Raw genomic sequence first — 57,671 nt, 5'->3', positions numbered from 1 at the left:
GGGGTGCGGTCCGACGGCGACGGCGGCCAGGACGAGGGGTGAGCGCCCACTCGTGGCGCCGCCATTCGGTGGGGCGCCTCGATCAGGGGCGTGACCTGGGGGAGCCCCGCCCGTTCACCTGAGTGGCGGTACACCTGCGCGGGACGTGCCGCCACAGCGCACCTGTCGGCCGGGTCCCCCGTCCGGCGACGACCCTGCCCGAGGCGCACAGAGAGCCGAAGACGTCACATGCATCAGCCGACTCCGCCCTCCATCGCCGACGAACGCTCCGCCGCCGACGAACGCTCCAGCCCCGGCATGCCGGTGCCACCCCTCGGCCCGCCGCGGCGCCCGTCCCCTTCGCCGAGAGGAGCCGCCCCACCGGTGGCGCCCGCGGTGCCGCAGCGCTCCGCCGGTCTGCCACCCGCCCACACGGCCATGATCTGTGTCGCCCTGCCGGGCCTCGCCATCTCCACGGAGCAGGGTCAGTTGACCGGACGCGGACTGGAAGGGATCTATCGCGCGGGCCGACGCGTCCTGTCGCGCTGCCAGGTGCGGGTGGCCGGACGGGAACCGCTGGTGGTCCAGGCCCGGATGACCTCGGCCGACCGGGCCCGCTTCACCGGTACGCTGCGCGTCACCCCGCACGGCGGCCCGGACCCGGATGTCGTCGTCGAGCGGACCCGCTCCGCGGACGGCACGGAGCGGATCACCTTGCAGAGCGCCGCCACCCGGCCCCTGCGGCTCCCGGTCGAGGTGGCTCTCGGCACGGACCTCGCCGATCTCGGGGCGATCGCGTCGGGCACCGTCGGCCCCGAACTGCCCGCCAGCGTCCACGACTCCGGCCTGCGCTGGACGGGCGCCACCGGAACCTCGTGCGTCACCGCCACTCCGCCACCTGCCGACGCGCTCGCCTCCGCGGGACTGCTCCGCTGGGAATTCGAACTGCCTCCCGGTGGCAGCGTCTCCGTGGAACTGAAGGCCCGCCTGGAGGGCGCGGGCCCGGCCCGGGCCGTGGGCCGCGCAGCCACGAGCCCCCTTGCTCCCGCACAGGCCACGGGCGACGATCCGCGCGTCGGCCCACTCCTGGCCACGAGCGTCGAGGACCTCCAGGCCCTGCTGGTGCGCGACCCCGCCCACCCGACGGACACACACCTGGCGGCCGGGGCTCCCTGGCGCTGCGGCCTGGCCCCCGCCGAGGCGCTCGCCGCGTCCCGGATGACGCTGCCCCTCGGCACCCGGCTCGCCGCGGGAACGCTGCGCGTCCTCGCCCGCACCCAGGTCACGGGCCAGGGACCGCGCTCCGGCATGATCCCCGGCCCACGCCGGGACGCGGGCGCGCACCTGCCGCCGAGCTGCACCGGCACGGAGGCCACCCTGCTCTTCCCGGTGCTGCTCGCCGAGGCCCGCCGATGGGGCCTGCCCGAGCAGGAGACGGAGGAACTGCTGCCGGTGGCCGAGCGCTGCCTGACATGGCTGCTGGCCGCAGTCGGCGACAGCCCCTATCTGCGCGATCCCCAGCCGGGCGGACCGCTCCGCTGCGAGACACAGGCCCACGCCCACCGTGCGGCCCTGCTCGGCGCCGATCTCCTCGATGCCTACGGCAGACCCGGCGGCGGCGGGCTGCGGGAGTGGGCGCTGGCTCTGCGGGCCCGGTTCCGGCAGGACTTCTGGATCGACGACCCGGGCGGCGGCCGGCCCGTGGCCGCACGGACCCCGGACGGGCGGCTGGTGCCCCACCTCTGCGCCACCATGGCCCACCTGCTCGACACCGGCCTGCTCGGCGGTGGCGAACTGGCCCCCGGACTGCTCGACAAGGTGCGCACCGAACAGCTCGCCCGGCTGCTCGGCAGCCCCGTCATGGACTCGGGCTGGGGCCTGCGGGGACTGGGAGCGAAGGAAGCCGGCCACAACCCCTTCGGCCATCGCAGCGGCACCGTACGGGTGCACGAGACGGCGATCGCCGTGGCAGGTATGGCGGCCGCCGGCTACGAGAAGGAGGCCGGTGCGCTGCTGCGTGGCGTGCTGGCGGCGGCCGAGGCCTTCGACCACCGCCTCCCGGAGATGTACGCGGGACAGCAGCGCACCGAGGGCAGCGCCCCCCTGCCCCACCCGGCGGCCTGTCGGCCCGCCGCCACCGCCGCGGCCGCCGGGGTGCTGCTGCTGACCACGCCGGCCGGCATCCGGCCCGACGCCCCGGCCGGCACGGTCACCCTGCGCCCGCTCCACAGCGCACCCCTGGGTGAGATCGTCCTGACCGGCCTGCGCATCGCGGGCGCTCCCTTCTCGGTACGGGTCAGCCGACTCGGGCTCGCCATGGTCGAGGAGGCGGTCGACGGACTGCAATTGGGAGCGTGACCTCGTAGGACGCCGCTTTCGAGGGGAGCCGGACAGAACGGTCGCAGCCCCGCCGAACCGGAGTGGATCAGCCGGCGAAGGGTCCGACGGAGGGAGTGTTTATCGTCAGGAAGACGACTATGATCGCCGCATGCCCTACGACCCGTCAGCCTTTCCGCCCTTCGCCGTCACCGTGGACCTGGTCGTGCTGACCGTGCGCCGCCATGCCCTGTGCGCGCTGGCGGTGCGCAGGGGCGAGTCGCCGTTCCAGGGACGGTGGGCGCTGCCCGGAGGCTTCGTACGGGCCGACGAGGACCTCTCCCAGGCCGCGGCGCGCGAACTGGCCGAGGAGACCGGACTGCGCGCCCACGAGCCCTCCGCCCCGGCCCAGGACTACGGCGCCCACCTGGAACAGCTCGCCACGTACGGCGACCCCAAGCGCGATCCCCGGATGCGCGTCGTCAGCGTCGCCCACCTCGCGCTCGCCCCGGACCTCCCCGCTCCACGGGCCGGCGGCGACGCCAGCAACGCGCGCTGGGCGCCGGTGGAGGAACTGCTCCAGCAGGGTGGATACGGCCGTGACGGCGAACCCGTCACCCCCCTGGCCTTCGACCATGCGCAGATCCTCGCGGACGGTGTGGAGCGAGCCCGCTCCAAGATCGAGTACTCGTCGCTGGCCACCGCGTTCTGCCCCACCGAGTTCACGGTCGGCGAGCTGCGACGCGTCTACGAAGCGGTGTGGGGCGTGGCGCTCGACCCGCGCAACTTCCACCGCAAGGTGACGGGAACGCCGGGCTTCCTGGTTCCGACCGGCGGCACCACCACACGTCAGGGCGGCCGCCCCGCCCAGCTCTTCCGCGCCGGGGGCGCGACCTTGCTCAACCCCCCGATGCTGCGGCCCGAGGTGTGACGGGGAGCCGTCGAAGCCGCCTGTGGAAGGACGTGTTGATCACGCCTGTGTCGCCAGCCGTGCGGTGACCGGTAAAACCGGACATAGCGCGCTATCTTGCTACAGGTGATCCAGGCCTTCGGACTGACCAGCAATCCCCGCAAGGCGCTTCCGCCCGCCATCGACGACGTCTCCTTCGAGGCGCGCGCGGGCCGCGTCACCGTGCTGCTCGGAGCTCCGGGCGCGGGCAAAACCACGGTGCTGAGACTCATGCTCGAACTCCAACAGGGGCGTGGTCTCACCTACTTCAGAGGTCGCCCTCTGCATCGCATCGCGCACCCCTCCCGTGAGGTCGGCGTCCTCCTGGGCGACGTACCGGGGCATCCGTCCCGCACCGTCCGCGGTCATCTGCGCATGCTGTGCGCGGCCACGGGCGTTCCGGTCCGGCGGGCGGACGAAGTCCTTGAGGTCGTCGGTCTGGTCAGCCTGCGCGACGAGCGCCTCGGCACACTCTCTCGCGGCATGGACCGGCGGCTGGGTCTCGCCTGTGCCCTTCTCGCGGACCCGCACACCCTGGTGCTGGACGCTCCGGCGACAGGCCTGTCGGCACGCGAAATCCGTTGGCTGCACAGCACGCTGCGCGCCCACGCGGACCAGGGAGGCGCGGTCCTGACGACCACGGCCGATCCCAAGGAGGCCGCCCGCACAGCCGATCGGGTCGTCACCCTGGAGGGGGGCAGGCTCGTCGCCGACCAGGAGGCCGCCGACTTCGCCCGCACCCGGCTGCGCCCCCGCGTGGCCGTCCGCAGCCCGCACGCCGCCCGCTTGGCCGCCCTGCTCGCCAAGGAGGCCCGGACCGCGCGCTGCTCCGTCGAGGTCGTCCATGAGGACGGCAACCGGCTTTCGGTGTACGGCAGTACGTGCGCGCACGTGGGAGAGACGGCGTTCCGCCACGGCATCCTCATCCACCAACTCGCCGATGAGACCGGTGACATGGGGGCGAGTGGCGCGGCCGTCGAGGGGAGGGAGGAGGGCGGGCCCGGCCTCTCGGCCGGGGGGCGGGACCCGGGGTGCCAGGCCGAGGCTTCTGCGTCGGGCCTCGAATGTCCGGAGGGCGCCGACGACGATCGGCTGGAGCGCGGAGGCGACGAAGCTTCTGTCGCGGTCGCCCCGGCCTTGCCCGGCGAAGAGCCCGGACGTCTCATCGCGCCGCCCGAGCCCGGCGAGTCCGCCCCCACCGACGGCACGCCGTCCACCGAAGCCGAGCGCCCGCCCGGTGCCGCGTCGACGACTGCTGACACCAGCAGCACCCCGGACATCGCCCTCACCGATCCCGAGCTTCTCGATGCACCGATCGCCGCACCTGCCGCTGCCGCGGACGACCGTCAGTCACCTGACGAACTCGAAGGACTCGAAGGACTCGAAGGACTCGAAGAACTCGAAGAACTCGAAGAGCCCGAAACGACTGATGACCCCACCGGCGCCGATCCCGACGCCGACTTCAGCGCTGATCCCTGCGTCGATCCCGCCGCCGATCCCGAGGCCGACGGCCCGACCGGCAGCCCGACCCCACCCGCACCCCCGGTCGACACCGCTCCGCCCGAGCAGTCACAGCGTCAGTCGCACCGTGTCCCCGCCTTCCGACCCTGCGACGACCCGTCCGCCCTGCCACCCCCCATCTCCGTCCGCTCCGCCCCCAGCCCGCTTCGCCCCCTGCGCTACGAACTCCGCCGTGCCGCCGGCATCAGCACCGGCTTCCTGACCGGCGCCGCCGTGCTGATCGTCTCCGCCCTCACCGCGGTGTTCCTCGCCCGTCTCGGCCACACCCCGCAGGCGCGGCTGCTGTCCGCGTGGCCCGTGGAGCTGCCGCTGCCACCGGCGGCGCTCGGAGCGGGGCTGCTCGGCGCGCTCGCCTTCGGGGACGAGTTCCGCCACCCCGCCCTGGCCGCGGACCGCGGCACCGTGCCCCGGAGGCTGGGCATGCTCACCGCGAAGCTTCTCGTCGCCGCGTTCACCGCGCTGATGCTGGCCTTCCTCACGGTGGGCTGCAACGCCGAAGTGCTCTATCTCCTCTACGGTCGGGAGTTCGTGAAAGTTCCGGCGGAGTGGCTTCCGTTGAGCGCGAGTTGGCTCGGTCTCGTGGTCGGCTGCGCCTGGGCCGGTGTCCTGGCCGCGGGTGTCTTCCGATCCACCACGGCCGGACTCGCGGCGGTGCTCGCCGTACCGGTCGCCGTCACACCCCTCGCACAAGAGGCCGTGGGGAGCGCATCCGTGCGGACCGCGACGGGCTTCTCGCTGCGTTTGCGCGAGGTGCTCCTGGTGCAGTGGCCCTTCGGCGGTGAGCGCTACGTGTCCGCCGCGCTGCGTCTGGTCGGTCAACCCGTGGGCTGGGCACTGGCGTTGTGGCTCATCGTGCTGTTCTGCGCGTACCTGCTCACGACCCTACGGAGCAGGGCCCGGTGACGACCGTCCGCAACCATATGTTTCGGTCATGTGCGCAACTCCCCGGAGAACGCCCATTTCTTTCCGATAAGGCGTCAATTGCGACGGTGTGAGCGATCACCCTTTCGTGTGCTTTTCACCAAAGACCTCAAGGGAGTTGGGAGCGGCGCCGACAAAGGATCCGTGAGTACCCTTGCGCACACCATGATGACCGCCGCCCGCTCCGCCGACTCCGGTCTGGCCGGCCCGGGCGAACTCGACCGCTACCCCTACGCCGACGCGCCCGCCGTCGACCGCGTCGGAGCTCCCGTGTGGGAGGGCGTGGATCCCGAGCTGGGCCGCGTGGGCCGGCGCAGCGCGGGCAACCGCGGACGCGGACTGCACGGCCAACTCGTCCAGCAGCTGGGCCAGATGATCGTCTCGGGTGACCTGGGGGCCGACCGCCCGCTGGTGCCCGAGGAGATCGGCCAGCGTTTCGAGGTGTCCCGCACCGTCGTCCGTGAGTCGCTCCGCGTCCTGGAGGCCAAGGGCCTGGTCAGTGCCCGGCCGAACGTCGGCACGCGTGTGCGTCCCGTCAGTGACTGGAACCTCCTGGACCCCGACATCATCGAGTGGCGGGCCTTCGGTCCGCAGCGCGACGACCAGCGGCGCGAGCTGAGCGAGCTGCGCTGGACGATCGAGCCGCTGGCAGCCCGTCTCGCTGCCGGGCACGGCCGTGAGGACATCCAGCAGCGGCTCGGTGACATGGTCGAGATCATGGGCCACGCCATGGCGCAGGGTGACGCGCTCACGTACTCCCGGGCCGACGCGGAGTTCCACACGCTGCTCATCCAGATCGCGGGAAACCGCATGCTGGAGCACCTCTCGGGGATCGTGTCGGCGGCCCTCCAGGTCTCGGGCGGCCCCGTCACGGGCTGCGACCGGCCGAACGAGGTGTCGCTGGCGCACCACGGCAGGATCGTCGACGCCCTGGCCGCGGCCGACGGCATGGCCGCCGAGACCGCCATGCGCCAGCTGCTGACCGTCCACCCCGAGGTGGAGCGAGTCGTGCCGGCGCCGCGCGAGCACTGACCGCACTCCGCGGGTGGTACGGCCCGGGGGTGCCTCCCCCCTCCTGCGTCATCCCCGGCCGGCTCCCCGCCCACCGTCGGACCCCGCGGAACCCGTCCCGGGGCCGTGGGGTCCGACGGCGTGTCGTGACGTGAGGTCGCCGGAAAGATCGCCAGGCGTATTGCCGGAGAGATCGCCGGAAGGGTCACCGGAAAGATCGCCTGGAGAGGCGCAGAACGGGCACGGGTGCCGCAGGTGCCCGCACGTGTTCAGGTATGCCCATTTTTGGGAACTTACGGGGTGTGACTCGGGCCACGAAGATTGGGCGTAACGCTCTTGGGAACAACGCGATGACCTAAGAGGTGACAGTCGAGGAGGGAATACGGACGCCGTTCACGGCGCTGTGAATCTTCCCGGCCCCCGCCCGCACCGTCGGCCCACCCCCAGGCGCCGGTGGTCGGCTCCTGTCCGTCGTGGACGGGGCCGGAAGCCGTTTTCCAACGTTCCGAGAGGTTGTTCGTGTCGGCCAGCACATCCCGTACGCTCCCGCCGGAGATCGCCGAGTCCGTCTCTGTCATGGCGCTCATTGAGCGGGGAAAGGCTGAGGGGCAGATCGCCGGCGACGATGTGCGTCGGGCCTTCGAAGCTGACCAGATTCCGGCCACTCAGTGGAAGAACGTACTGCGCAGCCTCAACCAGATCCTCGAGGAAGAGGGTGTGACGCTGATGGTCAGTGCCGCGGAGCCCAAGCGCACCCGAAAGAGCGTCGCAGCGAAGAGTCCGGCCAAGCGCACCGCCACCAAGACAGTGGCGGCGAAGACGGTGACGACGAGGAAGGCCACCGCCTCCACGACGGCTGCCCCGGCCGCCCCCGCTGTGGACGATCCCGCAGACGACGCCGCCCCCGCCAAGAAGGCGGCTGCCAAGAAGACGACGACCGCCAAGAAGGCTGTCGCGAAGAAGGCCGCCCCCGCCAAGAAGACGGCGGCCAAGAAGACCGCCGCCAAGAAGGACGACGCCGAGCTGGTCGAGGACGAGGTCCTCGAGGACGCTCCCAAGGGCGGCGACGAGCCGGAGGGCACCGAGAGCGCGGGCTTCGTCCTCTCCGACGAGGACGAGGACGACGCGCCGGCCCAGCAGGTCGCGGCGGCGGGCGCCACGGCCGACCCGGTCAAGGACTACCTCAAGCAGATCGGCAAGGTCCCCCTGCTCAACGCCGAGCAGGAGGTCGAGCTCGCCAAGCGCATCGAGGCCGGTCTGTTCGCCGAGGACAAGCTGGCCAACGCCGACAAGCTCGCCCCGAAGCTCAAGCGCGAGCTCGAGATCATCGCCGAGGACGGCCGCCGCGCCAAGAACCACCTCCTGGAGGCCAACCTCCGTCTGGTGGTCTCCCTGGCCAAGCGCTACACCGGCCGCGGCATGCTCTTCCTGGACCTCATCCAAGAGGGCAACCTCGGTCTGATCCGCGCGGTCGAGAAGTTCGACTACACCAAGGGCTACAAGTTCTCCACGTACGCCACCTGGTGGATCCGTCAGGCGATCACCCGCGCCATGGCCGACCAGGCCCGCACCATCCGTATCCCGGTGCACATGGTCGAGGTCATCAACAAGCTCGCGCGCGTGCAGCGCCAGATGCTCCAGGACCTGGGCCGCGAGCCCACCCCGGAGGAGCTGGCCAAGGAACTCGACATGACCCCGGAGAAGGTCATCGAGGTCCAGAAGTACGGCCGTGAGCCGATCTCCCTCCACACCCCGCTGGGTGAGGACGGTGACAGCGAGTTCGGTGACCTCATCGAGGACTCCGAGGCCGTCGTCCCGGCCGACGCGGTCAGCTTCACCCTGCTCCAGGAACAGCTGCACTCCGTCCTCGACACGCTCTCCGAGCGCGAGGCCGGCGTCGTCTCCATGCGGTTCGGTCTCACCGACGGTCAGCCGAAGACCCTCGACGAGATCGGCAAGGTGTACGGCGTCACGCGTGAGCGCATCCGCCAGATCGAGTCCAAGACCATGTCGAAGCTGCGTCACCCGTCGCGTTCGCAGGTGCTGCGCGACTACCTCGACTAGGTCGCTGTCGTACGACGCCGAAGGCCCGGCCTCCCGTCAGGGGAGCCGGGCCTTCGGCGTGGGCGCGCGGGTGCGGGGTGCCGTCCGCTGAATCACTCTGGGTGTCCATCGATCACTTCAGTGTGAGGAGCGTGTATGCGTCGTCCCCTGGTCCGGGCGCTGACCCGGCCGTTGATTCTCGCGGCCGCGGTGGCCGCCATACCTTTGCTGTCGGCCGCCCCGGCAGCCTCCGACGGCGTCGTGGGCGGCTTTCCCGTCGATGTCTCGCAAAGCCCCTGGACGGTCGCACTGTCCAGCCGTGACCGGTTCGGAGGTACGCGGTCGGGGCAGTTCTGCGGCGGTGTGGCGGTCGGCTCGACCACTGTCCTCACGGCGGCCCACTGTCTGGGCGAGGACGCTCTGGGAGCGCCGCCGGAGCGGGTACGCGATCTGAAGGTCATCGCGGGCCGTACAGACCTGTACACGGACACAGGCCGGGAGATCGCCGTGCGGAGTACCTGGGTGAACCCGCACTACGACAGTTCCAGCAACGCGGGCGACTTCGCCGTACTCACCCTTGCCGAGGCACTGCCGGAGGCTGCGGTCATCCCCATGGCCGCCGCGGGGGATCCGGCCTACGCGCCCGGTACCGGAGCCGCGGTCTACGGATGGGGCGACACCACGGGGTACGGGGCCTACGCGCACAGCCTGCGGGCCGCCCCGGTGCATGTGCTGGCCGATGCGCTCTGCGAGCGGGCCTATCCCGCCTCGGCCGACGGCACCTACCTCGCGGCGAGCATGGTGTGCGCCGGCGAGCAGCGGGGCGGCCGTGACTCCTGCCAGGGAGACAGCGGTGGACCGCTGGTCGCTCAGGGTCGGCTGATCGGGCTGGTGTCCTGGGGCAGCGGCTGCGGACGGGCGGAGAGCCCAGGCGTCTACACGCGCGTCTCGGACGTCATGCGGGTACTCGCGTCGAGTGCCGCGCCCGCGGGGGCTCTCGCGACGCCTCAGGCCGCTTCAGCGGCCCGTTCGGGCGCTGTCGCGGCTCCTGGCGGCGCCTGAGTGTTCCGTCTGCCGTGAGGCAGGGCTTCACGGTACGAGAACGGGCGGCGGCCCCTGGTGTCCAGGGGCCGCCGCCGCGTACCGGCCTGTGCCGGTCCTCGCTCGTCGTGGACGCGAATCAGCGCTCTTCTTCGGAGGCGGATGCAGGAACGGTGAGCCGCTCCGTCTCGTCCTGTATCTCAGCGGCGATCTTCTTGAGCTCCGGCTCGAACTTGCGGCCGTGGTGGGCGCAGAAGAGCAGTTCTCCGCCGCTGAGCAGGACGACGCGTACGTACGCCTGGGCGCCGCAGCGGTCGCAGCGGTCAGCGGCCGTCAGCGGGCTCGCGGGGGTCAGAACAGTAGTCACGTCGCCTCTTCTCTAGCTCGACGAGCTGTCGTACCAGGGTCAACATCCAACCAGCCCCAAAACGTTCCCGCTCGTGGCTTTTCCTCGAAAAAAAATCTTTCGAGGTGGCCGTCTGCTGCCGGTTTGGCGGCGAATGTGCCGTATTGCGTGTCTGTGGTGCTTACGGTTTCGCGCTGTCGGTCATGGTTCGGTCCTCCCGGCTGGGTTGCCGGTTTGTTCATGAGGACGTGCCCGGAGCCTAAATGGTTCATGCGTCGAAGGGAACGTGATATGTACTTCACTCCATCGAGGGATCGAACACCCATGCGACTCTGGACTAGTCTGAGTTCAGACGAGGGTGGCGTGACAACGGCTCTACCAGGCCTCGGTACCCTCTTGGCGGCGAATGATGCCGCGCCCTTACCCAGAAGGGCCCCACCTGAAATTCAGCGAGGAGCGAACCGCGTGACCGCCGAAACGTCCGTGCCGTCCACAGCTCTGCTGGCAGGAGCAGACCGGGACGGTTCCAACTACACCGCGCGGCACCTGCTCGTCCTCGAGGGGCTCGAGGCCGTGCGGAAGCGTCCGGGCATGTACATCGGGTCGACCGACAGCCGTGGTCTGATGCACTGCCTGTGGGAGATCATCGACAACTCCGTCGACGAGGCTCTCGGTGGCTATTGCGACCACATCGAGGTGATCCTCCACGACGACGCCTCGGTCGAGGTGCGTGACAACGGCCGAGGCATCCCCGTCGACGTCGAGCCCAAGACCGGCCTCTCCGGCGTCGAGGTCGTGATGACCAAGCTGCACGCCGGCGGCAAGTTCGGCGGTGGGTCCTACGCCGCCTCCGGAGGTCTGCACGGTGTCGGTGCCTCCGTCGTGAACGCCCTGTCCGCCCGCCTCGACGTCGAGGTGGACCGCAACGGCAACACGCACGCGATCAGCTTCCGCAGAGGCGTCCCCGGCGCCTTCGCCGCGGACGGCCCCGACGCCAAGTTCGACTCCCAGGCCGGCCTGCGCAAGGCCAAGAGGATCGCCAGGACCCGCACCGGCACGCGCGTGCGCTACTGGGCCGACCGCCAGATCTTCCTCAAGGACGCCAAGCTCTCCTTGGAGCACCTCCACCAGCGCGCCCGCCAGACCGCGTTCCTGGTGCCGGGCCTGACCATCGTCGTCCGCGACGAGTACGGCCTGGGCGAGGGCGGCAGCAAGGGTGAGGAGTCCTTCCGCTTCGACGGCGGCATCAGCGAGTTCTGCGAGTACCTGGCCACCGACAAGGCCGTCTGCGACGTCCTCCGCCTGACCGGCCAGGGCACGTTCAGGGAGACCGTCCCGGTCCTGGACGAGCACGGCCAGATGACGCCGACCCAGGTCACCCGTGAGCTCGACGTGGATGTCGCGATGCGGTGGGGCACGGGCTACGACACGAACCTGAAGTCGTTCGTGAACATCATCGCCACCCCCAAGGGCGGTACACACGTCGCGGGCTTCGAGACGGCTGTGGCCAGCACCATGAACGAGGTGCTGCGTGCCAAGAAGCTGCTGCGTGTCGCCGAGGACGACATCGTCAAGGACGACGCCCTGGAGGGCCTGACCGCCGTCGTCACCGTCCGCCTCGCCGAGCCGCAGTTCGAGGGCCAGACCAAGGAGGTGCTCGGCACCTCGGCCGCCCGCCGCATCGTGAACACCGTGATCGCCAAGGAACTCAAGGCGTTCCTGACGTCCACCAAGCGGGACGCGGCGGCGCAGGCCCGGGTCGTCATGGAGAAGGCGGTCGCCGCGGCACGCACGCGTATCGCCGCCCGCCAGCACAAGGACGCGCAGCGCCGCAAGACGGCCCTGGAGTCATCGTCGCTGCCCGCCAAGCTCGCCGACTGCCGCAGTGACGACGTCGACCGCAGCGAGCTGTTCATCGTCGAGGGCGACTCCGCTCTCGGTACGGCGAAGCTCGCCCGGAACTCCGAGTTCCAGGCGCTGCTGCCGATCCGGGGCAAGATCCTCAACGTCCAGAAGTCGTCCGTCACCGACATGCTGAAGAACGCCGAGTGCGGCGCGATCATCCAGGTCATAGGGGCCGGCTCCGGGCGGACCTTCGACATCGACGCCGCCCGCTACGGCAAGATCATCATGATGACCGACGCCGATGTCGACGGCTCCCACATTCGGTGCCTGCTGCTCACCCTGTTCCAGCGCTACATGCGACCCATGGTCGAGGCTGGCCGGGTGTTCGCCGCGGTGCCCCCGCTGCACCGCATCGAACTGGTCCAGCCGAAGCGGGGCCAGGACAAGTACGTGTACACGTACTCGGACCGTGAGCTGCGCGACAAGCTCATGGAATTCCAGAGCAAGGGTGTCCGGTACAAGGACTCCATCCAGCGCTACAAGGGTCTCGGTGAGATGGACGCCGACCAGCTGGCCGAGACGACGATGGACCCCCGTCACCGCACCCTGCGCCGTATCAACCTGTCCGACCTCGAGGCGGCCGAGCAGGTGTTCGACCTGCTCATGGGCAACGACGTGGCACCCCGCAAGGAATTCATCTCCAGCTCGGCGGCGACGCTGGACCGGTCACGCATCGACGCGTAGCCGGTGCGCTCCGCCTGGGGCATCGCGGGCGGATCGACGGGCTGGAGCGGTGGAGCGGCATGGCCCGGCCCGGGCGTGGGAGTCGTGCTCGGGTCAGGCCAGGTCGACCGAGGCCGGCCGGGCTCGGCCGGCCTCGACTGGGACCGGCCGGCCTCGACTGGGACCGGCTGAGATCGGCTGGGATCGGCCGGGGTGTTCCGGGGGTGACTCCACCCATGGGTGGAGGACCCCGCCCCGCGGAGATCCACCCGTGTTCCACCTCGCGCCGATCTGCTGACCTGCGCGATTCCGTAGCGTCGAAGGCGTCGGCAGCGCCCGCTGCCGGTACCCCCTTCCCGCTGGCGGAGGCTGTGATGTCCGGGCTTGTCGACGCGCTGCTGATCGTGGCCGTGGTCGTAGTGGTGATCGTGAGGCAGTTCCGTGCGAGCCGCCTCGACACGGACCGGCGGTGGTGGATCCTGCCCGGGATCCTGGCCGTCGTGGCTCTGCGTGAACCCGGTCTTCTCGACGCCCACCACCACACCGCGTCGGCCCTGGTGCTCGGCGCCGAGCTGATCGTGGGCGTGGCCATGGGAGCCGGCTGGGCCTGGACCACCCGGATATGGGTGGAGCCGGACGGCGCGGTGTGGAGCAGGAGCACCAAGGCGAGCGCGCTCGTCTGGGGCGTCGGGATAGCACTGCGCGTGGGTCTCTTCGCCCTGGGCGCCGTGTTGGGCGTCCACCAGGACAGCTCGGCCCTGCTCCTGGCACTCGCGGCCACCCTGCTGGTCCGGTCCGGGGTCCTGACGCGCCGCGTGAGCGCTCTGCACGGGGCGGCTGCCGCACGCGGCGCGGCGTACGGTGACGACGTGCCCCGGTCCGCGTGGGACGTGCCCCGGTCCGCGTGGAAGGAGCGCGTGTGACGGAGAACGTCTGGACACGCTGGCCCTCTCGCGAGGCGCTGGGCCGCAAGGAGACCTCGCGGCCCAGGCGGCTGCTGGCCTGGGCCGTGCGACTGCTGGTGCTCGGCGCGCTGCTGTGGAGCGCCTTCCAGGACAGCCGGGCCCACGGCTGGGCCGTGGTCGTCGGGGGCGTCGGAGTGCTCGTGGCCGGCGGGCTCGCCTGGGCGTTGTTCCGGACGACGCTCCAGCACCGACTGTGGCCCTCGCTCGGGCTCGTCCTCCTGCTGCTGGGGCTCGCGGGCGGAGCCAGGGCCGTGGGCTTCCACTCTCCGGCGACCGTCCTGCTGTGCGGGTGCGCCATTGTGGCGCTGGAGCGACTGCCTCTCGCGGCCGCTCTGCCGGTGGCCTCGGTCGGCTTCACCGCCTTCGCCGTCATCGACGAGGACACCTGGCCGACCACCGCCGTCGTCGTCGGGGGCATGGCCCTCGCCGGATACGCGCTGCGACTGGACGCCGAGGCCCGGGGCAACTCCCAGCGGCTGCTCGCCCAGGAACGGGCGGCCAGAGCGGCCGAGGCGGAGTCGGCGGCCTTGGCGGAGCGGGCCCGTATCGCCCGGGAGATCCATGACGTACTGGCTCACAGCCTTTCGGCGCAGCTCGTGCACCTGGAGGCCGCCCGGTTGCTGATCGAGCGGGGCGCGGACCGTACGCAGATCCTCGAGCGTGTGGTGGCGGCACGCGGCATGGCTCGCGACGGGCTGGACGAGACCCGTCAGGCGCTTTCCGCGCTGAGAGGCGACCTGACACCGCTGGAGGAGTTTCTGACCGAACTGGTCCGCCAGGCCGACGGGGCGGAGGTCACCGTCGAGGGGGACCGCAGAGCGCTGCCGGCCGAGGCGTCGCAGGCGGTGCGCAGGGTGGCGCAGGAGGCCCTGACGAACGTCCGCAAGCACGCTCGTGGCGCGAAGGTCAGCGTGAGGCTGGCGTACGGGCCCCGTGAAGTGACCCTGGACGTGCGGGACTCGGGGGGTTCGCCGGGTGAACTCACCGAGGCGGGCGGCGGGTACGGTCTGCTGGGTATGCGTGAGCGTGCCGAGCTGCTGGGCGGGTCGCTCGACGCGGGACCGGGCGAGGAAGGGTTCGTGGTGACGCTGAGGGTGCCGGTATGACCGAGGAGGCGCGGGGCGGGCCTGCCCGGGTCGTGGTGGCGGACGACCAGACCGTCGTCCGGGAGGGCATCGTGATGCTGCTCGGCCTGCTGCCGGGGATCGAGGTCGTGGGCGCCGCCGGGGACGGTGACGAGGCGGTGAAGCTCGTCGCCGAACTCGCCCCGGACGTGGTGCTGATGGATCTGCGCATGCCCCGCTGCGACGGCGTCGAGGCGACCCGGCGCATCCGGGCGGAACACCCCGGGACGCAGGTCGTGGTGCTCACGACGTACGCGGACGACGAGTCCCTGTTCCCGGCGCTGAAGGCGGGCGCGCGGGGATATCTCACCAAGGACGCGGGCGGGGACGAGATCGTGCGGGCCGTGCACAGCGTCCTGTCGGGCGACGCCGGCCTGTCGCCGAGTGTCCAACGGCGGCTCCTGGAGCGTCTCTCGGCGCCCGAACCCGAGCCGGCGGACCCCGTCGAGCCACCGGACGGGCTGACCACACGGGAGATGGAGGTGCTGCTGCTGATCGCCGAGGGGATCAGCAACCACGAGATCGGCCGGAGACTGCATGTGTCCACGGCGACGGTGAAGACCCACATCAACAACATGTTCGCCAAGTTGGGGATCAAGGACCGCGCGCAGGCGGTGCGTTACGCGTACCGGAAGGGGCTGGTACGGCCTCCTGCGGGCTGAAGGGTTGTTCGGTCACCTGATGGGGTGAAGTGTGCGAGGAAGAAGAGTCAGGGATCTTCCCGTTCTGTCCATCCTTGGGCATGCAGCCAAGCAACGGTCGTTCCCATGACGGCGGGGACGGTCCCGAGAGATCGGGCGAGCTCCAGCAGGACCAGGGTCCGGCATTCGTCGAGTCGCCGCGCGCGGTGCGCTACGAGGACCCGTGGTACGACGCCCTCGCGTCGGGCTGGGGCGAGCCGGGCACCGCGGGCACACGCGGGGCCGAGGTGCCGGCGGCGCGCCGGGAGCGGAAAGACCGGGAGGACGGGGCCGTGGCGGCGGCACAGGTCTACCTCGAGGTGCAGCGCAGCGCGGCCTTCCAGGAGGTGCGCAGCCGGTACCGGCGGTTCGTGGGTCCGGCCGTCGCCGGGTTCTTCCTCTGGTACGTGGCATACGTCGTGACCGCGACGGCAGCGCCCGGATTCATGGCGCGGCCCGTGGCGGGCGCGGTGAACGTGGCGTTGCTCGCGGGGCTCGGCCAGTTCCTCAGCACCTTCCTGCTGACCTGGGCCTACGCACGGCATGCTCGGCTGCGTCGGGACCGTGCGGCACTGGAACTGCGCTGGGACACCCAGGAGCTGACGCGGGGCGCCAGGGGCGGTGCCCTGTGACCGGCAACCATCAGACGTTGGCGTTACTGCTGTTCAGCGCCTTTGTCGCGGTCACTCTGGGGATCACGACCTGGGTGAGCCGCAACCGGCAGGGTTCGGAGGAGGAGTTCTACGTCGGAGGGCGGCTGTTCTCGCCGATGGAGAATGGTTTTGCCATCGCGGGCGACTACATGTCGGCCGCCTCCTTCCTCGGCATCTCCGGGCTCATCGCGCTCTACGGCTACGACGGACTGCTGTACTCGGTGGGCTTTCTCGTGGCCTGGCTGGTGGTGCTGTTCCTCGTCGCCGAACTGGTGCGCAACTGCGGGCGGTTCACGCTCGCCGACGTGGTGGCCGCGCGGATGAGGGAGCGGCCGGTGCGGATCGCGGCGGGAACGTCCTCGGTCACCGTCTCCGTGCTCTATCTGGTGGCGCAGATGGTGGGGGCGGGCAGCCTGGTCGCGCTGCTGCTGGGGAACACGAGCGAGGCGGCCCAGTCGTGGGCGGTCATCGGGGTCGGCGCACTCATGGTGATCTATGTGTCGTTCGGAGGGATGCGGGCCACCACATGGATTCAGATCGTCAAGGCGGTTCTGCTGCTCGCCGGCACGATCGCGCTCACGGTGCTCGTGCTGCTGCGCTTTCACGGTGACTTCGACCGGCTGCTGCTGACGGCGGCCGAGCGCAGCGGGCACGGTACGGCGTTCCTGGCGCCCGGGCTGAAGTACGGCGGGGACTGGACGGCCCGCTTCGACTTCATGAGCCTCGGTCTGGCGCTGGTGCTGGGCACGGCGGGCCTGCCGCACATCCTGTCGCGCTTCTACACCGTGCCGACCGCGCGGGCGGCACGGCGGTCCGTCGTCTGGTCGATCGGGCTCATCGGGGGCTTCTATCTGATGACGATCGTTCTCGGGTTCGGGGCGGCGGCCGTCGTCGGCCCGGACGCCGTGCGCGGCTCGAACGCGGCGGGGAACACGGCGGTGCCGCTCCTGGCCCTGGACCTGGGCGGCGGCGCCGGCACGACGGGGGGCACGGTTCTGTTCGCGATCGTGGCGGCCGTCGCCTTCGCCACGATCCTCGCGGTCGTCGCCGGGATCACGCTCGCCTCCTCGGCGTCGGTGGCCCACGACCTGTACGCGTCCCTGCGTCGCCGGGACGCGAAGCCGCGCAGCGAGGTGGCGGTGGCACGGGCGGCCGCCTTCGGGATCGGCGTGCTCGCGATCGCCCTCGGCCTGCTGGCCCGCGATCTCAACGTGGCCTTCCTGGTGGGGCTCGCCTTCGCCGTCGCGGCGTCCGCGAACCTCCCGGTCCTGCTGTACTCCCTGTTCTGGCGGGGCTTCACCACCCGGGGCGCCGTGTGGGCGGTGTACGGCGGGCTGGTGCCGGCCCTGGTGCTCGTGGTGCTGTCCCCGGTGGTGTCGGGCAGTCCCGAGTCGCTCTTCCCGGGCGTGGACATCCAGTACTTCCCGCTCCAGAACCCGGGGTTGGTCTCGATCCCGCTGGGCTTTCTCGCGGGCTGGCTCGGCACCGTCACCTCCGCCGAGGTCGCCGATGAGGCCAGGCACGCGGAGACCGAGGTGAGGTCGCTGACGGGCGCGGGGGCCGTGTAGCGGGCGGCGCCCCGGTCGTCGTACGGCATCGCGGTCTGTCCTCAGGCGCGGGTCGCCCACACGTAGCGGTGTTCCGGGCGGCCCGCGTCGCCGTATTTCAGGGTCAGCCGGGCCCGTCCGGTGCGCTCCAGGAGCTTCAGATAGCGCTGGGCGGTCTGGCGGCTCACCCCGGTCCGGTCGGCGATCTCCTGGGCCGACAGGGGCCCTGTGGCGTTCATCAGGGACTGGCGGACCAGTTCGGCCGTGGTCGGGGAGTGCCCCTTGGGCAAGCCGGGCTCCGACGCGGCGGACAGCGCACCGAAGATCCGGTCGACGTCGGCCTGTTCGGCCTCGCCGCCGCCGTCGAGTGTGCGGCGCAGGTCGGCGTACGCCTCCAGCTTGGCGCGCAGACCGGAGAAGGCGAACGGCTTCACCAGGTACTGGAGGGCGCCCTGCCGCATCGCGGCCTGCACCGTGGTGACGTCCCGCGCCGCCGTCACCATGATGACGTCGGCCTGGTGGCCGCGCCGGCGCATCTCCTGGACGACCTCCAGCCCCGTCTCGTCGGGCAGGTAGTGGTCCAACAGCACCAGGTCCACCTGCGGCAGCAGCTCCAGCCGGAGCAGCGCCTCGGCCGCGCTGTGCGCCTCGGCGGCTACGTGGAAGCCGGGCACCTTCTCGACGTAGGCGGCGTTGACCTGGGCGACCCTGGTGTCGTCGTCCACGACCAGGACCTGGATCATCGCGACTCCTTCTCGACAGTGCGGTGCGACGGTGCGGCCGGTACGGGTGCCGGACCGGGTTCCGGGCCGGGCGCGGCCGGGGCGGGCTCCCGGCCGTGGATGGGCCGGGGCCCCTGACCAGGTGCCGGCCCGGCTTCGGGCACGGGACCGGGCAGTGCCTCCGGCAGGACGACGGTGAACTCGGCGCCCCCGCCGGCCGCCTCGCCGACCGTGGCACTGCCACCCTGGCGCTCGGCGAGCCGGCGCACCAGGGAGAGGCCGATACCGCGCTTCCCGTGCGCGGGCGGCTTCTTCGTGGACCAGCCCTCGGTGAAGATCAACTCGCGTCGCTCGGCCGGGATTCCCGGTCCTGTGTCCCGTACCCGCAGGATCGCCGTGGGCCCCTCGGCGCGCAGTTCGACCTCCACGCGCGCGTGCGGGGTGCCCGCGACGGCGTCCAGGGCGTTGTCCACCAGGTTGCCGACGACCGTCACCAGCCCGCGCGGGTCGATCAGCCGGTCCGGGAGCCGGGTGCGGTCCGAGAGCCGCAGGGCCACGCCCCGCTCGGCCGCGACGGTCGCCTTGCCGACCAGCAGGGCGGCGAGCAGCGGGTCCTCGATCTTCTCCGTGACCTGCTCCGCGGTGGCCCGGTGCGCGCCGACCACCTCTCCCACGAAGTCCACGGCGTCGTCGTACATCTCCAGTTCGAGCAGTCCGAGCAGGGTGTGCAGGCGGTTGGCGTACTCGTGGTCCTGGGCCCGCAGGGCGTCGATGAGGCCGTGTGTGGAGTCGAGCTCGCGGCCGAGCTGCTCCAGTTCGGTGCGGTCGCGCAGGGTGGCCACCGCGCCGCCGTCGTCGGTGGGCATACGGTTGGCGACCAGGACGCGCTGTCCGCGTACGGCGATCAGGTCGGTGCCGGTCACCCGGCCGGCCAGCACGTCGGCCGTACGGCCCTCGCCGAGCGCCTCGTCGGGCGAGCGGCCCACCGCCTCGTCGCCGATGCCCAGCAGGCGCTGAGCCTCGTCGTTGAGCAGCCGGACGCGGCCGGCGCGGTCCAGGGCGACGACGCCCTCCCGGATGCCGTGCAGCATCGCCTCGCGTTCGGCGAGCAGTGCCGAGATATCAGAGAAGGCCAGGTCACGGGTCTGCCGCTGGACCCGGCGCGAGATCAGCCAGGCGGCCAGGGCACCCACCGCGAGGGCGCCGCCGGCGTAGGCGAACAGTCCCGGGATCGCGTGGATCAGCCGGGCCCGGACACTGTCGTACTCGATGCCGACCGAGACCGCGCCGATGATCCCGCCGTCGCCGTCGCGCAGGGGCACCTTGCCGCGGGCGGAGCGGCCCAGGGTGCCGTCGTCGATCTCCATGACGTCCTGGCCGGCCAGGGCCTGGCTGGGGTCCGTCGAGACATGGCCGCCGACCTCCCCGGGGTCGGTGTGCGACCAGCGCGTGCCGTGGACGTCCATCACCACGACGTACTCGGCGCCACTGGCCTCGCGGATCCGCTCCGCCTCCCGCTGCACCGGTCCGTCGACGGTGGGCGCCGTGTCCTGGAGGTCCTCGGCGATCTGGGGCACCGCCGCGGTGGTCTGCGCGATGGCGAGCGCGCGGCGCATCGCCTGGTCGTCCAGCTGGTCGCTGAGCGGTGCGAGGAACAGCCCCGTCGCGAGCACCACGACTCCCGCGGCGATCGCCAGCTGCATCAGCAGCACCTGCGAGAACACGCGCCTGGGCATGCCGAGGCGCAGGCGACGGGCGGGGGGAGTGGGGCTCATACCCAAGACGGTACGTGGGCGGGCGGGTGCAGCCGTAGGGGTGTGTGGCGTAGTTCTCTCGAGCACGAGCACGAGCACGAGCGGGAGGTTGCGGGCCGTGGCCGTGGCCGTGGTCGTGGTCGCGGGCGTCTCGGTCCCGCCCGCGTGCGGGGCGGTCCGGTCACGGGCGTTTCAGCCCGCAACCCCCGCGGTCGTCAGCTCGTGCACCGCCACCACGTCCATCCGCGCGGGCGAACCGAGGACCGAGACCCCGCAGCTCTCCTCGCGGGGAGGCTGGGAGGCGGTCTGGGCCACGACGACCCGCCAGTGGCGGCCGTCGGTGTGCGCGACGGTCACCTCCCAGCGCGGTGCGCCGCCGTGGGTGGCGACGACGGCGAGCGCCTCCGCCGCGTCCTCGCCGACCGCCCTGCGCACGGCCAGCTCCGCCGCCTGACCGGGCCGTTCCCAGGCCGAGCTGCCCCGGCACCCCTCCAGGACGATCCGGCCGTCCTGGACGCCGTGCAGGACTTCCTTGACGGTGTGGGCCTCGGCGCGACCGTACGCGTACCCGTGCGGCAGGACGAGCACGGTGGGGGAGAAGCGGTGGCCGCCCAGATGGGTGACCTCCCAGACGCCCTCCACTCCCGACGCGGCGAGTTCGGCGGCGAGGGGACGGCCGAGGAGCGCGCAGCAGCGGTCGCGCTTGCCGTTGGTGCAGACGAGGGCCAGCGGGTCGCCGGTGTGGGGGCCGCCCCGCAGCGCGGTGTCGAAGCTGCGGTGGTCGCCCTGGCCGAGTGCGGCGAAGTCGAGGTCCAGCAGCTGCCGCGGGTCGTGGGTCCAGGCGCTGCGCAGCCACACCCGTCCGGGGACGGTGTGCGCCGCGTACACCTGGCGCAGACGCGGCGTGCCGAAGTCCGCGTGGCGCCCGGGGCGCCTGATGAGCGCGACGCGTACGCCCGTGCCCTGCGCGGCCGCTTCCAGGGCGCGGCCGAGGACGGGGTCCAGGTGGCTCTGCACCAGCGCTTTCGCACCCCAGGGGCCCGGCTGTTCCACGAGGAGCCAGGTCGATGCCGTGGCCGCGGTACCGGAAAGGGGCTCGCCGAGGTCCCGCGAGACGGTCGCGCACGTACTCACAGAGGTGAGCCTAACCTGACTTGACGCGGAGCGACTTCCGACCATGCCTGTGACTCACTGTGGAGTGCCGGGGCCGCGACTGTGCGCCCGGCAACGCCCCACGTCAGAAGCCTGCCCGCAGGCGCGGCCGCGGATCGGGGCCGGATTCGTCTACTCGGGGAGAGGACGAGGCGGCCTCGGACCGACGTAGTGCCCGCTCGGGCGCATCCGCAAGGGCCGCTCCCCGTACTCCTCCAGGGCGTGGGCGATCCAGCCCGCCGTACGGGCGACGGCGAAGATCGTCTCCCCGGCCGAGGGCTCCATGCCGCTGGAGGCGGTCAGGACGGCGAGCGCCAAGTCCACGTTGGCGTGCAGCGGGGCGTGCCGGGCGGTCGTGGCCACGATGTCGCGGGCCGCCGCGAGCACGGGCGCGGCTTCGGGGATCTCCTCCAGGAGGGCGAACAGGGCACGCGCGCGTGGGTCCTCGCCGGAGTAGAGCCGGTGGCCGAGCCCCGGGACACGGCGGCCGGCCCGCAGCTCCTCCGCGATCACCGGGGCGGCGCTGCCCATGTCGAGCACGTCGACCAGCAGCCGGTGGGCACCCCCGCTCGCCGCGCCGTGCAGGGTGCCCTCGATGACACCGAGCCCCGCGGAGACGGCCGCGTAGGCGTGCGCGCGGGCGGACGCGGCGACGCGCACCGCGAGCGTCGAGGCGGCCAGGTCGTGGTCGGCGAGCAGGCCGAGTGCCGTGTCCAGGAGCCGCAGCTGCGCCGGCTCGGGCGGCCGTCCGCTGAGCCGCGCCCACAGCCGTCCCGCCAGCGGCCCCTTGTCGGCAGAGCTGTGCCCCTTCGGGGCGCGACGGGTGGGCCGCTTCGGCGGCAGGGCGGCGACGAGGGTGGGGATCAGGATGCGTGCGGTGCCGAGCACGGCGTCCTCGGACAGGTCGTACCGCAGGGGGTCGGTGACGGCGGCGGCGACCGCGGCGACCCTCAGCCGGTCGATGGGCCCGCTGTGCTCGGGCAGCGCCTCGACCGCGCGACGGGCGGCCTCGACGGAGGACTCGGGCGCGGTGAAGACCACTCCGGGGCGCATCCGTCCGGTCCAGAGCCACTCGGCGACCTCTTCGTAGGAGTGCCGGGCGGCCAGCTCGGTCGCGTCGACGCCCCGGAAGTAGTACCGGTCCTGGTCGATGAACGTGAGCCGGGTACGCACGGACAGGTCGCCGCCCGTTCCCGCACTCCCGCCGCCCTCCCGCCGGCCGCGCCGCGCGAGCGCCTCGACCTCCCGGGCGTCCAGCGTGCTCCCCCGGCCGCCGGGCGCACGCCGGCTGCTGAGCCGGCCACGGCTGACGTACGCGTACACGGTCGCGGGCTTCACCCCGAGCAGCTCGGCGGCCTCCTGGGTGCTCAGCCGTCGTTCCGGGTCGGCGGGGCCGGGGTCGTGATCGCGCATGGTGGTCACGGTAGCGGGCCGGTACGGCGTGATTCGATCAGGTCTGATCAACAGGGACAGGGGCCGACACCACCGTGGGTGACACCACCACCGTGGGTGACACACAGACGGTCCGGCACCAAGAGGTGCCGGACCCGGCGTGGTGGCGTGGATCAGCCCCTGGAGACGCTCACGCGTCGGGGATGTCGGCCTTGGCGCGCAGCAGCGTGTCCCGTGTGATGACGACGATGCGCTCGTAGTCGGCGCGCGAGGCGTCGGCCGGGAGGTCCCCGTCGAGCTTCTCCGTCGCGTCCGTGCCGATCACGGCGAAGTTCCCGTCGGCCAACTCGAAGATGTCGGGGCAGTTGCCGCCTCCCACGCTGCCACGAGCGCGCGGAGATGCACCGATACGACGGATGATCTGACTCACAGTTGATTCCCTCTGGTTCTCACGTCTGAAGGGCTCGCACACAGCGACAGCAGGCGCGGGAGGCCACCCTGTGGGGTGCGCTCGGCATCCGGCGGCGTGAGCGACGGTGGATGTGGAGCCGCTCTGCGCGATCAAGCGTGAGTCAACCCCGTCATGCTTGGGTCAACTGAGGACTTCACCTCTTCGTTATGGGCCGTGGGTGTGAATGAGGGCGTGACTGATGAGGCGCGCGCTCACATCTGCGCCTCCGGGGGCTCCCCGACCACCCACCACTCCTCCACGTCCGCCTCCTCCAGCTGCCGCAGCAGATCGTCGATCATGCGCCCGAGTTCGGCTTCGTCGGAACCCTCGGTGATGGTGGCCCGTTGTCCCTGCGTCGCGTGCCAGTACTCCCGCACCACGGGGTTCTGGAGCAGTCCGCGTACGTACCCGAAGAACTCCTCCCGGCTGATGTTGCCGATGCGGTAGTAGAACAGGGCGTTGGTGTACAGGGCGTTGGCGAACAGGTATTGCCGGCGCCGCTGGGGCGACGCCGGCGTCTCGAAGATGTCCAGCACCTCCGCCAGCTCGGGACTGTCGATCGCCTTGCTCAGAAGTTCCCAGTGGAGCCGCTGCTGATGGGCGAGGTTCGTGTGGCGCTGCTCCTGGGCCGCCGCCTCCAGGTGGTCGAGTCGCGCGCGCAGCGCGTCGAGTGTGTGCCGCTGCGCGGCCAGTGCGGCGAGGGCACCGGCGGCCAGGCCGAGGCCCGCCGCCGCGACGGGGGCCAGTCCCCGTGCCCAAGACTTCCGTGTGGCCATGTCAACCCCCGAATCAGGCGGCCGTGCGCCGGTCGTCGGGATGCGGGTGGACAGACGGGGACCGGCGAGCGGTGGGCGGCGCTTGCCGTCTCCCAGAGTGCCGAGCGGCTCTGATCGGCGGGGGAGGCGGAGAGGAGGCGCACGGAGGGAAGCGAGGGTCGCACGCCAGGGCGCCTTGCCAGACGTCTGCCCCGCGCGTGCTGCTAACAATCGTTCACCTCATGGGCTTTCCTCCGGCTCGTATCCTGGGCCCGCAGTCCATCCCCGTCCGCGCGCCGGAGCCGTGAGCCGGTGCACGCGCAGGTGTCAGAGAGGTCGCACGGTGACGCACAGCCCCGGTCCGCAGCAGATCCCGGTCGTCGTACTCGCCGGATTCCTCGGCTCGGGCAAGACAACCCTGCTCAACCATCTCCTGCACCGCAGCGGCGGCAGCCGGATCGGTGCCCTCGTCAACGACTTCGGGGCCATCGAGATCGACGCCATGGCCGTGGCCGGCGCGCTCGGCGACTCCACCGTCTCCCTCGGCAACGGCTGTCTGTGCTGTGCCGTCGACGCCAGTGAGCTGGACGTCTACCTCGAACGGCTGGCCCGGCCCGCCGCCGGCATCGACGTCGTCGTGATCGAGGCCAGCGGCCTCGCCGAGCCTCAGGAACTCGTCCGGATGCTGCTCGCCAGCTCACACCCGGGAATCGTGTACGGCGGGCTCGTCGAGGTCGTGGACGCCGCCGAGTTCGACGGGACCAGGGCGAGGCATCCCGAGATCGACCGGCATCTCGCGCTCGCCGACCTCGTCGTCGTGAACAAGATCGACCGTGCGCCCGACGCCGAGCGCGTCCTCGGGCTGGTGCGCACCCTCACCGACCGGGCGGCGGTCGTCCCGGCCACCTACGGCCGGGTCGACCCGGAGTTCCTCTTCGACTGCCGGCCGAGCGAGGAGCGCCTCGGGCAGCTGTCCTTCGACGACCTGCACCGTCACGCCGACGCCGAGGCCGACACGCACACCGACGGGCACGACGGTCATCTGCACGCCGCCTACGACAGCGTGTCCTTTGTCTCCGAAGCCCCTCTCGACCCGCGCCGGTTGATGCGCTTCCTCGACAGCAGGCCCGAGGGCCTCTACCGGATCAAGGGGTACGTCGACTTCGGCGCCCACGACACCGTCAACCGGTACGCGGTGCACGCCGTCGGCCGGTTCCTGCGCTTCTACCCGGAGCCCTGGAGCGGCGCGTCCGGCGAAGCCCGCCTCAGCCAGCTCGTCCTCATCGGCTCCGGGATCGACGCACCCGCCCTCGTCAAGGAACTGGAGGCCTGTGGGAGCGACGCCCCGCACACCGCCGACGAACACGGCATGTGGGGCGTCCTGCGGTACGTACAGGACCCCGCGGACAGGGACCCCGCGGACAGGGAGTCTGCGGACCAGGACCCCGCGGACCTTGACGACGAGGTCCTCCAGGAGCCGGAGTCCTAGAGCGCCCCGCCGCCACGTCCGCCAGGAGTCCTAGAGCGGTCCCGCCACCACGCCCACCGTCTTCGCCAGCGACACACCCGAGCCGTCACGGCGAGGGTCGATCTCGGGCAGCTCGGCGGGCAGGCCGTTCTTCTGCGCGGCCTTCGCCGGTGTGGGGCCCGCCCAGGCGAAGGACAGGCAGTCCTCGCCCTTCAGGAACCGCTGGCAGCGCACACCGCCGGTGGCGCGGCCCTTGCGCGGGTACTGGTCGAACGGGGTCACCTTGGCCGTCGTCTGGACCGAGTCGTCCAGCGTGCCGCGCGAGCCGGCCACCGTGAAGACCACCGCCTCGGCCGCCGGGTCGACCGCGGTGAACGAGATCACCTTCGCGCCCTCGGTGAGCTTGATGCCCGCCATGCCGCCCGCCGGGCGGCCCTGCGGGCGGACCTGCGCGGCCTGGTAGCGCAGCAGTTGGGCGTCGTCGGTGATGAAGACCAGGTCCTCCTCGCCGGTGCGCAGCTCGACCGCGCCCACGATCCGGTCGCCCTCCTTGAGGGTGATGACCTCCAGCTCGTCCTTGTTGGACGGGTAGTCGGGCACGACCCGCTTGACCACGCCCTGCTCGGTGCCCAGGGCCAGGCCCGGCGAGGACTCGTCGAGGGTGATCAGGCAGACCACCGTCTCGCCGCCCTCCAGGGAGACGAACTCCGACAGAGGAGCGCCGCCCGAGAGGTTGGGCGCCGCCGCCGTGTCCGGGAGCTGCGGCAGGTCCACGACGTTGATCCGCAGCAGCCGGCCCGTCGAGGTGACGGCGCCGATCTCCCCGCGCGCGGTGGCCGGCACGGCGGAGATGATCACGTCGTGCTTGACGCGCTTGGCCTCCTCCGCGTCCTCGGAGGCCCCGGCGAACGGCTCGGCGTTCGCCGTGCGGGCCAGCAGGCCCGTGGCGGACAGCAGGACCCGGCAGGGGTCGTCCGCGACCTGGAGCGGCACGGCCGCGGCGGTCGTGCCCGACGACTCCAGCAGGACCGTACGCCGCTCGGTGCCGAACTTCTTGGCGACCGCGGCGAGTTCGGACGAGACCAGCTTGCGCAGCTCCGCGTCCGACTCCAGGATGCGGGTCAGCTCGGCGATCTCCGCGTTGAGCCGCTCCTTCTCCGCCTCCAGCTCGATGCGGTCGAACCTGGTCAGGCGGCGCAGGGGCGTGTCGAGGATGTACTGGGTCTGGATCTCCGACAGCGAGAAGCGCTCCATCAGGCGTTCCTTCGCCTGGGCGCTGTTCTCGCTGGAGCGGATCAGCCGGATGACCTCGTCGATGTCGACGAGCGCCGTGAGCAGGCCCTCCACCAGGTGCAGCCGGTTGCGGCGCTTGGTGCGGCGGAACTCGCTGCGCCGGCGGACGACCTCGAAGCGGTGGTCGAGGTAGACCTCCAGCAGCTCCTTCAGGCCCAGGGTGAGCGGCTGGCCGTCCACGAGTGCCACGTTGTTGATGCCGAAGGACTCCTCCATCGGCGTCAGCTTGTAGAGCTGCTCCAGGACGGCCTCGGGCACGAAGCCGTTCTTGATCTCGATGACCAGGCGCAGGCCGTGCGCGCGGTCCGTGAGGTCCTTGACGTCGGCGATGCCCTGGATCTTCTTCGAACCGACCAGGTCCTTGATCTTGGCGATGACCTTCTCGGGGCCGACCGTGAAGGGCAGTTCCGTGATGACCAGGCCCTTGCGGCGGGCCGTCACGGTCTCCACCGACACCGTCGCCCGGATCTTGAAGGTGCCGCGGCCCGTCTCGTACGCGTCCCGGACGCCGGAGAGGCCGACGACCCGGCCGCCGGTGGGCAGGTCGGGGCCCGGGACGAACTTCATCAGGGCGTCCAGATCCGCGTTCGGGTGGCGGATCAGGTGGCGGGCGGCCGCGATCACCTCGCCCAGGTTGTGCGGCGGCATGTTCGTGGCCATGCCGACCGCGATCCCGGACGAGCCGTTGACCAGCAGGTTCGGGAACGCGGCGGGCAGCGCCACCGGTTCCTGCTCCTGGCCGTCGTAGTTGGGCGTGAAGTCGACCGTGTCCTCGTCGATCGACTCCGTCATCAGGCTCGTGGCCTCGGCCTGACGGCACTCGGTGTACCGCATGGCCGCGGGCGGGTCGTCGTTGCCCAGCGAGCCGAAGTTGCCGTGACCGTCGACCAGCGGCACGCGCATGGAGAAGGGCTGGGCCATCCGCACGAGGGCGTCGTAGATCGACGCGTCGCCGTGCGGGTGCAGCTTGCCCATGACCTCGCCGACCACGCGCGCGCACTTCACATAGCCGCGGTCGGGGCGCAGCCCCATCTCGTTCATCTGGTAGACGATGCGGCGGTGCACCGGCTTGAGGCCGTCGCGGGCGTCCGGCAGGGCGCGGGAGTAGATGACCGAGTACGCGTACTCGAGGAAGGAGCCCTGCATCTCGTCGACTACGTCGATGTCGAGGATCCGCTCCTCGTACGAGTCGTCGGGCGGCGGGGTCTTCGTGCTGCGGCGGGCCATCGCTGCCGGCTCCTTGCTGAGGCGTGTGACGGGACTGACGCGGTCCATTGTGGACCGTGGCACTGACAAGACGGGCCAGGACCCGGCATCGGCCGACCGCCCCGGCACGGGGAGGCGCCACCGCTGCCACGGTTGCCCGCAGGCTACGCCATCGCGCAGGCGTCGCTTTTCTCGCTCTCGGCGTACGACCTCCGGGAACTTCGCCGACCGACCGCACGCTTGCATACAGTGACAGGACCGGCAGGAACCGTGCGGTTTCGACGACCGCGTCCGCGATCGGAAGGGATGTACATGCCCATGGGTCACACGGCCACAGACCAGGCAGGCACCGGGGGCCTGACAGCGACCGAGCACCGCCTGGCCAACGGGTTGCGGGTGGTGCTCTCCGAGGACCATCTGACCCCCGTCGCGGCGGTGTGCCTCTGGTACGACGTCGGCTCGCGTCACGAAGTCAAGGGCCGCACCGGCCTGGCTCACCTTTTCGAGCACCTGATGTTCCAGGGTTCCGGCCAGGTCAAGGGCAACGGCCACTTCGAACTGGTCCAGGGCGCGGGCGGCTCGCTCAACGGCACCACCAGCTTCGAGCGCACCAACTACTTCGAGACCATGCCCACCCACCAGCTGGAGCTCGCCCTCTGGCTGGAGGCCGACCGCATGGGCTCCCTGCTCGCCGCCCTGGACGACGAGTCCATGGAGAACCAGCGCGACGTCGTGAAGAACGAGCGCCGCCAGCGCTACGACAACGTCCCCTACGGCACCGCGTTCGAGCGGCTCACCGCGCTCGCCTACCCGGACGGCCACCCGTACCACCACACGCCGATCGGCTCGATGGCCGACCTGGACGCGGCGACCCTGGAGGACGCGCGCGCGTTCTTCCGCACGTACTACGCGCCCAACAACGCCGTCCTGTCGGTCGTCGGCGACATCGACCCGGAGCAGACGCTCGCCTGGATCGAGAAGTACTTCGGCTCCATCCCCACCCACGACGGCAAGCCCGACCCGCGTGACGGCTCGCTGCCCGAGGTCATCGGCGAGCAGCTGCGCGAGGTCGTCGAGGAGGAGGTCCCGGCCCGTGCCCTGATGGCCGCCTACCGTCTGCCGCACGACGGCACACGCGCGTGCGACGCCGCCGACCTGGCGCTCACCGTCCTCGGCGGCGGCGAGTCCTCCCGCCTGTACAACCGGCTGGTGCGCCGCGACCGTACGGCCGTCGCGGCCGGCTTCGGTCTGCTGCGGCTCGCCGGGGCGCCCTCCCTCGGCTGGCTGGACGTGAAGACGTCCGGGGACGTCGAGGTGCCCGTCATCGAGGCCGCCATCGACGAGGAGCTGGCCCGGTTCGCCGAGGAAGGCCCCACCGCCGAGGAAATGGAGCGCGCCCAGGCCCAGTTGGAGCGCGAGTGGCTGGACCGCCTCGGCACGGTCGCCGGCCGGGCGGACGAACTGTGCCGGTTCGCCGTCCTGTTCGGTGACCCGCAGCTCGCCCTGACCGCCGTCCAGCGCGTGCTGGAGATCACGTCCGACGAGGTGCGCGAGGTCGCCAAGGCCCGTCTGCGCCCCGACAACCGCGCGGTGCTCGTCTACGAGCCCACCGCCCCCGAAGCCACCGCCGACCAGGACGAGAACGAGGAGGCGGCCCAGTGACCGAGCTCGCCACGATGGAGTTCCACCCCCAGCCCCGCGCGGGTGAGGCGAAGCCGTGGGCGTTCCCGGCGCCCGAGCGCGGCACGCTGGCCAACGGCCTGACCGTGCTGCACTGCCACCGCCCCGGCCAGCAGGTCGTCGCCGTCGAGATCATCCTCGACGCGCCCCTGGACGCCGAGCCGGCCGGTCTTGACGGCGTCGCCACGATCATGGCGCGCGCCTTCTCGGAGGGCACCGACAAGCACTCCGCCGAGGAGTTCGCCGCCGAGCTGGAGCGCTGCGGCGCCACCCTCGACGCGCACGCCGACCACCCCGGTGTCCGGCTGAGCCTGGAGGTCCCGGTCTCGCGCCTGCCGAAGGCGCTCGGGCTGGTCGCCGACGCCCTGCGCGCGCCCGCCTTCGCCGACAGCGAGGTCGAGCGCCTCGTCCGCAACCGTCTGGACGAGATCCCGCACGAGCTGGCCAACCCCTCCCGTCGCGCCGCCAAGGAGCTCTCCAAGGAGCTGTTCCCGGCGACCGCGCGCATGTCGCGCCCCCGCCAGGGCACGGCGGAGACGGTGGAGGACATCGACTCGGCGGCCGTCCGCGCCTTCTACGAGAAGCACGTACGGCCCGCCACGGCCACCGCCGTGGTCGTCGGCGACCTCACCGGCGTCGACCTGGAGTCGCTGCTGGGCGACACCCTGGGCGCCTGGACGGGCTCCCAGGCCCAGCCGCGGCCCGTCCCGCCGGTGACCGCCGACGACGCCGGCCGGGTCGTCGTCGTGGACCGCCCGGGTGCCGTCCAGACGCAGCTGCTGATCGGCCGGATCGGCGCCGACCGGCACGACCGCGTGTGGGCCGCCCAGGTGCTCGGCACGTACTGCCTCGGCGGCACGCTCACCTCCCGCCTGGACCGCGTCCTGCGCGAGGAGAAGGGCTACACGTACGGCGTGCGGGCGTTCGGCCAGGTGCTGCGCTCGGCGCCGGACGGCTCGGGGGCGGCGATGCTCGCCATCAGCGGTTCCGTCGACACCCCGAACACCGGGCCGGCCCTGGACGACCTGTGGAAGGTGCTGCGCACCCTCGCCGCCGAGGGGCTCACCGACGCCGAACGCGACGTCGCGGTGCAGAACCTGGTCGGTGTGGCGCCACTGAAGTACGAGACCGCCGCGGCCGTCGCGAGCACGCTGGCCGACCAGGTCGAGCAGCACCTGCCCGACGACTACCAGGCCACGCTCTACCAGCAGTTGGCCGCGACCGGCACGGTGGAGGCCACCGCGGCGGCCGTGAACGCCTTCCCGGTGGACCGCCTGGTGACGGTCCTCGTCGGTGACGCCGCCCAGATCAAGGAGGCCGTCGAGGCGCTCGGGATCGGCGAAGTGAAGGTCGTCGCCGCCGAGTAGCCGCGCACAACGACACACGCGTGTGAGGGCCCTGGGCGACGCAAGCGTCACCAGGGCCCTCGGATGTCCGAATTGATGCGGAGGCTGCCCGTCTGCACTGTGGCGTGCGCTACAAAAACCGTGATCCGTTTGAGGATTGAAAGCGGCGCCGCATAGCGTCAAGCAGGCTGTTCGTCGTGCAGTGCGCCGCATCCGCGGCACCGGACAGTCATCGCCGAGTCCCCGTACGGCGCGAGCCAGGGGAGCCGGGGACCCACTTTGTGCAGTCCCTGGGGTGAATCGGACGCCCGCGCGTGAGCGAGGGGGTCCGTAGGAGACCTTCCTGCTCCGAACCCGTCAGCTAACCCGGTAGGCGAGAAGGAAGGAAAGGACCGCCCAACTTCATGGCGTTCACCTGCGCCACCGGGAAGCACCGTCGCCCCAGCCGGATGCAGCGCACCAGCGCTCGCGCGGCAGGCGTCGCGGCGCTCACCACCACCGGTGTCATGGCCACTGTCGCCTCCTCCCCGGCCTTCGCCGCGGAACCCACCCCTGAGCAGACCGGGCTGATCCCCGTCGTCACCGCCGGCGAGTCCGTCGTCGAGGAGATCGACGACCAGGTCGTCGCGCAGAAGCAGGCCGCCTTCGAGGAGGCCGCACGCGAGGCTGCGGCCAAGAAGGCGGTGGAGGAGCGCGAGGCACGCGTGCGTGCCGCCCGCGAGGCCGAGCGCAAGCGCCTCAACACCTTCGTGCTGCCGATCAGCGGCTCCTACGTGTCCACCGGCTACCAGGCCAGCAGCTCCCTGTGGTCCTCCGGCAGCCACACCGGCGTCGACTTCCACGCCGCCAGCGGCACCACGGTGCACGCGGTGGGCCTGGGCACCGTCGTGGAGGCCGGCTGGGGCGGGGCGTACGGCAACCAGGTCGTCATCAAGATGAACGACGGCACGTACACCCAGTACGGTCACCTGTCGTCCATCGGTGTCTCGGTGGGCCAGCAGGTCACCCCGGGGCAGCAGATCGGCCTGTCCGGCGCGACCGGCAACGTCACCGGTGCGCACCTGCACTTCGAGGCGCGCACGACGGCGGAGTACGGCTCGGACATGGACCCGGTCGCCTACCTCCGCGCGCACGGCGTGAGCATCTGACGACGTACGGCGACAGATCGTCCAGCCCCGGCCCCCACGGCCGGGGCTTTCGCCGTTTTCGGGACCGTACTGTCCAAAAAATATCCCTGGATTCCGGCCCGCCGTCGGAAATTCCGCCTCATTGCAATAGAGTCACGGAACACACGTCAATCGTCGACGTTTCACGGGGATTAAGGCGGAGGTCGGTCATGCGTATTCCGGCGCATTCGGTGTGCACGGCGATCCGGGACGACATCGTCGCGGGTGTCTACGAGCGCGGCAGCCGCCTCACCGAGGAACTCCTCGCCCGCCGCTACGGCGTTTCCCGCGTCCCCGTCCGGGAGGCGCTGCGCACGCTGGAGGCCGAGGGCTTCGTCGTGACGCGCCGGCACGCGGGCGCGTGCGTGGCGGAGCCGACCGAGCACGAGGCGGCCGACCTGCTGGAGATGCGGATGCTCCTGGAGCCGCTCGGCGCCGCCCGGGCCGCCCAGCGGCGCACGGAGGCCCATCTGAAGGTGCTGCGCGGACTGGTCCGGCTGGGCCAGGAGCGGGCCCGGCGGGGCAACAGCGAGGATCTGCGCTCCCTGGGCGGCTGGTTCCACGAGACGCTCGCCCAGGCCTCCGGAAGCCACGCCCTGACCTCGATGCTCACCCAGCTCCGGCACAAGATCGCCTGGATGTACGCGGTGGACGCGCCGGCCGATCCGGTCGAGTCCTGGGCCGAGCACGGCGCGATCGTGGACGCGGTGGCGCGCGGCGACGGCGAGCGCGCGCGGTCGGTGACGGCGCTGCACACCGAGCGCGCGACGGCCGCGCACCGGCTGCGCTTTTCCAACGGGACCGAGCGCGCCGACCGTGTGAGGACTTCGCAACCTCCCGTAAACATGACGGGTCTGCGGCATTAACACGAGGGCCGTATACAAAGAAGTGGTATTTGGCGGAGCTGTATTTCCGCTGCCTTTTCATGCGCGCTGCCGATAATTCCGGTGACGCGCTCTTCGTATGCCCGGGGCCGGGTTTCCGGGTATGCCGCCGGTAATTCCCTCGACAGTTCGGTGAAAGTGCGGGGGAGCCGGCGCGGAGGTCCGCCGGGAAGCGCGAAGCCGCGCCGCCCCGGAGGGCGACGCGGCTCGGCGTGTGACGCGAACGGAACTCAGACGGTCTCGGGGAGCTCCTCGAGGCCCTCGGCGACCAGCTTGGCGAGCCGGTCGAGGGCGGCGTCCGCACCCTCGGCGTCGGAGGCGAGGACGATCTCCTCGCCTCCCTGGGCGCCGAGGCCGAGGACGGCCAGCATGGAGGCCGCGTTGACGGGGTTGCCGTCGGCCTTGGCGATCGTCACGGGGACGCCTGCGGCCGTGGCGGCTCGGACGAAGATGGAAGCGGGGCGGGCGTGGAGGCCCTCGGCCCAGCCGACGTTGACGCGGCGCTCAGCCATGTGTTGCTGCCCTTCGGTTCTCAGGTTGTCTAGACCAGTGTTCCACACGTGAAGCACGGGAGGAACGGGTCATGTGTCCCGTTCCTCGTGCGGTCGCCGGATCGCGGCCTCGATCCGACTCCGTCCCCACAGACTGCCTCGCGCCGTTGTCGTACGCGAGCCGTACTCTGGGCCCCATGCAGAGCGCCTCGGACCGGCACGAGTACCCCGCCCACTGGGAGGCCGACGTGGTGCTGCGCGACGGCGGCACCGCGCGCATCCGCCCCATCACCGTTGATGACGCCGAGCGCCTGGTCAGCTTCTACGAGCAGGTGTCGGACGAGTCGAAGTACTACCGCTTCTTCGCGCCCTACCCGCGGCTGTCCGCAAAGGACGTCCACCGCTTCACGCACCACGACTTTGTGGACAGGGTGGGTCTCGCGGCCACGGTGGGCGGCGAGTTCATCGCAACCGTACGCTATGACCGCATTGGTGCCGACGGCATGGCCGCCTCCGCGCCCGCCGACGAGGCCGAGGTCGCCTTCCTCGTGCAGGACGCCCACCAGGGCCGCGGGGTCGCCTCCGCCCTGCTCGAACACATCGCGGCCGTCGCGCGCGAGCGCGACATCCGCCGGTTCGCCGCCGAGGTGCTCCCCGCCAACACCAAGATGATCAAGGTGTTCACGGACGCCGGCTACACCCAGAAGCGCAGCTTCGAGGACGGCGTCGTCCGCCTGGAGTTCGACCTCGAACCCACCGAACGCTCCCTGGCCGTACAGCGCGCGCGGGAACAGCGCGCCGAGGCCCACTCCGTACGGCGTCTGCTGGTGCCCGGCTCCGTCGCCGTCGTCGGCACCGGCCGCACCCCCGGCGGCGTGGGCCGCAGCGTCCTCGGCAACCTGCTGGAGGCAGGCTTCACCGGCCGCCTCTACGCCGTCAACAAGGCGTTCCCCGAGGACCTGAAGCACCTCGACGGCGTGCCCGCCCACCGCTCCGTGCGCGAGATCGAGGAGCCCGTCGACCTCGTGGTGGTCGCCGTCCCCGCCGAGCACGTGCCCGAGGTCGTCACCGAGTGCGGCGAACACGGTGTCCAGGGACTCGTCGTCCTCTCCGCCGGATACGCCGAGAGCGGCCCCGACGGCCGCGAGCGCCAGCGCGCACTCGTCCGCCACGCGCGCGCGTACGGCATGCGGATCATCGGCCCCAACGCCTTCGGCCTGGTCAACACCTCCCCGCAGGTGCGGCTCAACGCCTCCCTCGCACCCGAGATGCCCCGGCCGGGCCGGATCGGTCTGTTCGCCCAGTCCGGTGCCATCGGCATCGCCCTCCTCTCCCGTCTGCACCGGCGCGGCGGCGGGGTCACCGGCGACACCGGCGTCTCCACCTTCATCTCCTCGGGCAACCGCGCGGACGTCTCCGGCAACGATGTCCTCCAATACTGGTACGACGACCCCGACACCGATGTCGCCCTGATGTACCTGGAGTCCATCGGCAACCCGCGCAAGTTCACCCGCCTCGCACGGCGCACGGCCGCCGCGAAGCCGCTGGTGGTCGTCCAGGGCGCCGGCTCCGCCCCGCAGGGACACGCCATCCGCGCGACCCGGCTCCCGCACGCGACGGTCTCCGCGCTGCTGCGCCAGGCCGGCGTGATCCGCGTCGACACCATCACCGAACTGGTCGACGCGGGCCTGCTGCTGGCCCGTCAGCCACTGCCGACCGGGCCCCGGGTGGCCATCCTGGGCAACTCCGAGTCCCTGGGGCTGCTGACGTACGACGCGTGCCTCTCCGAGGGACTGCGGCCGCTGCCGCCGCTGGACCTCACCACGGAGGCCTCGGCGGAGGACTTCCACGCGGCGCTCACGCGGGCGCTGACCGACGAGACGTGCGACGCGGTCGTGGTGACGGCGATACCCGCGATCGGCGAGGCGTCCCCCGGCGACGCGGAACTGGCCGAGGCACTGCGCTCCGCCGCGGCCGCGGCCCCCGCCAAGCCGGTCCTCGTCGTCCACGTGGAACTCGGCGGCCTCGCCGCGGCCCTCTCCGCCGCGACCAGCACCGCGCCCCGCACCGAAGCGGCCACGCGCGCGCGTGCCGCCGCGGCGGCAGCAGGCCAGCAGCCGCCCGCCGCCGTCGAGGCACCCGAGGGCACCCACCTCATCCCGGCCTACCCCGCCGCCGAACGCGCCGTGCGCGCCCTCGCCGAAGCCGTGAAGTACGGCCAGTGGCGACGCGAGGCCGCCGACCCCGGCAAGGTCCCCGAGTACGAGGACATCGACGAGAAGGGCGCCGCCCGGCTCATCGACGGGCTCCTCGCGCGCGGACAGGGCCTCACCCTGGGCACCGAGGAGACGTGCGAGCTCCTCGGCCGCTACGGCATCCGCACCCGCCGCGCGATCCCGGCGCCCACCCCCGACGAAGCCGCGCGGGCCGCCGCCGCCCTCGGCTACCCCGTCGCCCTCAAGGCCACCGCCCCGCACCTGCGTCATCGCGCCGACCTCGGCGGCGTCCGCCTCGACCTCGCCGACGAGGAGCAACTGCGACGGTCGTACGCCGAGTTGACCGAGCTGTTCGGACAGCCGGAGCAGCTGCGCCCGGTCGTCCAGGCGATGGCCCCGCGGGGGGTCGACACGGTCGTCCGCGCGGTCATCGACCCGGCGGCCGGGGCCGTGCTGTCGTTCGGGCTCGCCGGGGCCGCCTCCCAGCTGCTCGGCGACATGGCGCACCGCCTGGTTCCGGTCACCGACCGCGACGCCACGTCCCTCGTCCGCTCCATCCGCACCGCCCCCCTGCTGTTCGGCTGGCGCGGCTCGACCCCCGTCGACACCCCCGCCCTGGAGGAGCTGCTGCTGCGCGTCTCGCGGCTGGTCGACGACCACCCCGAGGTCGTCGCCGTCACCCTGGAACCGGTCGTCGTCGCCCCGCACGGCCTGAGCGTGCTGAGCGCCTCGGTCCGCCTCGCCCCGCCACCCGCGCGCGACGACCTCGGTCCCCGGACCCTGCCGACGTACTGACCGGGCGGACACGGAGCGTCGCCACGGCCTCCTCGCGCCCGCCGTGGGCGCGGCCTCCCGCCGGGTGAGGGGAGACCGGTCCCTGTCGCATCTGCCGGGGTTGCCCTCGACTGGCCCGGACCGCCCTTACCCACGGATTAGGATGGACGGCATGGCCAAGACCAGTACGACGACCCAGGGGCTGCGCGCGGCGATCGAGCGCAGCGGCTACTACCCGGCCCTCGTGGCCGAGGCGGTGGAAGCCGCTGTGGGCGGCGAGCCCATCAAGTCGTACCTGGTCCACCAGGAGACCACGTTCGACCAGAACGAGGTCCGCAGGCATGTGACCGTGCTGGTCCTCACCGGCAACCGCTTCATCGTCAGCCACACCGACGAGCAGGCCGCCGACACCACGTCCCCGACGCCTTACGCCACCACGTCCACGGAGTCCGTGAAGCTCGGCCGGATCTCGTCGGTCGTGGTCAGCCGGGTGGTCGCCAACCCCGAGTCGTACACGCCGGGCACCCTGCCGCGCGAGGTGGTGCTGACCATCGGCTGGGGCGCCGTCTCCCGCATCGACCTGGAGCCGGCCGCCTGCGGCGACCCCAACTGTGACGCCGACCACGGCTACACGGGCAGCTCGACGGCGGACGACCTCAGCCTGCGCGTCAGCGAGGCGGGCGACGGCCCGGAGACGGTGCGCCAGGCGCTCGCCTTCGCGCAGTGCCTCTCCGAGGCCACAGCGGACCTGACCCGTTGATGGCACAGCCCGTCTGGGACCACCCGGAACCCCTGCCCGTCGCCTCCGCCCCGGTCCCCGAGTACGGCACCGGCTCGCTCGCCGACCTGCTGCCCACCCTGGCCGCCGGCATGGGCGTACCCGGCATGACCGCGGCGATCCCGGAGCTGGCTCCGGCCGACCGCAACTGCGTCTTCCTGATCGACGGCCTCGGCTGGGAACAGATCAAGGACCACCGGGACGAAGCGCCCTATCTGCACGCGCTCCTCGGCAGCTCCCGCGGCGGCACCGGACGTCCGCTCACCGCCGGCTACCCGGCGACCACCGCGACCTCCCTGGCCTCCGTCGGCACCGGCCTCCCGCCGGGCGCCCACGGCCTGCCCGGCTACACCGTGCGCAACCCGGCGACCGACGCCCTGATGAACCAGCTCCGCTGGCAGCCGTGGACGGAACCCGGCTCCTGGCAGCCGTACCCCACCGTCTTCCAGCTCGCCCACAAGGCGGGCGTGCACGCCGCCCAGGTGTCGTCCCCCACGTTCCAGAACACTCCGCTGACCAAGGTCGCGCTCAGCGGCGGAACGTTCCACGGGCGGCTGACCGGCGAGGAGCGCATGGACCTCGCCGCCGAACAGCTCGCCGCCGGCGACCGCTCCCTGGTCTACACGTACTACGCCGAGCTGGACGGCGCCGGCCACCGCTACGGCGTGGCCTCCGACACCTGGCGCGGCCAGCTCATGTACGTCGACCGGCTCGTCCAGCGCCTCGCCGAGCAGCTGCCGCCGCGCAGCGCGCTCTACGTCACCGCCGACCACGGCATGGTCGACGTACCCTTCGACGAGGAGCACCGCATCGACTTCGACGCGGACTGGGAGCTGCGCGCCGGGGTCGCCCTGCTGGGCGGCGAGGGCCGCGCCCGCCACGTCTACGCCGTACCGGGTGCCCAGGACGACGTCCTGACCTGCTGGCGCGAGGTGCTCGGCGAGCAGTTCTGGGTGGCCTCGCGGGACGAGGCGATCGCCGCGGGCTGGTTCGGGCCCCGGATCGACGAGCGGGTGTACGGCCGGCTCGGCGATGTGATCGCGGCCGCCCGTGACGACGTCCTGCTCATCGCCTCCGAGCGGGAGCCCAAGGAGTCGGCGATGGTCGGCAACCACGGTTCCATGACCCCCGCCGAGCAGTTCGTCCCGCTGCTCGAAGTACGCTCCTGACGCTCCGCACGCCCCTTCTCCACCGAAAGGTGCTCAACTCCCCATGCCCGAGCTGGTGTTCTTCTCCGGAACCATGGACTGCGGGAAGTCGACGCTGGCTCTCCAGATCGAGCACAACCGTTCCGCGCGCGGCCTCCAGGGCATGATCTTCACCCGCGACGACCGCGCGGGCCAGGGCAAGCTCTCCTCCCGCCTCGGCCTGGTCACGGACGCCGTCGAGGTCGAGGACGGCCAGGACCTGTACGCCTACCTCGTCGACCACCTCTCGCAGGGCGGCCGCGCGGACTACGTGATCGCGGACGAGGCGCAGTTTCTCGCCGAGGAGCAGATCGACCAGCTCGCGCGCGTGGTGGACGACCTCGGTATGGACGTCTACGCCTTCGGCATCACCACCGACTTCCGATCCAAGCTGTTCCCCGGCTCCCAGCGCCTCGTCGAACTCGCCGACCGGGTCGAGGTCCTCCAGGTCGAGGCCCTGTGCTGGTGCGGCGCCCGCGCCACGCACAACGCCCGCACGGTGGGCGGCGTCATGGTCGTCGAGGGCGCGCAGGTCGTGGTCGGCGACGTCGACCAGGCCGACACCATCGGCTACGAGGTCCTGTGCCGGCTGCATCACCGACGCCGGATGACGGCCGCCTCGGCCCGCGCGGCGGCCCTGTCGCCGGACGTGCTGCCGGTGCAGCAGGTCTGACAGCCTCGGCGGGGCCGCTCGCCGGCTCCGGTGAGGTGCCTCAGCGCGGCCCCTGGATCAGCGCGAAGCGGGCTCCCTCCGGGTCGGCGACGGTCGCCACGCGCCCGTGCGCGCTGTCGTGCGCCGGCGCGAGGACCCGCCCGCCGAGGCCGGTGACGAGGGTGAGCGCGGCGTCCGTGTCGGCGACCTCGAAGTACGTCATCCAGTGCGGCCCCCGGTCCCGGGGCAGGGCGTTGCCGACGCCGTGGATGCCGGCCACCGGGCGCCCGGCCAGGTGCAGGGTGACGTAGTCGAAGTCGGGGGAGACCACCGCCTCCCGCTCGTAGCCGAAGACCGTCTCGTAGAACTTGGTGACCCCGGCGGTCTCGAAGGTCAGCAGTTCGTTCCAGGCGGGCGTGCCGGGGACGCCGGTGACGTCCGTGCCGAGATGGGCCGCCGCCTGCCAGACACCGAAGACGGCGCCCGCGGGGTCCGAGCCGATCGCCAGGCGGCCGGCGTCCGCGGCGTCCAGCGGGCCGACCCCGATCGTGCCGCCGCACAGGCGCACCGTCTCGGCGGTGGAATCCACGTCGTCCGAGGCGAGGTACGGCGTCCAGGCCACCGGAAGATGCCGGTCCGGCGGCAACTGACCGATCCCGGCCACCTCACGGCCGTCGAGCAGGGCCCGCACATAGGGGCCGAGCTGCTCCGGACCGGGTTGGAACTCCCAGCCGAACAGCTCGCGGTAGAAGTCCTGGGTCGCCGTCAACCCGTGCACCATCAGACTCACCCAGCAGGGTGTGCCGGGCGCGTACCGGGCGTGCGCCGCACCGCCCGGGCCGGCCGGTCCACGTGCCTCGGTCATCGTCACCTTCTCCTCGGCCCTGGTGGTGGCCGTTTCGCTTCCGCCCTCGAAGGATGCCTGATGGGGGTTCTCATCGGTTGACGCGCGGTTGTCGCCGTATGTCGATCGCCTGTACGGCATGTGCTCGAACCCGTACGCCTCGTGATCGAGGCTGTCCGGCCGAGCAGAGTAGCCGGACATGGACGTGGGGGCCACCCCGTGCGCGAGGATGGGGGCCATGAACGCCATCATCTCCGCAACCGAACTCGCGAGCGACCTGGCGGGAGAGCGCCCGCCGGTCGTCCTCGACGTCCGCTGGCAGCTCAGCGTGGCCAAGGCGGCGGGTCAGCCGCCGTTCGACGGCCGGGCCGCCTACGAGGCCGGGCACGTGCCCGGAGCGGTCTACGTCGACCTGGACCAAGAACTCGCGGGCGCGGCCGGAGCCGCCGGCCGCCATCCGCTGCCCGACCTCGCGGAGTTCGGCGCCGCGATGCGCCGCGCGGGCGTCTCGGCGGCCCGCCCGGTGGTCGTGTACGACGGCGGACAGGGCTGGGCGGCGGCCCGCGCGTGGTGGCTGCTGCGCTGGGCGGGTCACCCGGACGTGCGGGTCCTGGACGGCGGGCTGCCGCAGTGGCCGGGGGACCTCTCGGTGGACGTCCCCGCGCGCGTGGAGGGCGACTTCGAGCCCGCCCCGGGCGCCGCGGGTCTGCTCGACGCGGACGGCGCCGCCGCGCTGGCCCGCTCCGGGGTGCTGTTCGACGCGCGCGCGGGGGAGCGGTACCGGGGCGAGGTCGAGCCGATCGACCGGGTGGGCGGCCACATCCCGGGCGCCGTCTCCGCGCCCACGAACGAGAACGTGGGCCCGGACGGCCGTTTCCTGCCCGTGGAGGAGCTGCACGACCGCTTCAAGGCGCTGGGGGCCTTTGCCGGCGCCGAGGTGGGCGTGTACTGCGGGTCGGGCGTCTCCGGCGCCCACGAGGTGCTGGCGCTGGCCGTGGCGGGCGTTCCGGCGGCCCTGTACGTGGGCTCCTGGTCGGAGTGGTCCTCCGACCCGTCCCGGCCGGTCGCCGTGGGCCCGGATCCGCAGTGACCTTTGTCGCACGCGCTACGTACGGGAGGGCTGCACCGAACAGGTGCGGCCCTCCCGTACGTATGAAGCGGTGTGCGAACCGTTGTCCGTGGAACCACGGGCGCCCGCGGCGAAGCGGCCGGCGCCGGCTCACCGCTGCCGTGCGGCCGCTTACTCCTGTTTCTTGCGCCGGGTCCCGAACACGATCTCGTCCCAGCTCGGCACCGCGGCCCGGCGGCCCGGACGGACACCGTCCGCCTCGGCCTGACGGTCGGTGGCGCCGATCAGCCGGTCGCGGTGGCTGCCGACGGAGCGCGGCATGAGGACGTCCGCGTAGGCGGAACCCGCGGACGCGGCGGGAGCCGGGGGCTCCTCGGTCTCGGGCTGCTGCTCCTCGGGTTCCTCGGGGGCCTCGGCCGGAAGCTCCGGGACCACCATGTCGCCCCGGAAGCTCGGCACCGCCTCCAGCAGGCTGGTCAGCGAGTCCCGCTCGCGCTCCTGGATGCTCTCCTCGGGCGGCTCGGACGGCTGGGCGGGCAGGCTCGGCCGTTCCAGCGCGCGGTCCATCGAGCGGTCGCGCGGCAGCCGGGCGATCCGCGGGACGAACGGAAAGCTGGGCTCCGGTGCGGCGAGGTCGTCGGACTCGCCGATCAGCGAGCGCGCTTCCTCGTCGACGGCCTGGACGAGCCGCCGGGGCGGGTCGTACGTCCAGCTCGCCGAGTGCGGTTCGCCCGCGACCCGGTAGACCAGCAGGACCTCCCAGGTGCCGTCGTCGCGGCGCCAGGAGTCCCACTGGACGGTGTCCTTCTCGGCGCCGCGCAGCAGCAGTCGCTCCTGGACGGCCTCACCCAGCTGGGGGCCCGCGGCGTTCTCACCGGGCCGGCGGACGGGCGTCTTGCGGGCCCGCTCGGCCATGAAGGCACGCTCGGCGAGCACGGGACCCTCGAACCGGCGTACGCGGTCGACGGGGATGCCCGCCATCTGCGCGACCTCTTCCGCGGTCGCGCCGGCACGTATACGTGCCTGGATGTCACGGGGGCGGAGATGGCTCTCCACCTCGATCTCGATCTGGCCGAGACGCGGACGGTCGCCGCGGACTGCGGCGCGCAGACGCTCATCGATCGGAAGCGTGTACTCCGTGCTGTCCGCAGCCTTCAGCACCAGCCGTGTGCCGTCATTCGAGACGGCCACGACACGCAGTTCGGGCATGGGGACCTCCCGGGTGGTGCCTGCCGACGTCACGTGCGTCGCTGCTTCCGCTAGTCGAGTGTGGCCTGCCCGGGTGCAGCCTGCCACAACCTTGCCGAGTTGCCCGGCGTGTCGGGCACAGGCCCTGGATCGCCGTTATGGCACGGTTACCTTTTCGCCACGCTAAGTCACCAACGCCGTCACCCTGTGCAACTAGCCCCTCCCGGCGGTCCAGCATGGCCCCGGACACCCCGAAGGGAGGCCGGGCCCAGGGCTCGCAACAGTACTCCATTTGGGCCACGTGCGTGGATTGGCACGCCGCCCAACTTCTGGCAAGAAGTGGGACTTGGCCGCTGTGAAGCGGTTTCCGCGATCTTGAACGTGGCGCAATTCACGCAATCTCCGGCATCGCCCGGAGTATCCGCTACGCCCCCAACACCCTCCGCAGGTAGTCGTTCTGGAACAGGCGGTCGGGATCCAGCCGGTCCCGCAGCGCGGTGAACTCGCCGAAGCGCGGGTACACCCGGGCGAGGTACTCGGCGTCCCGCGTGTTCACCTTGCCCCAGTGCGGCCGGCCCTCGTGCGCGGTGAAGATGCGCTCGGCGGCGGTGAAGTACGCCTGGTACGGCGTGCCCTTGACCATGTGGACGGCGACGTACGCGCTGTCGCGACCGGAGGCGGTGGACAGCGTGATGTCGTCGGCCGGCGCGGTGCGCACCTCCACGGGGAAGCTGATCCGCAGGCCCGACCGCTCGACGGTCGTCCTCAGCTCGCGCAGCACCTCGGTGACGGCCGCGCGCGGGACGGCGTACTCCATCTCCACGAAGCGCACCCGGCGCGGGGACGTGAAGACGCGGTACGGGATGTCGGTGTAGGTGCGCGCGGAGAGGGCCTTGCTGGAGAGCCGGGCGATCGAGGGGATCGCCGCGGGCGCCGCGCGGCCGACCCACTGGGCCACCTGGAAGACGCCGTTGGAGAGGAACTCGTCCTCGATCCAGCCCGGGACCTGGCCCACCGGCTTGGCCGGGCCCGCGCTGCGATTGTTGCGCTTGGTGTTGGTGCTGCCGGTGTGCGGGAACCAGTAGAACTCGAAGTGCTCGTTCTCGGCCCAGAGTTCGTCGAAGTCGGCGAGCACCCGGTCGAACGGCATCGGCTCCTCGCGCGCGGTGAGCAGGAAGAGGGGCTCGACGGCGAAGGTGATCGCGGTGACGATCCCCAGGGCGCCGAGACCGATCCGGGCGGCCGCGAAGACCTCCGGGTTCTCCTTCTCGGAACAGGTGAGCACAGAGCCGTCGGCGGTGACCAGTTCCAGGCCCTTGATCTGCGCGGCGATCGACGCGGACTCGCGGCCGGTGCCGTGCGTGCCGGTGCTGGTGGCCCCCGACACCGTCTGCTCCATGATGTCGCCCATGTTGGTGAGCGACAGACCCTCGCGCGCGAGCGCGAGGTTGAGTCTCTTGAGCGGGGTGCCGGCCTCCACCGTGACGGTCATGTCGTCGCGATCGATCCCGCGGATCCCGGTCAACAGCTGAGGACGGATCAGCACACCGTCCGTGGCGGCGATCGAGGTGAAGGAGTGGCCGGTGCCGACCGCCTTCACCTTCAGCCCGTCCTCGGCGGCCCGGCGCACGGCCTCGGCCAGTTCGTCGACGGAGGCGGGCGTGACCTCCCGCGCGGGACGGGCGGTCACATTGCCGCCCCAGTTACGCCACGTGCCGTTCTTCCCGCTCGCTGTGCTGCTCAACGGTGCCTCCCCGACCCGGCGCCGGCCTGGTGAGCCGGCGGTACCCCAGGAAACCGACCGCGACCGCGACGGCCCCGGACACGGCCGGAACCCCGTACCCGGCCTGCGCACCGGCCGTGTCGATGACCCAGCCGGCGATGGAGGAGCCGAGCGCCACCCCGACCGCGAGCCCGGTGCTGATCCAGGTCATGCCCTCGGTCAGTTGTGCGCGTGGTACGTGCTCTTCGATGAGGGACATCGTGGTGATCATCGTGGGAGCGATGGCCAGACCCGCAACGAACAGCGCCACGGCCAGGAACGGCAAGTTTCCGACCAGTAGGAGGGGGATCATACTCACGGCCATCATGAACACGCCCAGCAGCCAGCGCCTTTCCGGTGGCCCCTGGGGGCGCAGCAGCCCGAACACGAGTCCGGCGGCGCAGGAGCCGGCCGCGTACAGCGCCAGCACGACGCTCGCGGCGCCCTTGTGGCCCTGCTCCTCGGCGAAGGCCACGGTGACCACGTCGACCGCCCCGAAGATCGTCCCGGTCGCCACGAAGGTCGCCACCAGGACCTGGAGGCCGGGGGAGCGCAGCGCGCTGCCGGCGCCGCGCTGCTCGCGCGGGTGCGGCGTGGGCTCGGTGGCCCGCTGGGCGGTCAGCCAGAAGACGCCCACCGCGAGGAAGCAGGCCGCGAGCAGCGGTCCCGCCTCCGGGAACCAGACGGTGGACAGCCCGATCGAGATGATCGGGCCGAAGATGAAGCACACCTCGTCCACCACGGACTCGAACGAGTACGCGGTGTGCAGCTTCGGGGTGCCCCGGTACAGGGCCGCCCAGCGGGCCCGGACCATCGCCCCGAGGCTCGGCACCGCCCCGATGCCCGCGGAGCACACGAACAGCACCCAGTCCGGCCATCTGAAGTGCGCGGCCAGCAGCAGCCCGGCCGCCGCCGTCAGCGCGACCAGCGTCGCGGGGCGCAGCACCCTGCGCTGTCCGTGCTGGTCCACCAGCCGGGATATCTGCGGTCCGACGAGCGCGGCCGACAGGGCGATGGTGGCCGACAGGGCGCCCGCGAGGCCGTAGCGCCCGGTGAGCTGGGAGACCATCGTGACCACGCCGATGCCCATCATCGACAGCGGCATCCGGCCGAGGAACCCCGCGGCGGCGAAGCCCTTGCTGCCGGGGGCGGCGAACAGGGCGCGGTACGGGCTGGGCACGGCGGTCTCCGGGGGGCCGGTCACGCGCGCGTGCGGCTCTGCGCGGCATGAGGGTGGGGCTCGTCAGGTGGCTCGTAGGGGCTGGTGGGGCTCGTGGGGGCCCGATCACGCTCGGTAAGGCGTAAACGTGCCCCATACAGCTTACGAAGTTAGGCAACCCTAACGCACCACGCGCACACCGTCCGACGCAGGCGCAGGCAGGCATCGGCGCAGGGGTCGGCCACGCATCGGCGCAGGCGTCGGCCCCGGCGGGCCCGCTCGCCGGTCCTCCGCCGGACCGCGCCCCGCCCACCCCGCCGTTTCCCGGCTGTCGGCGCCGGGTGGCAGGATCGACTCATGCCAGACGCGCTCGATGCCACCCCCTACGACGCCCTGCTCCTGCTCTCCTTCGGCGGCCCCGAAGGCCCGGAGGACGTGGTCCCGTTCCTGGAGAACGTGACGCGAGGGCGCGGCATCCCCAAGGAACGCCTCAAGGAAGTCGGGCAGCACTACTTCCTGTTCGGCGGGGTCAGCCCCATCAACGACCAGAACCGCGCCCTGCTGGACGCCCTGCGCAAGGACTTCGCCGACCACGGCCTGGACCTGCCGATCCACTGGGGCAACCGCAACTGGGCCCCGTACCTCACGGACACCCTGCGCGAGATGGTCGCCGACGGGCACCGCCGCATCCTCGTCCTCGCCACCAGCGCCTACGCCTCGTACTCGGGCTGCCGCCAGTACCGCGAGAACCTCGCCGACTCGCTGGCCGCCCTGGAGGCCGAGGGGCTGCCGCTGCCGAGGATCGACAAGCTGCGGCACTACTTCAACCACCCGGGCTTCCTGGAACCCATGATCGACGGCGTCGTCGAGGCCCTCGCGGACCTCCCCGAGGACGTCCGCGACGGTGCCCACCTCGCCTTCACCACCCACTCGATCCCGGACGCCTCGGCGGACACCTCCGGCCCCGTCGAGGACCACGGCGACGGCGGCGCGTACATGCGGCAGCACCTGGACGTCGCGCGGCTGATCGCCGAGGCCGTCCGTGAGCGCACCGGCGTCGACCACCCCTGGCAGCTCGTCTACCAGTCCCGCTCCGGCGCCCCGCACATCCCGTGGCTCGAGCCCGACATCTGCGACCACCTGGAGGAGCGGCACGCGGCCGGCGTCCCGGCGGTCGTGATGGCGCCCATCGGCTTCGTCTCCGACCACATGGAGGTCCTCTACGACCTCGACACGGAGGCGAAGGCCAAGGCGCGGGAGCTGGGCCTGCCGGTGCGCCGCTCGGCCACCGTCGGCGCCGACCCGCGCTTCGCCGCCGCCGTCCGCGACCTCGTCCTGGAGCGCGCCGCCGCCGAGGGCGGGCGGCCGGTCACCCCGTGCGCCCTGGGCGCGCTCGGCGCGAGCCACGACCTCTGCCCCGTCGGCTGCTGCCCCGCCCGGGCGCCCCGGCCCGCCGCCGCGGGCGCCGACAGCCCCTACGCGTGAGGAACCCCGTGACCGACCCCCTCCACACCGACCTGCTGGCCCTCGCCCTGGAGGCCGCCCGCCGGGCCGGCGAGCTGCTGCGGGACGGCCGCCCGGCCGACCTCGCGGTCGCCGCCACCAAGTCGAGCCCCATCGACGTGGTGACCGAGATGGACATCGCGGCCGAGAAGCTGATCACCGGCCTGATCTCCGAGCACCGTCCCGACGACGGCTTCCTCGGCGAGGAGGGCGCCTCCAGCGAGGGCAGCAGCGGCGTCCGCTGGGTGATCGACCCGCTCGACGGCACGGTCAACTACCTCTACGGGCTGCCCACCTGGGCCGTCTCCATCGCGGCGGAGCAGGACGGCGAGACCGTCGTCGGCGTCGTCGAGATCCCGATGCGCGGCGAGACGTACCGGGCGGTGCGCGGCGGCGGGGCCCACGCGACCGCCGCCCGCACGGGTGAGCGGAGACTGGCCTGCCGTCCGCCGGCCCCCCTCGACCAGTCCCTGGTCTCCACCGGCTTCAACTACGTCGCCGAGGTCCGTGCCCACCAGGCCGACGTCGCGCAGCGGCTGATCCCGCTCCTGCGGGACATCCGGCGCAGCGGCTCCGCCGCCGTCGACCTGTGCGACGTGGCGGCCGGCCGGCTCGACGGCTACTACGAGCGCGGGCTGCACCCCTGGGACCTCGCGGCGGGCGACCTCATCGCCCGGGAAGCGGGCGCGCTGACCGGTGGACGCCCCGGAGAGCGCCCGGCACACGATCTGGCGATCGCCGCCACCCCGGCCGTCTTCGAGCCCCTCCAGCGGCTCCTGGAGGACTTCGGCGCCTGGCACGACTGACCGTCCGCACGGCACACGCGAAGGGGCCCCGGCGCTGGATTCGCCGGGGCCCCTCCGTCGTGCGTGACGAACCGCTCAGACGCTTGTCGCGCCGACCTCCACACCGTGTTCGGCGGCGAGGCGGCGCAGGTCGTCGAGCTCTGCCTGCTCCACCTCGGCGAGGAAGTCGTCGCCCTCGTCACGAGCCCTGGTCAGATCGGACTCGGTCGCCCTTATGCGCTGCAGAAGTCCTGCGGTGAATGCGTCCATGCTGCGCCCCCTCGTCCTTGGGTCGTGGGTCGGTGGCACGGGGGTGTGCCGGTTGGGAAGGGGCGATCACGTCTCCGGCAGATGCCCGGCGCGCTGCCCTGCCGGGCGGCCACGGTGCCGGACACCCACGCCCGCTCTGCGGAAAGCGGACCGCGGCGTACCACATGGTGGTGTGGCACATGCAGAGCGTGATCGCGGGGTGTAAAGCCGTCCTCCCCCCGCTCCCTTCCACGGAAACCTCAACCGCACGAGAAAATCTCGCATTCCCGGGCCTCACACCCGTCGTTCATGCCGCCCTCACCCGTCTTACCGCCGACTTATGGCCGAAAAGGGCAGGATGGGACGCACACACTCACCAGGCCCCCCGCCCGCGTGCGCTCACGGAGCGCCATGCGGGTGTGGACACAGGAAGGACAAGCGACGTGCGCGTACTCGTCGTCGAGGACGAGCAGCTGCTCGCCGATGCGGTGGCCACCGGACTGCGCCGGGAGGCCATGGCCGTCGACGTCGTGTACGACGGTGCGGCCGCCCTGGAGCGCATCGGCGTCAACGACTACGACGTGGTCGTCCTCGACCGCGACCTCCCGCTCGTGCACGGCGACGACGTCTGCCGCAAGATCGTCGAACTCGGTATGCCCACACGCGTGCTGATGCTCACGGCGTCGGGCGATGTCAGCGACCGTGTGGAGGGCCTGGAGATCGGCGCCGACGACTACCTCCCGAAGCCCTTCGCCTTCAGCGAGCTGATCGCACGCGTGCGTGCCCTCGGCCGGCGCACCAGCGTGCCGCTGCCGCCCGTCCTGGAGCGGGCCGGCATCAAGCTCGACCCCAACCGCCGCGAGGTCTTCCGCGACGGCAAGGAGGTCCAGCTCGCGCCGAAGGAGTTCGCCGTCCTGGAGGTGCTGATGCGCAGCGAGGGCGCCGTCGTCTCCGCGGAGCAGCTTCTGGAGAAGGCGTGGGACGAGAACACCGATCCGTTCACCAACGTCGTGCGCGTGACCGTGATGACCCTCCGCCGCAAGCTGGGCGAACCTCCGGTGATCGTCACGGTGCCCGGCTCCGGCTACCGGATCTGATCCCCGTGGCAGCGACGCCCGCGCCTCCCCAGGCGCCACCGAAGCCCACCTGGGACCCCCGGAGGCCGCAGCCCAACCTCCCCTGGCTCCGCCCGACCATCCGGATACGCCTCACGCTGCTGTACGGCGGCATGTTCCTGATCGCGGGCATCCTGCTGCTGTCGATCATCTACCTGCTCGCCGCACAGGCCATCAGCACGGGCAACCAGCCGCCGTTCAAGATCGTGAACCTGGGCGTCAGCGACGAGATCAAGGTCTCCAGCGCCGACTGCCCCGCGGTCAACCACGCGAACGCCACCAGCCTCACGCTCACCCAGTTCAACACCGCGATCAGCGCCTGCATCGACCACCAGCGCCAGGTCGCCCTGGACAACCTGCTCAGCCGCTCCCTGCTGGCCCTGCTCGGCCTCGCGGTGATCGCCTTCGCCTTCGGCTACGCGATGGCCGGACGGGTCCTGTCCCCGCTCGGCCGGATCACCCGCACCGCGCGCGCGGTGGCGGGCTCGGACCTGTCCCGCCGTATCGAGCTGGACGGCCCGGACGACGAGCTGAAGGAGCTGGCCGACACCTTCGACGACATGCTGGAGCGCCTCCAGCGGGCCTTCACGGCCCAGCAGCGCTTCGTCGGCAACGCCTCGCACGAGCTGCGGACACCGCTGGCGATCAACCGCACGCTGCTCGAGGTGCATCTCTCCGACCCGGGCGCGCCCATGGAGCTCCAGCAGCTCGGCAAGACCCTGCTGGCCACCAACGAGCGCAGCGAGCAGCTCGTGGAGGGCCTGCTGCTGCTCGCCCGCAGCGACAACCAGATAGTCGAGCGCAAGCCGGTCGACCTCGCCGAGGTCGCCGAGCAGGCCGTCGACCAGGTGCACGCCGAGGCGGAGGCCAAGGGCGTGACGATCCGCGGCGAGCAGAAGCCGGCGGTCGTCCAGGGCAACGGCGTCCTGCTGGAGCGCATCGCCCTGAACCTGGTGCAGAACGCGGTGCGCTACAACGTGCCGGAGGGCGGCTGGGTCGAGGTCACCACCGAGATCCAGCACGGCCAGGCGGTCCTGGTCGTGTCCAACACGGGACCGGTCGTGCCGGCGTACGAGATCGACAACCTCTTCGAGCCCTTCAGGCGGCTGCGTACCGAGCGCACGGGGAGCGACAAGGGGGTCGGGCTCGGGCTGTCCATCGTGCGGTCCGTGGCCCGGGCGCACGGCGGGCACATCGCGGCCACGCCGCGTGAGGGAGGAGGCCTCGTGATGCGGGTCACCCTGCCCGTCTGAGACCATGTCGCCGACACACGCGGGGATGTTCGCTTTGCGCGGAATTTTCAGGGCTCGCCCCTGACACCCCCGTGTGTGATCGATCACAAGGGCGAATTTCCGGCCATCTACTCTCCGTGATCATGGAGCCGTCGGAAGGCCCGGAAAATCCGGGTTTTCGGGGGTCCTCATCACGGGAAGTACACGGTGAGACGCCTTTGAAGTGCGGCAACGGGACCGTGTACGGTCCCGATCGCCATCCAAGCCGATCACTCTTGAGGAGTCCGGTTGGGTGTCGATTGAGTAACAGACCTTGATGTGAGGCAAAATCTCCGCCTCGAGGCGGGCACAAGTCCGGCCTCTCACGCGTTACGTGCGCTGGAGACACCGCAGACACCCAGAGGGGGAGAGGCGAAATGGCAACCGATTACGACACCCCACGCAAGACCGATGACGATGTCGACTCAGACAGCCTTGAGGAGCTGAAGGCCAGGCGGAACGACAAGTCCGCCTCGGCGGTCGACGTCGATGAATTCGAGGCGGCGGAGGGCCTTGAACTGCCCGGCGCCGACCTCTCCAACGAGGAGTTGGCGGTCCGTGTACTGCCGAAGCAGCAGGACGAGTTCACCTGCATGAGCTGCTTCCTGGTACATCACCGCAGCCAGCTGGCCCGCGAGAAGAACGGTCAGCCGATCTGCCGCGACTGCGACTGAGGAGGGGTCGGCCGTGACTGGCTCGACCCCCTCCCGGAAGCGCCGTTTCCCCCTTCGGGGAGCGGACAAAGGGTCCTCACAAGGCCCTCACGGCGTGCGTGACGACGAGCGAGGCTCATCCGGCCAGGGAGTGATCCCTGCGGGATCGGCCTCGCTCGGAACGGCGAGTGACCGGGCTGACCTCCCGGTACCGAGCCAGGAAGCCGCGCCCGTCGCCAGGCGACGGGGCGCGGCGATCCGCGACAGGGCCGCAGGCCTGGCCCGGGAAAGCGTCCGCAAGGGCGGTGACCGTGCCAGGGCGGGCCTGGCGTATCTCACCGACCGCATCATCGAGATCGCCCCCAGGATCCCCGTAAGGGACCTTCAGACGCTCCGCAGGCAGTTCCCGGGGCTGGGACCCGAGGAGCTCGCCGACAGGCTCGTGGCGGGCGCGGCGAACGCCACGTCCACCGTCGGGGCCGGCATCGGGGCGGCCGCGATGCTTCCCGTGCCGCCCGCGATGCCCACCGAACTGGCCGCGGAGATCACCGGCGTGGCCGCGATCGAGCTGAAGCTGATCGCCGAACTGCACGAGGTGTACGGCGTACGGCCGCCCGGCAACCTCAAGGACCGCAGCACCGCGTATCTGCGCTCCTGGTCGGGCGAACGCGGCATCGACCCGCTGAAGCCGTCCTCGATCAACACCGCGCTCGGCGGCCAGATGCGGCGCGAGCTGCGCCAGCAGATCATGAAGCGCATGGTCCGCGACCTGCCGAACCTGATGCCGTTCCTGGTGGGCGCCGCCGTCGGCGCGCTCATGAACCGGCGGGACACCAAGAAGCTGGCCGGGAAGGTCCGCACCGACCTGCGCAAGGCGCAGGTGCCGTGGGACGCGCTGCCGGAACTGCCGCGCCTGGAGAAGCCCTCGGACGTGCTGGACATGTCAGAGCTCCCCGGAAATCCCAGGGAGCTCGGGTACTGACGCGTTCGGGCGGGCGAGGTCCCGGCGCCGCGAAGGCTTCGCGCGGCGCGGGGAGGAGCCCTGCCGCGGTGCCTAGGCCGCGGCCTCCCGCGCGGCCACCAGGGCTTGCGCCAGCCGCTCCGGCTCGCGCGTCGACAGGTACAGGTACGGCGTCGGGTCCTGCGGGTCGGTGACCTGCACCCGCAGTGCCGTCGGGATGTAGGAGCGCAGCAACAGGAACGCGCGCGTGTCGGCCTTGTAGGTGCGCCAGGCGCGGGCCTCGTCCGCGTCCATGATCTCCGCCTCGCCCAGCGCGGCGACCGGGATCTTCGCCTCGCCCGCGATCAGCGAGTCGCCCACGACCCGGATCCGGACCGAGCCGTAGGAACTGGCCACGACCGCCGCGGCTGCCGTACCGCCGACCAGCCCGCCCAGAAGCGGAAGGGTGCCGAACGGCAGCAGGATCAGGGCGAAGGAGACGCCCACGAGGAACGAGATCAGCCACCACGAGCGGGGGGCGGTGAGACGTTCTTCGTACGGGGTGGCGGAGGGCTGCATGGAGCCAAGCTTGGCACGGTGTCCGGATATGGCGGACGCGCGGGTAAGGTCTGCGGCTGTGAGTGGTACTTCCGCAGCTCTTCAGCCTCCGGCCGACGCCGAGAAACCCGTTCGGCACCCCGATGCTCCCGCGCCCGGTGAGCTTCTCGGTGCCCACTACGAACAGTGTTTCGGATGCGGTGGCGGGCAGTCGCACGGGCTGCATCTGGCGGCGCGGGCCGGCGAGGGGGTGACCGTCACCGCCGCGTTCACCGTGCAGCCCGCCCACCAGGGGGCGCCGGGGCTCGCCCACGGCGGTGTGCTGGCCACCGCGCTCGACGAGACGCTCGGCTCGCTGAACTGGCTGCTGCGGACGATCGCCGTGACCGGACGCCTGGAGACGGACTTCGTCCGTCCGGTGCCCGTCGGTACCGTGCTGTACCTGGAGGCGGAGGTGACGGCGGTGTCGCGGCGGAAGATCTACTCGACCGCCACCGGCCGGATCGGCGGTCCCGACGGCCCCGTCGCCGTCCGTGCCGACGCCCTCTTCATCGAGGTCGCCGTGGAGCATTTCGTGCACCACGGCCGCGAGGAGGAGATCAAGGCCGCCATGAACGACCCGGACCAGGTCCGGCGTACCCGTGCCTTCGAGGTGAACCCGTGAGCCCCGCTCCGCTGGACGTCATGATCCGACGAGTCGACCCCGACGTACCGCTTCCGGCGTACGAGCATCCCGGGGACGCGGGGGCCGATCTGCGTACCACCGAGGCCTGCGAACTGGCGCCCGGGGAGCGGGCGGTGCTGCCCACCGGGGTGTCCATCGCGCTGCCCGAGGGGTACGCGGCCTTCGTGCACCCGCGGTCGGGGCTGGCCGCCCGGTGCGGAGTCGCGCTCGTGAATGCCCCGGGGACGGTTGATGCCGGGTACCGTGGGGAGATCAAGGTGATCGTGGTGAATCTCGACCCGCGCGAGTCCGTGCGGTTCGAGCGCTTCGACCGGATTGCCCAACTGGTCGTCCAGCAGGTCGAGAGGGTCCGCTTCCAGGAGGTGGCGGAGCTTCCCGAATCGGCACGGGCCGCGGGGGGCTTCGGGTCCACCGGCGGGCATGCCGCGGTGGGCGGTGCAAGCGGTCAGGCCGCCGTGGGCGGCAGTGTGGGTGGGTATCGATACGCTTCGGTCGTATCCGACCGGGAAGGACAGTGACGTGTTCGGACGTCGCAAGAAGAAGGGTGCCGCCGAGGACGCGGCCGGCGAGGCCGAGCAGGTCGTCGACAGTGTCGACACTGAGGCGGACGAAGAGGTAACCGGCGAGCGCGAGCGCGTCCGGCTCGAGCCGGAGCCGCGGCCCGACGGGCCGTGGGACGGTTCCGAGGTCCGCGACCCGGCCGAGGGCCGGGTGGACCTGGGCGGTCTGTTCGTGCCGGGGGTCGACGGCATGGAGCTTCGGGTCGAGGTCGCGGGTGACGCGATCGTCGCCGCCACCGTCGTGCTGCGCGACAGCGCCATCCAGCTCCAGGCCTTTGCCGCGCCCAAGCGCGAGGGCATCTGGGGCGAGGTGCGCGAGGAGATCGGCTCCGGCATCACTCAGCAGGGCGGCATCATCGACGAGGTCGAGGGTCCGCTGGGCTGGGAGCTGCGGGCCCAGGTGCCGGTGCAGCTGCCGGACGGCACGGGTGGCTTCCACGTCGTGCGGTTCGTCGGTGTGGACGGGCCCCGCTGGTTCCTGCGCGGTGTGATCTCGGGCCAGGGCGCGGTGCAGCCGCAGGCCGCCGGGCTGCTCGAGCAGATCTTCCGGGACACGGTCGTGGTCCGCGGCGAGGGCCCGATGGCGCCCCGCGACCCGATCGTCCTCAAGCTGCCGAACGACGCGCAGATGGTGCCCGAGGGCGTCCAGCAGCAGGAGGAGGGCTCGCGCTTCTCCGGCGGCATGGGCCAGCTCCAGCGCGGACCGGAGATCACCGAGGTCCGCTGACCGTAGGGCAGTCGTACGACTGAAGGGCCGCACCCCGCTCCGGGGTGCGGCCCTTCGTCATGCCCTTCGTCATGCCCTTCGTCGTGCTCCTTGCCGTGTCCCGTGGCTGCCGTCCTCGCGCGGACCCTTGACGGTCAATTGGTCTGTACCTATGGTCTCGGCTCAACGCCTCGTTCATGAGGGCGCTCTGTGTTCACATACCGGAACGAACGGAGCTGCTGTGCGCCGAACCGCATTCCTGGTGACCGTCACCGCCCTCGTGCTGGCGGTCCTCGCCCCACCGGACACGCCCCGCGCCGAGGCCGCCCCCGCCGCCTTCGCCCACCCCGGGGTCACGGTCTCCCGCGGGCAACTGGACTTCACCCGCACCCAGGTCAACGCCGGAGCCCAGCCCTGGAAGGGCGCCTTCGACCAGATGCTGGCGAGCAGGTACGCCGACCTGAACCGCGTCCCCAAGCCCCGCGCGGTCGTCGAGTGCGGCTCGTACTCGAACCCCAACTACGGCTGCACCGACGAGCGCGAGGACGCCATAGCCGCCTACACCGACGCCCTCGCCTGGTACATCACGGGGGACGAGCGGTACGCGAAGAAGGCCATCCAGCTGATGGACGCCTGGTCGGCCGTGATCACCGACCACACCAACAGCAACGCCCCCCTCCAGACCGGCTGGGCCGGCTCCTCCTGGCCGAAGGCCGCCGAGATCATCAAGCACACCTACCCGGGCACCTGGGCGAACTCCGGCCGCTTCGCGACCATGCTGCGGAACGTCTACCTGCCCGAGGTCATCAACGGTTCCCACTCCAACGGCAACTGGGAGCTGTCGATGATGGAGGCGGCCGTCGGCATCTCCGTCTTCCTCGAGGACCGGACGTCGTACGACAAGGCCATGGCCCGTTTCCGTACCCGCACCGCCGCCTACGTCTACCTCGCCTCCGACGGCGATCTGCCGAAGACCGTGCCGAGCCAGAACCTCGACACCCGGGAGAAGATCGTCAACTACTGGCAGGGGCAGGGCACCTTCGTCACCGGCCTGACCCAGGAGACCTGCCGCGACCTCACCCACACCGGGTACGGCATCTCCGCGATCTCGCACATCGCCGAGACCAGCCGGATCCAGGGCCAGGACCTGTACGGCACCGACGTCGGCGAGCGGCTGCGGCAGGCCCTGGGCTTCCAGGCCAAGTACCAGCTCGGTACGGCCGTGCCGAGCTGGCTGTGCGGCGGCTCCCTGAACCTGGGGCTCGGCCCGGTCACCGAGGTCGGATACAACGCGCTGCACCACCGGCTGGGCATCGCGATGACGAACACCCAGACCCTCACCGAGCGCAACCGCCCGGCGGGCACCAACAACCTCTTCGTCGCCTGGGAGACCCTGACCCACGCCGAGAATCCCGCGTGAACCGATCAGGGGGGCTCGTCCGATGAACGGGTGAGGAACGGGTGAGGGGCGGGTGAGCGGCAGCCGGCCCGGGGCGCGGCGCACCGCGTCAGGGTTGCGTCAAAGACGCCCCTCACCCTTCGGATCATCCTGTTTGTCGGAACTGTTGGCCGTAGGGTCGACGCTGCGTACACAGGAGTTACGGGAAGACAATGAGGCCATGGCACGCGGCAAGCTTCGGATCTACCTCGGTGCGGCACCGGGCGTGGGCAAGACGTACGCGATGCTGTCCGAGGCGCACCGGCGGGTGGAGCGCGGCACGGACTGCGTGGTCGCGTTCGTGGAGCACCACGACCGCCCGCGCACCGAGGTGATGCTGCACGGTCTGGAGCAGGTCCCGCGCCGTGAGCTGGAGTACCGGGGCGGCGTCTTCACCGAGATGGACGTGGACGCCGCCCTCGCCCGCCACCCGCACGTCGCCCTGGTGGACGAACTGGCCCACACCAACATCCCCGGATCGCGCCACACCAAGCGCTGGCAGGACGTGGAGGAACTGCTCGCCGCCGGGATCGACGTGGTCTCGACCGTCAACATCCAGCACCTGGAGTCCCTCGGGGACGTCGTGGAGTCGATCACGGGCGTCCGGCAGCAGGAGACCGTGCCCGACGAGTTCGTCCGGCGCGCCGACCAGATCGAACTGGTCGACATGTCCCCGCAGGCCCTCCGGCGGCGCATGGCCCACGGCAACATCTACCGGCCGGACAAGGTCGACGCGGCCCTGTCCAACTACTTCCGCCCCGGGAACCTCACCGCCCTGCGTGAGCTGGCCCTGCTCTGGGTGGCCGACCGGGTCGACGAGTACCTCAAGCAGTACCGCAGCGAGCACCGCGTGTCGGCGATCTGGGGCTCGCGGGAGCGGATCGTGGTCGGACTGACCGGTGGCCCGGAAGGCCGCACCCTCATCCGCCGGGCCACCCGGCTCGCGGAGAAGGGCGCGGGAGGCGAGGTCCTCGCCGTGTACATAGCGCGCAGTGACGGGCTGACCTCCGCCTCGCCCAAGGAACTCGCCGTCCAGCGCACCCTCGCGGAAGACCTGGGCGGCACCTTCCACCACGTGGTCGGCGACGACATACCGGCCGCGCTGCTCGCCTTCGCCCGCGGGGTGAACGCCACCCAGATCGTCCTCGGCTCCTCGCGCCGCAAGGCCTGGCAGTACGTCTTCGGGCCCGGCGTCGGCGCCACGGTCGCCCGGGAGTCGGGGCCCGACCTCGACGTGCACATCGTGACCCACGAGGAGGCGGCCAAGGGGCGGGGGCTGCCGGTGGCCCGGGGCGCCCGGCTCGGGCGGGCCCGGATCATCTGGGGCTGGGCGATCGGCCTGGCCGGTCCGGTGCTCCTCGCGGCCCTGCTGAGCGTCGTCGACCTGGGCCTCGCCAACGACATGCTGCTGTTCCTGGCGTTGACCGTGGCGGCCGCGCTGGCCGGCGGACTCCTGCCGGCGCTCGCCTCGGCGGCCCTCGGCTCCCTGCTGCTGAACTACTACTACACCCCGCCCCTGCACCGCTGGACGATCGCCGACCCGAAGAACATCGTCGCCATAGTGATCTTCGTCGGGGTCGGGGTGTCGGTGGCCTCGGTGGTGGACCTGGCGGCCCGGCGCACCCACCAGGCCGCCCGGCTGAGAGCCGAGTCCGAGATCCTGTCCTACCTGGCCGGCAACGTGCTGCGCGGCGAGACCAGCCTGGAGGCCCTGCTGGAGCGGGTGCGGGAGACCTTCGGGATGGAATCGGCGGCGCTGCTGGAGCGGACCGACGACCGGGCGCCGTGGACCTGCGCGGGCCACATGGGCGTCGGCCGGATGGTCGGGCGGCCGGAGGAGGCGGACGTGGACGTCCCGGTCGGCGACCACATGGCGCTGGCCCTCACCGGCCGCGTGCTGCCCGCCGAGGACCGCCGGGTGCTGGCCGCGTTCGCCGCGCAGGCGGTCGTCGTGCTGGACCGGCGGCGGCTCCAGGAGGAGGCCGAGCGGGCCCGCGCGCTGGCCGAGGGCAACCGGATCCGCACCGCCCTGCTGGCCGCCGTCAGCCATGATCTGCGGACGCCGCTGGCCGCGATCAAGGCGGCGGTGTCGAGCCTGAGATCCGACGACGTGGAATGGTCCGAGGAGGACCGCGCCGAGCTGCTCGAAGCCATC

The 57,671-nt window shown here is 71.7% G+C and carries 49 protein-coding genes and 1 riboswitch (2 of these 50 cut by a window edge); of the genes, 34 read left to right on the top strand and 15 right to left on the bottom strand.

Annotated elements, in window-relative coordinates; translation table 11 throughout:
- From IE275_RS29620 to IE275_RS29590, 7 genes are all read left to right on the top strand, one after another.
- Positions 1–42 carry the final stretch of a DUF4192 domain-containing protein gene (locus IE275_RS29620; RefSeq protein WP_229870690.1) on the top strand. It extends 1,542 nt beyond the left edge of the window, so the window shows 42 of its 1,584 coding nt (coding positions 1,543–1,584); its start codon lies off the left edge, out of view; its stop codon occupies positions 40–42.
- Positions 43–417: 375 nt separating this feature from the next.
- Complete coding sequence (locus IE275_RS29615; RefSeq protein WP_229870706.1) at positions 418–2,337, top strand: glycogen debranching N-terminal domain-containing protein; 1,920 nt, start codon at positions 418–420, stop codon at positions 2,335–2,337.
- A gap of 130 nt (positions 2,338–2,467) precedes the next feature.
- Complete coding sequence (locus IE275_RS29610) at positions 2,468–3,226, top strand: NUDIX hydrolase (RefSeq protein WP_189714714.1); 759 nt, start codon at positions 2,468–2,470, stop codon at positions 3,224–3,226.
- Positions 3,227–3,331: 105 nt separating this feature from the next.
- Positions 3,332–5,668: an ABC transporter ATP-binding protein gene (locus IE275_RS29605; protein WP_189714712.1), complete on the top strand. Its 2,337-nt coding sequence runs from the start codon at positions 3,332–3,334 to the stop codon at positions 5,666–5,668.
- A gap of 162 nt (positions 5,669–5,830) precedes the next feature.
- Positions 5,831–6,718, top strand: coding sequence for a FadR/GntR family transcriptional regulator (locus tag IE275_RS29600; RefSeq protein ID WP_189714710.1), 888 nt, complete (start codon positions 5,831–5,833; stop codon positions 6,716–6,718).
- A gap of 498 nt (positions 6,719–7,216) precedes the next feature.
- Positions 7,217–8,761 (top strand): RNA polymerase sigma factor, encoded by a 1,545-nt coding sequence (locus tag IE275_RS29595; protein WP_189714708.1) that lies wholly within the window; start codon positions 7,217–7,219, stop codon positions 8,759–8,761.
- A gap of 135 nt (positions 8,762–8,896) precedes the next feature.
- A complete protein-coding gene (locus tag IE275_RS29590; RefSeq protein ID WP_189714706.1) occupies positions 8,897–9,802 on the top strand; it encodes a serine protease in 906 nt (301 codons plus the stop codon).
- 118 nt (positions 9,803–9,920) lie between these two features.
- Here IE275_RS29590 and IE275_RS29585 read toward each other — a convergent pair whose 3' ends face one another.
- Positions 9,921–10,148, bottom strand: coding sequence for a DUF7455 domain-containing protein (locus IE275_RS29585; RefSeq protein WP_189714704.1), 228 nt, complete (start codon positions 10,146–10,148; stop codon positions 9,921–9,923).
- A 444-nt stretch (positions 10,149–10,592) separates the two neighbouring features.
- On the opposite strand from IE275_RS29585, the gene IE275_RS29580 reads away from it, so the two are divergent.
- From IE275_RS29580 to IE275_RS29555, 6 genes are all read left to right on the top strand, one after another.
- Positions 10,593–12,716: a DNA gyrase/topoisomerase IV subunit B gene (locus IE275_RS29580; RefSeq protein WP_189714702.1), complete on the top strand. Its 2,124-nt coding sequence runs from the start codon at positions 10,593–10,595 to the stop codon at positions 12,714–12,716.
- Between the two features lie 353 nt (positions 12,717–13,069).
- Positions 13,070–13,618: a CcdC protein domain-containing protein gene (locus IE275_RS29575; protein ID WP_189714701.1), complete on the top strand. Its 549-nt coding sequence runs from the start codon at positions 13,070–13,072 to the stop codon at positions 13,616–13,618.
- Positions 13,615–14,766: a sensor histidine kinase gene (locus IE275_RS29570; RefSeq protein ID WP_189714699.1), complete on the top strand. Its 1,152-nt coding sequence runs from the start codon at positions 13,615–13,617 to the stop codon at positions 14,764–14,766. Before IE275_RS29575 ends, IE275_RS29570 begins: the two co-directional genes overlap by 4 nt.
- Positions 14,763–15,446, top strand: coding sequence for a response regulator transcription factor (locus tag IE275_RS29565; protein WP_189714697.1), 684 nt, complete (start codon positions 14,763–14,765; stop codon positions 15,444–15,446). Before IE275_RS29570 ends, IE275_RS29565 begins: the two co-directional genes overlap by 4 nt.
- Positions 15,447–15,526: 80 nt before the next feature.
- Positions 15,527–16,096: a DUF485 domain-containing protein gene (locus tag IE275_RS29560; protein WP_189714695.1), complete on the top strand. Its 570-nt coding sequence runs from the start codon at positions 15,527–15,529 to the stop codon at positions 16,094–16,096.
- On the top strand, positions 16,093–17,685 hold the full coding sequence (locus IE275_RS29555) for a monocarboxylic acid transporter (RefSeq protein ID WP_189714693.1): 1,593 nt from the start codon (positions 16,093–16,095) through the stop codon (positions 17,683–17,685). Before IE275_RS29560 ends, IE275_RS29555 begins: the two co-directional genes overlap by 4 nt.
- A gap of 41 nt (positions 17,686–17,726) precedes the next feature.
- Here IE275_RS29555 and IE275_RS29550 read toward each other — a convergent pair whose 3' ends face one another.
- From IE275_RS29550 to IE275_RS29525, 6 genes are all read right to left on the bottom strand, one after another.
- On the bottom strand, positions 17,727–18,407 hold the full coding sequence (locus tag IE275_RS29550) for a response regulator (RefSeq protein WP_189714691.1): 681 nt from the start codon (positions 18,405–18,407) through the stop codon (positions 17,727–17,729).
- Positions 18,404–20,161: an ATP-binding protein gene (locus IE275_RS29545; protein WP_189714689.1), complete on the bottom strand. Its 1,758-nt coding sequence runs from the start codon at positions 20,159–20,161 to the stop codon at positions 18,404–18,406. Before IE275_RS29545 ends, IE275_RS29550 begins: the two co-directional genes overlap by 4 nt.
- Before the next feature lie 171 nt (positions 20,162–20,332).
- Entirely contained in the window at positions 20,333–21,274 is a 942-nt protein-coding gene (locus IE275_RS29540) for a ferredoxin family protein (protein ID WP_189714687.1), read from the bottom strand.
- 150 nt (positions 21,275–21,424) lie between these two features.
- Complete coding sequence (locus tag IE275_RS29535; protein ID WP_189714685.1) at positions 21,425–22,705, bottom strand: citrate/2-methylcitrate synthase; 1,281 nt, start codon at positions 22,703–22,705, stop codon at positions 21,425–21,427.
- A 169-nt stretch (positions 22,706–22,874) separates the two neighbouring features.
- Positions 22,875–23,114, bottom strand: coding sequence for a hypothetical protein (locus tag IE275_RS29530; protein ID WP_189714683.1), 240 nt, complete (start codon positions 23,112–23,114; stop codon positions 22,875–22,877).
- 233 nt (positions 23,115–23,347) lie between these two features.
- Positions 23,348–23,911, bottom strand: a complete 564-nt coding sequence (locus tag IE275_RS29525) for a DUF6082 family protein (RefSeq protein WP_189714681.1) — start codon at positions 23,909–23,911, stop codon at positions 23,348–23,350.
- A gap of 322 nt (positions 23,912–24,233) precedes the next feature.
- On the opposite strand from IE275_RS29525, the gene IE275_RS29520 reads away from it, so the two are divergent.
- Positions 24,234–25,379: a CobW family GTP-binding protein gene (locus IE275_RS29520; protein ID WP_189714679.1), complete on the top strand. Its 1,146-nt coding sequence runs from the start codon at positions 24,234–24,236 to the stop codon at positions 25,377–25,379.
- 30 nt (positions 25,380–25,409) lie between these two features.
- On the opposite strand, the gene IE275_RS29515 is transcribed toward IE275_RS29520, so the two are convergent.
- Complete coding sequence (locus tag IE275_RS29515; protein WP_189714677.1) at positions 25,410–27,878, bottom strand: DNA gyrase/topoisomerase IV subunit A; 2,469 nt, start codon at positions 27,876–27,878, stop codon at positions 25,410–25,412.
- A 291-nt stretch (positions 27,879–28,169) separates the two neighbouring features.
- Between IE275_RS29515 and IE275_RS29510 the strand changes: the two genes are divergently transcribed.
- The 4 genes from IE275_RS29510 (at position 28,170) to IE275_RS29495 (ending at position 32,915) form a co-directional block, all read left to right on the top strand.
- A complete protein-coding gene (locus tag IE275_RS29510; protein ID WP_189714676.1) occupies positions 28,170–29,519 on the top strand; it encodes a M16 family metallopeptidase in 1,350 nt (449 codons plus the stop codon).
- Positions 29,516–30,904: a M16 family metallopeptidase gene (locus tag IE275_RS29505; protein ID WP_189714675.1), complete on the top strand. Its 1,389-nt coding sequence runs from the start codon at positions 29,516–29,518 to the stop codon at positions 30,902–30,904. Before IE275_RS29510 ends, IE275_RS29505 begins: the two co-directional genes overlap by 4 nt.
- A 202-nt stretch (positions 30,905–31,106) precedes the next feature.
- A riboswitch (cyclic di-AMP (ydaO/yuaA leader) is annotated at positions 31,107–31,273 on the top strand.
- 14 nt (positions 31,274–31,287) lie between these two features.
- Positions 31,288–32,031 (top strand): M23 family metallopeptidase, encoded by a 744-nt coding sequence (locus tag IE275_RS29500; protein ID WP_189714673.1) that lies wholly within the window; start codon positions 31,288–31,290, stop codon positions 32,029–32,031.
- A 188-nt stretch (positions 32,032–32,219) separates the two neighbouring features.
- Positions 32,220–32,915 (top strand): GntR family transcriptional regulator, encoded by a 696-nt coding sequence (locus IE275_RS29495; RefSeq protein ID WP_189714671.1) that lies wholly within the window; start codon positions 32,220–32,222, stop codon positions 32,913–32,915.
- A 248-nt stretch (positions 32,916–33,163) separates the two neighbouring features.
- Here the strand turns inward: IE275_RS29495 and IE275_RS29490 are convergent, their stop codons facing one another.
- Positions 33,164–33,445, bottom strand: coding sequence for an HPr family phosphocarrier protein (locus IE275_RS29490; protein WP_030021209.1), 282 nt, complete (start codon positions 33,443–33,445; stop codon positions 33,164–33,166).
- A 176-nt stretch (positions 33,446–33,621) separates the two neighbouring features.
- Between IE275_RS29490 and IE275_RS29485 the strand changes: the two genes are divergently transcribed.
- The 4 genes from IE275_RS29485 (at position 33,622) to IE275_RS29470 (ending at position 39,052) form a co-directional block, all read left to right on the top strand.
- Entirely contained in the window at positions 33,622–36,435 is a 2,814-nt protein-coding gene (locus IE275_RS29485) for a bifunctional acetate--CoA ligase family protein/GNAT family N-acetyltransferase (protein WP_189714669.1), read from the top strand.
- 142 nt (positions 36,436–36,577) lie between these two features.
- Entirely contained in the window at positions 36,578–37,174 is a 597-nt protein-coding gene (locus IE275_RS29480; protein ID WP_189714667.1) for a DUF5998 family protein, read from the top strand.
- Complete coding sequence (locus tag IE275_RS29475) at positions 37,174–38,361, top strand: alkaline phosphatase family protein (protein WP_189714665.1); 1,188 nt, start codon at positions 37,174–37,176, stop codon at positions 38,359–38,361. Before IE275_RS29480 ends, IE275_RS29475 begins: the two co-directional genes overlap by 1 nt.
- A 43-nt stretch (positions 38,362–38,404) precedes the next feature.
- Positions 38,405–39,052, top strand: a complete 648-nt coding sequence (locus IE275_RS29470) for a thymidine kinase (protein WP_189714663.1) — start codon at positions 38,405–38,407, stop codon at positions 39,050–39,052.
- 40 nt (positions 39,053–39,092) lie between these two features.
- On the opposite strand, the gene IE275_RS29465 is transcribed toward IE275_RS29470, so the two are convergent.
- On the bottom strand, positions 39,093–39,896 hold the full coding sequence (locus IE275_RS29465) for a VOC family protein (RefSeq protein ID WP_189714660.1): 804 nt from the start codon (positions 39,894–39,896) through the stop codon (positions 39,093–39,095).
- A 217-nt stretch (positions 39,897–40,113) separates the two neighbouring features.
- Between IE275_RS29465 and IE275_RS29460 the strand changes: the two genes are divergently transcribed.
- A complete protein-coding gene (locus IE275_RS29460) occupies positions 40,114–40,965 on the top strand; it encodes a sulfurtransferase (RefSeq protein WP_189714658.1) in 852 nt (283 codons plus the stop codon).
- Between the two features lie 150 nt (positions 40,966–41,115).
- Here the strand turns inward: IE275_RS29460 and sepH are convergent, their stop codons facing one another.
- The 3 genes from sepH to IE275_RS29445 form a co-directional block, all read right to left on the bottom strand.
- The gene (sepH, locus tag IE275_RS29455) at positions 41,116–42,153 is read right to left on the bottom strand and encodes a septation protein SepH (RefSeq protein ID WP_189714656.1); all 1,038 of its coding nucleotides are present in this window, start codon (positions 42,151–42,153) and stop codon (positions 41,116–41,118) included.
- A 403-nt stretch (positions 42,154–42,556) separates the two neighbouring features.
- Entirely contained in the window at positions 42,557–43,876 is a 1,320-nt protein-coding gene (locus tag IE275_RS29450; RefSeq protein ID WP_189714654.1) for a D-arabinono-1,4-lactone oxidase, read from the bottom strand.
- The gene (locus tag IE275_RS29445) at positions 43,836–45,074 is read right to left on the bottom strand and encodes an MFS transporter (protein WP_189714652.1); all 1,239 of its coding nucleotides are present in this window, start codon (positions 45,072–45,074) and stop codon (positions 43,836–43,838) included. The genes IE275_RS29450 and IE275_RS29445 overlap by 41 nt, the downstream gene beginning before the upstream one ends.
- 336 nt (positions 45,075–45,410) lie before the next feature.
- Between IE275_RS29445 and IE275_RS29440 the strand changes: the two genes are divergently transcribed.
- Together IE275_RS29440 and IE275_RS29435 are read left to right on the top strand one after the other, a co-directional pair.
- Positions 45,411–46,538 (top strand): ferrochelatase, encoded by a 1,128-nt coding sequence (locus tag IE275_RS29440; RefSeq protein WP_189714650.1) that lies wholly within the window; start codon positions 45,411–45,413, stop codon positions 46,536–46,538.
- Between the two features lie 8 nt (positions 46,539–46,546).
- A complete protein-coding gene (locus IE275_RS29435) occupies positions 46,547–47,362 on the top strand; it encodes an inositol monophosphatase family protein (protein ID WP_189714648.1) in 816 nt (271 codons plus the stop codon).
- A 75-nt stretch (positions 47,363–47,437) separates the two neighbouring features.
- On the opposite strand, the gene IE275_RS29430 is transcribed toward IE275_RS29435, so the two are convergent.
- Positions 47,438–47,611: a hypothetical protein gene (locus tag IE275_RS29430; protein WP_177244520.1), complete on the bottom strand. Its 174-nt coding sequence runs from the start codon at positions 47,609–47,611 to the stop codon at positions 47,438–47,440.
- A gap of 422 nt (positions 47,612–48,033) precedes the next feature.
- Between IE275_RS29430 and IE275_RS29425 the strand changes: the two genes are divergently transcribed.
- From IE275_RS29425 to IE275_RS29410, 4 genes are all read left to right on the top strand, one after another.
- On the top strand, positions 48,034–48,687 hold the full coding sequence (locus IE275_RS29425) for a response regulator transcription factor (protein WP_003993508.1): 654 nt from the start codon (positions 48,034–48,036) through the stop codon (positions 48,685–48,687).
- 5 nt (positions 48,688–48,692) lie between these two features.
- On the top strand, positions 48,693–49,958 hold the full coding sequence (locus IE275_RS29420; protein WP_189714646.1) for a sensor histidine kinase: 1,266 nt from the start codon (positions 48,693–48,695) through the stop codon (positions 49,956–49,958).
- A gap of 395 nt (positions 49,959–50,353) precedes the next feature.
- Complete coding sequence (locus tag IE275_RS29415) at positions 50,354–50,650, top strand: DUF4193 domain-containing protein (RefSeq protein WP_003993510.1); 297 nt, start codon at positions 50,354–50,356, stop codon at positions 50,648–50,650.
- A 13-nt stretch (positions 50,651–50,663) separates the two neighbouring features.
- A complete protein-coding gene (locus tag IE275_RS29410) occupies positions 50,664–51,611 on the top strand; it encodes a hypothetical protein (protein ID WP_189714644.1) in 948 nt (315 codons plus the stop codon).
- Between the two features lie 72 nt (positions 51,612–51,683).
- Here IE275_RS29410 and IE275_RS29405 read toward each other — a convergent pair whose 3' ends face one another.
- Positions 51,684–52,148 carry a DUF3093 domain-containing protein gene (locus tag IE275_RS29405; RefSeq protein WP_189714642.1) on the bottom strand — a complete coding sequence of 155 codons (465 nt, stop codon included), beginning with the start codon at positions 52,146–52,148 and terminating at the stop codon, positions 51,684–51,686.
- A 58-nt stretch (positions 52,149–52,206) separates the two neighbouring features.
- On the opposite strand from IE275_RS29405, the gene IE275_RS29400 reads away from it, so the two are divergent.
- The 5 genes from IE275_RS29400 to IE275_RS29380 form a co-directional block, all read left to right on the top strand.
- Positions 52,207–52,791 (top strand): PaaI family thioesterase, encoded by a 585-nt coding sequence (locus tag IE275_RS29400; RefSeq protein WP_189714640.1) that lies wholly within the window; start codon positions 52,207–52,209, stop codon positions 52,789–52,791.
- A complete protein-coding gene (gene dut / locus IE275_RS29395) occupies positions 52,788–53,330 on the top strand; it encodes a dUTP diphosphatase (protein ID WP_189714637.1) in 543 nt (180 codons plus the stop codon). The genes IE275_RS29400 and dut overlap by 4 nt, the downstream gene beginning before the upstream one ends.
- 1 nt (position 53,331) lies before the next feature.
- Entirely contained in the window at positions 53,332–54,099 is a 768-nt protein-coding gene (locus IE275_RS29390; protein WP_189714635.1) for a DUF3710 domain-containing protein, read from the top strand.
- A gap of 238 nt (positions 54,100–54,337) precedes the next feature.
- A complete protein-coding gene (locus IE275_RS29385; RefSeq protein ID WP_373299310.1) occupies positions 54,338–55,498 on the top strand; it encodes an alginate lyase family protein in 1,161 nt (386 codons plus the stop codon).
- Between the two features lie 199 nt (positions 55,499–55,697).
- Positions 55,698–57,671, top strand: the 5' portion of a protein-coding gene (locus IE275_RS29380) for an ATP-binding protein (RefSeq protein ID WP_189714631.1). 609 nt of this gene lie beyond the right edge of the window; only the first 1,974 of its 2,583 coding nucleotides appear in the window; the start codon lies at positions 55,698–55,700; its stop codon lies beyond the right edge, outside the window.

The sequence above is a fragment of the Streptomyces phaeofaciens genome (genome assembly GCF_014648915.1).
Classification (GTDB): domain Bacteria; phylum Actinomycetota; class Actinomycetes; order Streptomycetales; family Streptomycetaceae; genus Streptomyces; species Streptomyces phaeofaciens.
The sequence above is the reverse complement of the archived record's forward strand: the minus strand, read 5'-3'. Positions and strand labels throughout refer to the sequence as shown.

Bases quoted from the DNA above. Each gene is read 5' to 3' on its own strand.
- IE275_RS29480 (WP_189714667.1), top strand. From the start codon at position 36,578: ATGGACGGCATGGCCAAGACCAGTACGACGACCCAGGGGCTGCGCGCG.
- IE275_RS29500 (WP_189714673.1), top strand. From the start codon at position 31,288: ATGGCGTTCACCTGCGCCACCGGGAAGCACCGTCGCCCCAGCCGGATG.
- IE275_RS29430 (WP_177244520.1), bottom strand. From the start codon at position 47,611: ATGGACGCATTCACCGCAGGACTTCTGCAGCGCATAAGGGCGACCGAG.
- IE275_RS29490 (WP_030021209.1), bottom strand. From the start codon at position 33,445: ATGGCTGAGCGCCGCGTCAACGTCGGCTGGGCCGAGGGCCTCCACGCC.
- IE275_RS29475 (WP_189714665.1), top strand. From the start codon at position 37,174: ATGGCACAGCCCGTCTGGGACCACCCGGAACCCCTGCCCGTCGCCTCC.
- IE275_RS29470 (WP_189714663.1), top strand. From the start codon at position 38,405: ATGCCCGAGCTGGTGTTCTTCTCCGGAACCATGGACTGCGGGAAGTCG.
- IE275_RS29535 (WP_189714685.1), bottom strand. From the start codon at position 22,705: ATGCGCGATCACGACCCCGGCCCCGCCGACCCGGAACGACGGCTGAGC.
- IE275_RS29495 (WP_189714671.1), top strand. From the start codon at position 32,220: ATGCGTATTCCGGCGCATTCGGTGTGCACGGCGATCCGGGACGACATC.
- IE275_RS29485 (WP_189714669.1), top strand. From the start codon at position 33,622: ATGCAGAGCGCCTCGGACCGGCACGAGTACCCCGCCCACTGGGAGGCC.
- IE275_RS29440 (WP_189714650.1), top strand. From the start codon at position 45,411: ATGCCAGACGCGCTCGATGCCACCCCCTACGACGCCCTGCTCCTGCTC.
- IE275_RS29545 (WP_189714689.1), bottom strand. From the start codon at position 20,161: ATGAGCCCCACTCCCCCCGCCCGTCGCCTGCGCCTCGGCATGCCCAGG.
- IE275_RS29515 (WP_189714677.1), bottom strand. From the start codon at position 27,878: ATGGCCCGCCGCAGCACGAAGACCCCGCCGCCCGACGACTCGTACGAG.
- IE275_RS29610 (WP_189714714.1), top strand. From the start codon at position 2,468: ATGCCCTACGACCCGTCAGCCTTTCCGCCCTTCGCCGTCACCGTGGAC.
- IE275_RS29615 (WP_229870706.1), top strand. From the start codon at position 418: ATGATCTGTGTCGCCCTGCCGGGCCTCGCCATCTCCACGGAGCAGGGT.
- IE275_RS29460 (WP_189714658.1), top strand. From the start codon at position 40,114: ATGAACGCCATCATCTCCGCAACCGAACTCGCGAGCGACCTGGCGGGA.
- IE275_RS29525 (WP_189714681.1), bottom strand. From the start codon at position 23,911: ATGGCCACACGGAAGTCTTGGGCACGGGGACTGGCCCCCGTCGCGGCG.
- sepH (WP_189714656.1), bottom strand. From the start codon at position 42,153: ATGCCCGAACTGCGTGTCGTGGCCGTCTCGAATGACGGCACACGGCTG.
- IE275_RS29575 (WP_189714701.1), top strand. From the start codon at position 13,070: ATGTCCGGGCTTGTCGACGCGCTGCTGATCGTGGCCGTGGTCGTAGTG.
- IE275_RS29465 (WP_189714660.1), bottom strand. From the start codon at position 39,896: ATGACCGAGGCACGTGGACCGGCCGGCCCGGGCGGTGCGGCGCACGCC.
- IE275_RS29510 (WP_189714676.1), top strand. From the start codon at position 28,170: ATGCCCATGGGTCACACGGCCACAGACCAGGCAGGCACCGGGGGCCTG.
- IE275_RS29550 (WP_189714691.1), bottom strand. From the start codon at position 18,407: ATGATCCAGGTCCTGGTCGTGGACGACGACACCAGGGTCGCCCAGGTC.
- IE275_RS29415 (WP_003993510.1), top strand. From the start codon at position 50,354: ATGGCAACCGATTACGACACCCCACGCAAGACCGATGACGATGTCGAC.
- IE275_RS29565 (WP_189714697.1), top strand. From the start codon at position 14,763: ATGACCGAGGAGGCGCGGGGCGGGCCTGCCCGGGTCGTGGTGGCGGAC.
- IE275_RS29560 (WP_189714695.1), top strand. From the start codon at position 15,527: ATGCAGCCAAGCAACGGTCGTTCCCATGACGGCGGGGACGGTCCCGAG.
- IE275_RS29405 (WP_189714642.1), bottom strand. From the start codon at position 52,148: ATGCAGCCCTCCGCCACCCCGTACGAAGAACGTCTCACCGCCCCCCGC.
- IE275_RS29590 (WP_189714706.1), top strand. From the start codon at position 8,897: ATGCGTCGTCCCCTGGTCCGGGCGCTGACCCGGCCGTTGATTCTCGCG.